We start from the raw sequence: 57,671 nt of genomic DNA, 5'->3' as shown, positions 1-57,671 counted from the left end.
GCCGCAGCGCGCGGCCGCCCACGTCGCGCAGATCGTTGGCGCGCGCGGCGAGCAGCGGGTTCGAGAGGCGCGCGAGCTCGCGGCACGACGCCATCACCGCCTCGCGCCACGCGAACGCGGCCGACTTGCCCTCCACGATGGCGACCTCGGTGCGGGTGATCATCTCCGGATCGTCGAGCATCGTGAGGTGCGCGCTGAAGATCTGGGCCTGCTCGACGCGCTTGCCCGACGCGGCGACGAGCTGCTTCAGCTCGAGCCGGGTGTGGCGCAGCGCCTTCTGCAGCCGCGCGAGCTCCGCCTCCGTGTCGCTCGCGTGCTCGTCCACGTCGGCGGCGAGCGGGTCGATCTTGCAGATCGGGCCGATGGCGAGGCCGGGCGAGGCGCTCACGCCGTGGACGTGCCGCGCGTCGTCGGCCGCGCGCGGCGTGGAAGAAGAAGCGGCGGCGCGCTCGGGCTCGGCTGGAGGCGCGGCGTTCGCCGCGGAGAGGTCCTCGCCCAGCCCGCTCCGGACGAGCTCGACCAGGCGGGCCACGGCCCGCGCCGCCTCGCTGCCGCTCCCGACGATGCGCAGCTCGGCGCCCGGGCCGGCGCCGAGGTTCATCAGCCCGACGACGCTCTTCGCGTTGGCGTTGCGGCCGGCGAGCTCGACGCTGATGTCGGCGGCGAACGACTTCGCCTCGCTGGCGAGCACCGCGGCCGGCCGCGCGTGCAGCCCGTGCGGGTTGGGCACCACGACGAGGGCCGACGTGACGCCGACCGTGGCCCGCGGCGGCGGCCTGGACGCGCCCGCCTCCCCCGCGCTCGATGCCCGCGGCGCTTCCCCGCCGGCCCGCCGCCGGGGGCTCACGGCCATGAGGCGGCTCGCGCCGGCCCTGGCCACGCCGCTCGCGCGCTCGACGATGGCGCTCGTCTCGCCGCTCAGGACGACGACCTGGGTGAGCAGGCTGGGCGCCTTGCGGAGGAGGAGATCGGCGTCGAACTCGAGGAGCGCCTGGCCCGCCGAGACCCGGTCTCCCTGGCTCACCCGCGCCGTGAAGCCCTCGCCCTTCAGGCCGACCGTGTCGATGCCGACATGGATCATGATCTCCACCCCGCCCGCGGCGCTCAGGGTGATGGCATGCCGCGCCGCGTGGAGCTGGGTCACCGTCGCGTCGCACGGGGCGAGCAATGTCTGGGAGATCGGGTCGATCGAGATGCCGTCGCCGACGATCTTGTCGGCGAAGACCGCGTCGGGGACCGACTCGATCGGCACGATGGGACCGGAGAGCGGTGCGAGCAGCGTCAGCGATTCGCCGGGGTGCATGTCGACCGCGATCCTACCCGGATGTGGCTCGACAGGTTCCTGGCCGAGGGGCTCGATGGTTCCGTCCACGGATCGAGACGAGAGCAAGCGTCGTGCCCTGCGCCTGGGCTGCCTGCTGCGGGAGGGAGGTGATCGAAAAAGGGCGCTGCGCCCGGGGATCGCCGGCGATCTCTCGGCAATCGCGGGGGCGGCGAGGGGGCGATCCGGGAGCGCTCCTGCGATCGGGGGGATCGCCCGGCGATCTCCGGGATCGCCCCCCTGCTCGCCGGGATCGCCGGGCGCGAGCGCGGCGAGTCCCCTCCTGGCGGCGCGCAAAAACGGGCCGAGGGGGCGCTGTGGTGCCGGTCGTCGAGGTCGTCGCCGCGACCGGTACGCCGATTGCTCGTTGGACCAGCAACGACCGGCAACCGGCAAACCCAAGGAGATCCGTTATGAAGCTTTATGCCCTCACGACCCTGCCGCTCTTTGCTGTGATCGCCCTGGCCGCCTGCGGCGGCATCGATGGCGACGACGCGGAGCGCTTCGGCCCCGATGGAGCAGAGCTCGAGTCGACGGAGCAAGCCGCCGTCGCCGCTGCGTGGGCGCCGTATACCGCGTATGCGGTCAACGCCGAGGTGACCTACGGCGGCGTCACGTACCGCTGCATCCAGGCGCACACCTCCCTTCCGGGCTGGGAGCCGCCGATCGTCCCGGCGCTGTGGCAGCCGGTCAGCGGCACCAGCAGCACCACCACGAGCAGCAGCACCACGAGCTCCAGCACCAGCGGCGCGGGCGGCAGCGGCGGCAGCGGCGGCTCCGGCGGCGGCGGCGGCTCCGGCGGCAGCGGCGGCTCCGGCGGCTCCGGCGGCGGCGGCGGCGGCAAGAAGGTGATTGGCTACTTCGCGGAGTGGGGCGTCTACGGCCGCAACTACCACGTCAAAAACATCGACACGAGCGGATCGGCCGAGAAGCTCACGCACATCAACTACGCCTTCGGCAACGTGGTTGGAAACCGGTGTGCGCTCGGCGACACCTATGCCGATTACGACAAGGCCTACAGCGCCGCCGACAGCGTCGACGGCGTCGCCGACACCTGGGACGCCGGCGCGCTCCGCGGCAGCTTCAACCAGCTCCGCAAGCTGAAGCGCAAGCACCCGCACCTCAAGGTGCTGATCTCGCTCGGCGGCTGGACCTGGTCCGCCGGCTTCTCCGACGCGGCGCTGCCCGCGAACCGCGCCTCGTTCGTCTCGTCGTGCGTCGATCTCTTCATCAAGGATCCCCGCTGGGCGGGCGTGTTCGACGGCATCGACATCGACTGGGAGTACCCGGCCGCCTGCGGCAGCACCTGCAACCAGCGCCCCGAGGACACGCAAAACTTCACGGCGCTGCTCGCCGAGTTCCGCAGCCAGCTCAACGCCGCGCGCCCCGGGCTGCTGCTCACGATCGCGGCGCCCGCCGGGCTCGACAAGATCGAGAAGATCCAGGTCGGCCAGATCCACCGGCACCTCGATTTCATCAACCTGATGACGTACGACATGCACGGCGCGTGGGAGCGCACGACGAACTTCCACTCTCCGCTCTACAACTCCGGCTCGAACCCCGCGAAGGCGCTGAAGTACAGCACCGACGAGGCGGTCACGGCCTGGCTGAACGGCGGGACGCCGGCGAGCAAGCTGGTCGTCGGCGTGCCCTTCTACGGCCGCGGCTGGACCGGCGTCACCAACGCGAACCAGGGGGTGTGGCAGTCGGCCGCCGGCGCCGCCCCGGGCACGTACGAGGCGGGCATCGAGGACTACAAGGTCCTGAAGGCGAAGGGGCACCCCGGCTTCACCCACCCGGACACGAAGGCGTTCTATACCTTCAACGGGACCGAGTTCTGGAGCTACGACAACCCGGCCTCGCTCGGGGTCAAGATGCGTTACATCAAGGACAAGGCGCTGGGCGGCGCGATGTTCTGGGAGCTGAGCGGCGACACCGCGAACGGCGAGCTCGTCACGGCGGTGAAGAACGGCCTGCGGTGACGGCGTGGAGGGCCGAGGGGCGAGCCCCTGCGATAGGCGTACTCATGGCTGCCGAGCGCCACGGCGCCGGCAGGCGCGCGCAGCGCTTCCGACATAGCTCCAGGACGCCGAACGGGTTGAGACCCCGAGAATATGAATCACAGAGGCACAGAGGACACAGAGAAGAGAGAGCTCAGAATCCTTTCTTCATCCCTCTGCGCCCTCTGTGACTCCGTGGTTCCAACCGCTTCATTCTCGGGCGTTTCAAGCTGAGCGGCGCTCTAGGGGGCGGGCGGCAAGTACGAGGTCACCACGACATCCGTGCGCAGCGAGGTCGAGACCGAAGGATTCTGGAGACACCCCCTATAATAGCCGTTCACGGAATCCATCCCGTTGCACATCGCATCGCAGGAGCCCACGATCACCATGGGGCCACACTGCTGAACGGTCGTTGCGCCGGTCGCCGGGTCGACGCTGAGGTGGCCGGCCGCACAGTCGCGTTGCAGCTGGCGCGCGCGCGTGACGCCTCCTGGTGAGTAGCAGGCCCTCAGATAGGGTGACGAGGAGAACAGGTTGCCCCAGAACGCCCCCTCCCTCACCGTGAAGGCCGCGCGCTCTGCCTGGTTCGCGGGCATCTCGTTGTTCCGCAGGGAGATCCTCACCGAGACACCGTACCAGTTCGCCCGCGCGGCGAGGCAGGCCGAGAGCTGGCTCTGAACGTAGGTATGGCCGGTACCGAGCGGCAGCGCCGCCCACCAGTGCGCGTAGCCGAGGTCGCCGCGGTAGACCTCCGGGTGGGCGACCCCATCGCTGTCGGTCCATGAAAACGAGAACGTTTGGTCGGCGCGCAGCGCACAGCTCACGAGGTAGCGCAGGAGCTCCCTCGCCGGGGCGCCATTCGGTCCCGGATCGGTGATGGCCGACAGCGCGTTCACAGACAGCGCGTTCACAGACAGCGCGTTCACAGACAGCGCGTTCACAGACAGCGCGTTCACAGACAGCGCGTTCACAGACAGCGCGTTGGCCACGTAGCCATTCTCCGAAATCATCTCACCTTCGGCTACCCCGACGAGCTCATCCGGCTCTTCCTCGAGCTCGGCGCCAATGCAAGCAGCGGTAGCCAGAGGCACGGCGAGAAGTGCAGTCACGCAAGGATAGCGAAGAGTCATCACTACCTCCTTTTTTTTACGTCTACGTCTCAGCGCTCGGGGCCGGACAGCAGCAAAATTCAATTATCCTTTCGAAGCGCTTCCGCATGGCACCAGTTGCCCTATCCCAGCAGGACTCGTGGACCTTGCCGTCCGGCGACAGCATGTAGTCGCGTGTGTGAGCGTCGCTGCCATCCTACCAGGGGGTCGCGGCCACGGACTGACAAAGCAGGTTCGAGCGCCTCGTGCCCTCCTGCTCATTTGAATTTCTCCTCCGCCCGATCGTCAGGCAGCGACCGACGCTGCACAACGTATGCCACTGAAGGAGCTCGGGCAGACCGTCCTCCGCGAGCTGGATGACCGACAACAGCACGATATTCGAGCAACGGGTGGCGATGACGCACGCTCATTGGGCCCGCAGTGCATGTCGAAGGGGTGCGTGGCCGGCCAACGACTGGCCGCTGGCCGGCCACCTTTTCAACGGTTCGCGTGAGGCTCCGCGACGCCCAGCGCTTCCGCAGACGGCACGCGGCCGCGTCCATGTCGCAGATCGTCTTCGCCCGCGGCGGCTTTCCGGTGCGGCTCGGACCGGAGCGGCGCCAGAGATGTTACGGATTCGGAGCACCTCGCCGCTCACGCCAGAGCCGGCACCACGCGCTCGTGGGCGCCCGCTGCACGCACCACCTCCACCGGGATCACCAGGCCGAGCGGCGCCGGCAGCGGCGCGGCGGGCGCCGTGCAGGAGGCAGCTCGATCGCCATCGTGGCTGACGACGATGTGGTTCCGGATATCACCCCCGGCCGCTCATCACAGGATCAGCTGCCGAGCCACTGCCGCGCGAGCTCGAGTGTGCGCGCGTTATCGGGCACGTCGCGCAGGAAGCGCGCACGCCAGGTCGGGTCGCTCAGCCTCTCGGCACGCGCGAGCAACGCCGCCCTGGCCGACGCGATCGCGGCGGCGGCCTCATCGTGTCTGCCATTCGCGGCGAGCGACTCGGCGAATGTCAGCCGGACGAGCGACTCGCCCTCTTCAAGGGTACCAAACGACTCCAGCATGGAGTTCGCCTCGCCCGCGGCCGAGAGCCCCTCGTCGAACCGCCCCAGCCCCAACAGCGCCCTCGCCCTCGCCGCCACCGCAGCCGCGCGCAGCGGCGGCGCGCTCTGCAGGATCTCCGCCGCCGTCCTCGCCTCCCGCTCCGCCGCCTCGAAGTCCCGCGCGAGCAGCGCGATCCGGGCGAGGTACGTCCGCGCGCTCCCTTCGGCCCGCGGATCGCCGAGCCGCTGCAGCCGCGCGATCGCCTCGCGCTCGGTGCGCTGCGCATCCTCGATCCGCCCCCGGTACCCCAGCACATGACCCAGGTTGCTGAGCGTGGCCGCCACGAGTTCATGCAGCCCCATTCGCTCGGCGCCGGCCAGGGCGCTGCGCAGGACCTCCTCCGCGCCGGCGAAATCGCCGAGCTCGGTGTGAATATAGCCCACGTTCATGCGGACCGTGCACGCGTTGCCGCGATCGCCAACCCGCTCGAGCGCTGCGAGCGCGGCCTCCAGTCCCACCAGGCAGGCGCCGGGATCGCCGTGCACGTGCGCGCGGATCGCCCGCGCCTGGTGGAGCCACGCGGCCACCTCGACCTCCCGCTCCGCGAGGTCGGTCCCGTCGCCCTCGATCGCCCCGATCAGCGCGTCCGCCAGGGCGTAACGGCCCCCGAACACGAGCAGCAGCGCGCCATTCCCGAGGCACATGTGCTTTGCGACCAACGCGCCGTCAGCCGCCTCGGCCGCCTGGGCCGCGGTCATCCAGCGCGCGACGCGATCGAAGCCGCCAAGCTTACCAGCGGCGAGCGCGACCTGCTTGATCGCCGAGAACCACGGCGCGGTGCCGGCGGGCAGCCTCTCCACCGCCTCCGTGCCGCGCTGCTCTGCGAGCGCGAGCTCCCCGCGCCAGACGTGCGCCTCCGCCTCCACGAGGCGCAGCGCGCCCAGCGCCTGCGCCGTCGGTCCGCACGCGATGCCGCGCTTGGCGCGCTCGATGGCCGCGGCGAGATCGCCGCCCCGGAGCGCCTCCTCGGCGGCGCGCCGGTACGCGTCCGCCGCCCGCTTCTCCTGGCCGCCTTGCTCGAAGTGCTCGGCCAGCGCCATCGGATCCGCGCCGCCGGCCCGGGCGAGCCAGTCACCCGCGAGGCCGTGCCCGACGCGGCGGTCGCGCTCGGTGAGCATGCCGTAGGCGGCCTCCCGCACCAGCGCGTGCCGAAACTCGTACTCCACCTCGCCCGCGATGCGGGCCTCGTGCCGCCGAAGGATGAGCTCGCGCCGCGCGAGCTCGGTGAGCCGCCGCGCCACCGGCGCGCCGCCCACGAGAGCCGAAACCCCGTTTTCCCAGAGCTGAGGAGCTTTTGTTAGACGCAGGAGAGGCGGAAATTCCGGCTGAAACCGGCGATTTGCTCAGCTTGGCCGGCCGGAGTAGGATCATCCTTTTGGACAGGTGCAACAAATGAAAGACGCAACCCCCAACACCGCGATCCGTCGGACGCTCGGCTACCCGCGCGTGTCAACGAGGGAGCAGGAAATCGCGGGCGTCTCCCTGGACGCCCAGGCCGAGAAGATCGGCAACTACTGCCGGCTCCACTCGCTGCCGGATCCGATCTTGTTTCCGGAAGCGTAGCCGCTCCGCAGAGCGCGTTCTGAAGCGTGCTTGTGGAAGGCGGCCACGTGCGTAGAGTCGCGGTGCGATGACGAAGCGACGGAGCGGGGAGGAGGGAGTCGAAGTCCCGAGCCTGACGACGGCGGTGCTGAAGCTGTCCGCGCCGCATGTCGCGTGGCAAGGCCGCGAGGACGCCCCCGCCCGCGCGAAGGGGCGCCCGCGTGGCGCGGCCGGGCAGGAGGAGCGCGCGGGATCTGCCGAGGCCACAGGCGTGCGGCGCCGCAAGAGCGCCGCCCAGCCGTCCGCGGACGAGGTGGGCGAACGGCGGCCGACCCGAGGCGCGGACAAGCAGCGCCGAAGCGAAGCGACCCGAAGGCGCCCCGCGAAGACGAGCTCGACGGTGGCGGGACGAAGCGACGACAGCACCGGCTCGACGCGCCGACGCACCTCGGCGCGGACGCGGAAAGGACGCGCGCCTGACTCGGCCGCTCCGGACGCGACGAGCGCTGTGGGCGCGACGGAAGCGGACGACGCGGCGCGATCAGCGGTCGCGGAAGGCGAGCCGCGAGCCGGTGATCCGAGCCAGGTCCAGGTACTTGAGCCGCCCCTCGGCGATGAGGCGTTGTCGCGTCGCGACCCAGTTGTTGGGACTCAGGTCGAGGATGCGACTGAGCGGATAGCTGGGAGCCACGGTCAGGATCTCCTGCAAGTACAGCTCGGGGTCGAGCCCGTGCATCTGGCAGGTCGCGATGAGCGACGTGATGGCACACGCCCGGACAGCATGCTCGTCGCTGCCGTGGAAGAGCCAGTTGCGCCGCCCCTTGACGACGCGGCGCAGAGCCCTCTCACTGGCATTGTTGTGGATGGGGATCTCCCCGTTGGAGAGGAACTCGCAGAGCGCCTCCCTCTGGTTGTGCAGGTAGACCAGCCCTTCGCGCAACGGCGAATGCTCCGGGACGACCTGCCGCTGCGCCTCGACCCAGGCGAAGAGCTTCTCAATCAGCGGTGCGGACTCGCGCTGCCGGAGCTCGAGACGCTCGTCCGGGCTGCACAGGGCGCATTCCTCCTCGACGCGGAAGAGCGCCTGGATGGCCTGGAGCGCGAACGCCGCCTCCGTGCCCGCCCCGGCCTTGAACGCCTTGAAGAAGCGCCTTCGTGCATGGCTCCAGCAGCCGGCCTCGCGCGCTTTGCCCGGCCCGAACAGCACGTTGTGGTTGGCCGAGGCATCGGCGACGAGCGTCCCCTGGTAGCCGCCGAAGAGCTTCGCGACGGTGGGGCCGTCGTACGTCGGTGTATAGCGAAACAGCACCCCATCGCCCGGCGCGACCAGGACGAAGACATGCCCATAGCGGTGCTTGTCCTTGGCCCGGATGGCGGTGCCCGTCGCATCCATGGCGAACCACGACCGCGAGAGCGCGTTGCTCCACATGGCATCGGCGATGCGCATCGCGATGCCACCGCAATCGTACTGCCAGCGTGTCATGTTGCCGCGGCCGATGCGGAAGCCGTGGCGATCCGACTCCACCTCTTGCCGGTAGTAGGGCATGTGGTAGTCGAGCTTGTGGACGAACAGGTGGGCCAAGAGGCTCGGGTCAGCAAGGCACCTGTCGATCGGGCGCTCCGGCAGCGCGGCGATCTTCACCGGTCCGCCGCTGTCCTGCGCAGCATCCGACTCGGGCGTGTAGCGTACGAGGACGCCGTCGACGAAGGGGCTTTGCTTGAAGCCCGTGTCCGCGGGGATCCCCAGGAGCTCGTGCTCTCGCACGAGCAGCGGCTCGTCCAGCTCGTGCGTGAAGGCCGGTCCACCGGCTGGCGAAGGAGCCGGCTCCTCTTCAGCTCCGCTGCTCGCCGCCGGTGCCTCCGCCTTGGCCACGTACTTGGGGCGACGCGTGACGATCTCGATGGGGCCGCCACGCCGGTAGCCGATGACCGAGCTGTCTTCGGCGCCCACACGCTCGAAGCGCTCGATGCCTTTGAGCAGCACCTCCGGCGGCAGCGACTCGATGACCACCCTCGGGATGACACCGATGCGACGGCGCCCGTGCTCGTGGCGCTTGGCTCGCTTGCCACCTCCGGGATCCGAGCCGGAGGAGGACTCTGCCGCCGCCACGCGCTCCGGCGCGCTCGCGGGGCCCGGCGGCTGGTTGCTACCGTCGCTCGGGTCCGCATCGGGCGAGGCGCAGTGCTCGGTCTGCGACGAAGCTGGAGCCGGACAGGCGCCTGGCGCGCCGGCCAGCGAAAGCCGCAGCTGGTCAGGCGAGACCTGCTCGGAGACGTGTCGCCGGAACCCGATCTCCAAGGTCCGAATCGTCTCCTGCAGCTGTTGATTGTACGCCTTGAGCGACTCGACAGTGCGAGCGAGCTCGTGGGCCTGCTGCTCCGCCGTCGAGAGCTCGGCCAGCCTCGCCTCGAGCTCCTGCACCCGCCGGAGCAGCGCGTCGACCGCCGACCCGGGGTCGGCGGGGCTCCCCTGGGCTTGTCCCCTGGCCTGGAGGTAGCCGAGCACGAGCGCCGCACCGTCAAGGCGCTCTGGCTCCGCCGACTGCGGCAGCGCGGTCTCACCGGATCGTGTCGTCGAGGTCAAGGCGCGCCATGGATGCCCCCTCCGCTTGCCCTTGACAAGTACCTTATGCAGCCGACTTGTCGCTACTTTCGATGAGAATCTCTCGCCGAAGACGGGAATGCAGGGCAGTCGTGGTGCGCCATCGGCGCCGCGCTCCCGCGAGGTCTTCGGGCGCGATGCAGCTCGCGCCCTGCTCCATCCCCGCATCCGGCTGCGCCGGCCGCCATCGGGCCGCGCTGGCGCCGGCAGCGTGGTGAACGAGCGCCGGCGCAGACGCCTCAGTGGACCAGCCGGCGGCGGCTTGCCAGCTCTTCCACGGGTAGATGTAGATGATCGTGGCAACCCGAGGGAATTCGGTGAAGTTCACCGGTGAAATCCGCACCCGATGCCGGTGAAGAGCACGCTGGATGCCGGTGAAGTTCACCGGTGAAGTCCGCGCCCGATGCCGGTGAAGTTCACCGGTGAAGAGGCCGCTCAGTGCTTCTTGCTGCGCCGCTGCTTGGTGCGGGTGGCGCTCAGCTCCTTGGCTTCCTTGAGCCGGTAGCTCTCGGCCTCGATCTCGATCACCTCGGCGCGGTGGACGAGCCGGTCGACGAGCGTGACGACGCACGCGGCGTGCGGGAAGACCTGGCCCCAGTCGGCGAATGCCTTGTTCGTGCTGAGCAGCAGCGGCTTCTGCGCGTCGTAGCGACGGGTGACGACCTCGAAGAGCAGGTCGGCGTAGCGGCTGTCGTAGGAGAGGTAGCCGACTTCGTCGATGCAGAGAAGCGCGGGGATCGTGTAGCGGCGGAGCCTTCGCGCAAGCGCGGCCGAGGACTCTTGCGCGGCGAGGTCGGAGAGCATGTCGCTCGCGGTCGAGAAGCGGACCGTGTGGCCACGGACGACGGCCTGGTGGGCGAGGTTCTTGAGGATCATGGTCTTGCCGACGCCGTTGGGACCGACGAGCACGGCGTTGTGGCCGGTGGTGAGGAAGCCGAAGCCGAAGAGGTCGTCGACGGCCTCGCGGTCGATCTTCTTGGGCCAGGACCAGTCGAAGTCGGCCATGGGCTTGAAGGCGGCGACGCGAGAGTTCTTCAGGCGGCGTTCGAGGCTGCGCTTGTGGCGCTCGCGCTCCTCGATGGCGAGCACCTCGCGAAGCCAGGGCTTGTCGGCGAGCTGCTCCCAGCAGGCGAGCAGGCCAAAGAGGCCGAGGCTCTTGAGGCGGTCTTTGGTCTCGGTGGGCGTCAGGTCGGTCATGGCGTCGGGTCCTTCTTCAGCGCGTCATAGGTGGCGAGGGAATGCGGCGTGACGACGAGGGCGGCGTGCTGGCCGCGGGTGACGGGGATCGAGACAGGGGGCGGCAGGTGGCGCTCGGAGCGGCGGCGGTCGACCACCTGGCGGACGGCGCCGATGTGGACGGTGTCGCGCTCGAGCACCTCGACCAGGGCCTCTTCGAGCTCGGCGGCGCCGACGGCATCGAGCAGTCGCAGAAGCCGGGCGATCGCGCTGCCGATGTTGTCACCGCGCTCGGCGACGATGCGGAGGAAGGCCTGGCTGCTGCGGGCCGCGCGGGCGAGACGATCGAGGCCGCGGTGCTCGCGGGCGCGGCGCTTCTCGTCGACGAGGCGTTGGAGGTGCTCGGGCTGCTCGATCTGCTGGCCGCGGTCCCACGAGCGGACGTGGGTCGCGATGATCGCATTGCCGTCGGCGATGCGCACATGGTCGAGGTCGGCGAGGACCACGAGCGTGCGGCGCGTCCGGTCGTGGGGGACCGAGTAGTCGTTGAGGTCGAAGCGCGCGTAGGGGGTCTTTCCGACCTCGACCTCGACGCGCTCGTGGGCCGGAAACGGCGTGTCGGGGTGTCGCAAGAGCACGCTGCGCTCGTCGTCGAAGGCCTGACGCACGGTGCGGGCGCGGTCCTCGACCCAGGAGCGATCGAGCGCCGCGGAGCTGGTCCACTCGGTCGCTTGTCGGTTGAGATCGTCGAGGCCGGCGTAGGTCCGGGCCTCGAAGAATGCCTCGCGGATGTAGCGGATGGCGCGCTCGACGCGGCCCTTCTCGTTGCCGCGGGCGACGGCGACGGGGCGCGGCTCGAAGCGGTAATGCGCCGACAGATCCAGCAGCGTGGGGTGGAACCGGATCGCGTCGCCGTGGCGCTCGACGACGGCGCTCTTGAGGTTGTCGTAGAGCAGCACGCGCGGGACGCCGCCGAAGTCGGCAAACGCCTCGACGTGCCCGCGCACGAAGAAGGGCATCGCCGCGCCCGGGAAGAAGCGCAGGAAGATCCTGCGCGAGTAACTGAGCACCATGACAAAGGCCCAGAGCGGGCGCTGCGCCCGGCCGACAGCCAGCTTGCCGAAGTGCGCCCAGTCGACCTGCGCTTGCTCGCCGGGCAGCGTGCGGAGCCGCTGGAACGCCTCGGCCGGCTTCTTGGGGCGGAGACGGCCGATCACCCGGCGGAGGTGATCGGGCCCCCCCGGATAGCCGCGCTCCTTGAGCATGACGAAGAGGCGACTGGAGCGCAGCGAGGGATACTTGCCGAGCTGCTCGACGATAAAGGGCACGAAGGGGTCGACCATGGACGGGCGCGGCGCGACGACCTTCGGGTCGACGCCCGCTTGCCCGAGCACGCGCTGCACGGTGGTGTGGTGCAGCCCGAGCTGGCCGGCGATGGTGCCCACGGGCCACTTCTCGCCATGGTAGAGGCGCAGGATCTCCGCCTCCTTCTCTTTGGCGATCACCACCGCCTCCTGTCAGCGCGGAGGTCCTCGCGGCACGCGGGGAGGTCCTCGCGGCACGCGGGGAGCGCGTCGGTGAAGCGCTGGCCGAGCGCGCCGCTCGCGCAGGGCCCAGGGCGGAAGCCGCGCTCCGCAGAGCGAGCAGCGGCCGACATCTCGGATTCGATCGTCGTAAGCGCTGCGCGAAGCGCCGTCGGCCCCAACCTCGGTCAGCTGGTGCAGGATGTGCGCGATGGAACCGGTCCGGTCAGCTCGTCGCGCGCTGCTCTTCCGCGGGAAGCGGAGGCGGGACGGTGATCGGCCCGAGGGGCAGCTTCATCTCTTCGGCGACGAGGCGAGCGCGGGTGCGCGCCCAGTACCGGGGGGCGAGCTCGAGGTAGCGCTCACGCGGCCAGTTGGGCATCACGCGGATGACGTCGGCGAGGTAGGCCTCGGGGTCGAGGTGGTGGAGCTTGCAGCTCGCGACGAGCGAGAAGAGGTTGGCCGCGGCGGAGGCGTGGTCGTCGCTGCCGAAGAACAGCCACGCCTTCCTCGCAACAGCGATGGATCGCAGAGCTCGCTCGCTCGCGTTGTTCTCCAGGCGCAAGCGACCGTCGTCGAGGAAGCGCCGCAGGGGCTGCTCCTGGTTGAGGGCGTAGCCGAGCGCGGTGGAGACCAGGCCGCGCTCGCGGGGACGCGCGTGCTCGGCCTTGACCCAGGCGAAGAACGCGTCGACCAGGGGGCGGACGGCCGCGTCGCGGCGCACCTTGCGCTGCGCTGGCGCGAGATCTGCCAGCGCGCGATCGGCGGCGAACAGGGCATTGATCCGGCGCAGCCCCTCGACGCCGAGCTCGTGCTTGCAGACCGCCGCCTCCCAGAAGTTGGTGCGGCAATGCGACCAGCATCCGACCTCGGTCGGCGGCGGTCCACGTCCCTCGTCGGCAGAAGCGCCCCTTGGGGGCGTGCCGCGGAAGAGGGCGTCATAGATCGCGTGGGCGTCCGCCTGGATGTATCGCGAGAAGCCGCGGAACATCTCGCAGACCGCAGCGCTGGTATGCTTGGGCTGGTACTCGAAGAAGACGTGATCCTTGTCCGCGAGGACGACGAAGAAGTGTCCTTTGCGGCACGGTCCGGGCTTCTTGTCCTTGCGCTCCTGGATGGGCCCAGGCTGGATGGAGACCCCGGTGGCGTCCGTGGAGAGGCAGAAGGCGGTCTCGAAGGCCTCTTTCCGCGCGGCCTCGACGATGGCGCCCAGGGTCGCGCCCACATCTTCGGCGTAACGGCACATCGTGCCGCGATCGAGCGACGCCCCCTGAAGCTCCAGCTGCTGCTCCAGCCGATAGAACGGGACACCGAGCAGGTACTTGCTGGTGAGTATGTGCGCGATGACCGACGGCGCGAGAAACGACCGCCGGAACAGCTCCTTCGGAAGCGGCGTCGTGATGAAGACCGTGCAGGTCTCGCCCGTCGGCTCCAGCGGCGGCGCGTCGAGAGCTGCGGACGAAGCGCTCGGCTCGCCGGCCGCGGCCGCGTCCTCCGGGCTGACGCTCACAGCGGGCGTCGGCGTCGGGACTTCTTTCGCGACGACCTGGAGCAGGGCAGCTTCCCCCTGGCCCGAGCTGTTCGCATCCGTGACGGACCTCTCGGCCTTGTACACGACGCGTGCGAGCACGATGCGGCGCATGCCTCCACGCTCGTAGCCGAGTCGCGAGGTCTCCTCGACCCCGATGCGCGTCGCCGTCGCATCGAGCTCGGGACAGGAGAGCTCGATGCGGACGACGGGGAGGTCGGACTCGGACAGGTCGCGGCGGCCCTTGCCGCCGGGCCGTCGTTTCAGTCCCTTCGGGTCGTCGTGCTGCCGCTCGTCGCCGCTCGTGCGCTCGGCGGCATCCAAGGCCTTCTCGAGGCGCTGGACCTCGAGGAACATCGAGTCGAACGCGAGCTGCTCCGCGCTCACCTCGGCGCGCTCGGCCTTCGCCACGAACAGCCGGCGCCGCAGAAGCTGCAGCTGCTCGAGCGCACGCGTGTAGGCGCGCCGGAGCTGCGCGAGCGCGTCGCGCGCTCCCATGAGCTCGCTCTTCGCCGCGGCGAGCTCCGCTTCGAGCTGCGCGATGCGCTGCTGCTCGGGCGTCCGTGTCGGCTTGTCCGCAGCGTCGTGCACGGCGCCGCTCTACGTGCGCCGATCGTACTTGTCGAGCAAATTCGTCGGAGTCAGTGAACGCGGCGCGGAGCGCGCCTTGTGGGCTTCGGCGCGGGCGCGATCTCGATGCCGTCGAGCAGCGTCTCGAGCGTCGCGTCGTCCACCTCGACGTGCGTCGCGCCCTCGGCCGGCGGGTCGGGGAGCGCGAATGTGCCGCGATCGAGGCGTTTCGAGAACAGGCAGAGTCCGCTGCCGTCGAAGAAGATGATCTTGATCGTGGTCCGCCGCTTGCCGACGAACGCGAACAGTGCCCCGCAGCGGGCCTCGTACCCCACGCGCTCACGGATGAGACCCGAAAGCCGCTCGAAGCCGTAGCGCATGTCCACCGGCTCCAGCGCGACGAACACCTGCACGCCCGCCGGAATCATCGCGCTGCACCGCCCAGGGCGCGGACCACCTCGGCCAGGAGCGTGGGGTCGAACCCCGCGACGACGCGCACCCGCGCGCCGCCGACCTCGACGACGAGCTCCGGAGCGCTCATCGCCGCTGGCGCCTTCGGCACCAGCCGCAGAAAGCGCGGGCGCTCCGCCCGTGAGAGCCGGCTCGACCAGCCGTGCAGCGTCGATGCCGCAAAGCCGCGGCTCCGCGCGAACTCCTCGGCCGACTCGCCGCTCTCGCGCCACGCCCGGACTCGATCCGCCCATTTTGCTTCTGTCGACGATGTCCTTGTCATGCGCGCCATCATGCGCTGGACCTGGCGGCTGGGGAGAGACGGCGCTTCATGCAGCGCTTACCGATCGTCATCGTCGTCCTTTCGGCCGGAGAACTTCTCCGGCGCGAGTTGGGACGTCGATGCGGCCACGGCTTGCGTCACCCCGTGATGCGTCACTTTCTGCGCGGAGAACTTGTCCCGCTGTCGGTCGCGGTAGCGGGCCTGGCGAGCGGCATGCAGGCGGCGAGCGCGAGGCCGGGTCCGGTAGGCGGCGCCGGCGCGCCGGAGCGACTCACGGCGTCGAAGCGGGCGGCAGTCGAGGCACAGGCGCTGGCCGCGATCGCAGCGACGGCAGAGGCGAAGCTGGACGCGGCAGCGGCTGCACAGGGCGAGGCGGTAGGCGGACGACGACAACGGGCTCCATGCCGCCGTTTTCTGGACCTGGAGCCCGGCTTGTGATGAAGGTGGGGGACTCCGGTAGGCGGAGCTCCAGAAGGCCCGAGGGTGGCAGCCCTCGGGCCTTCGATTTTTCGGCGGGCCTGACGTCTACGCCGCGAAGGCGAGCGCGGCCCAGATCGGCGCGGGGGCCGGCGGTGAACGGTGAACGCCGGCGATCACGGGCCGCGGTCTTCACCGATCGGACGCGGGACGCGACGCTCACCGACAGGTAGACCGGCGAGCAGCTGCGCGAAGTCCTGTGCTGACAGCTCGATACACTTGCCGTCGGCCTCGGTGAACGAGGGCAGAGCAAACGCACCCTTCGAGAGACGCTTATACAGAATCGTATATCCGTTGCGGTCCCACCAAAGTGCTTTTAGCCGGTTGCGCCTCCTGTTGAGGAACAAGAACAGCGCGCCACTGGCCGGGTCCAGGCACAGCACCTGCCGGGTGATCGCGGCGAGCCGGTCGAATGCGCCACGCAAGTCCACTGGACCGATCGCCAGATAGACGGCTATCGTCGCGGGGGTCACCGTCCCCTCCGCAGCGCTTCGATCGCATCCACGAGGTCGCGCGCGCCTATCCCACATACCTGCATCCGCGTCCCATCGGCAAATGCGACGTTGAGCCGCACAGGCGGCGCTTCTCGGCGCTCCGGGCGCACCACGACGGGGAGAAACGGAACATGCTGAGCCGCATGGGTGGCTCTTGGCAACGCACCCTCCTCTGCGCGCTCACCGCCAGCTACCCATCGGTCGACGGTCATCTTGTGGACACCGAGCTCCGTGGCGATCTCGGTCGGCGTCGCCCCCGCGAGGGAACGCTCCTTGGCGTACGCCTCGGCTCGCTCCCGCAGCTCGCTCGGGTACTTCCCACGGCTCTTCTGCTCTCGATACCTCGACATCTCTGCACGCAGCTGCACCAGCTCCCTGCTTCCTGGCATCGCTCGCTCCTCTTCGCTCGGCGAGGGCGCGGCCCTCATCAGACGTCGCGTAGCGTGCAACCGAAGCTGGCTAGGGAAAAGACGCGGTCCGCGGAGCGGCTACCCGGAAGTCGAGAGCGGCGGCGAGGAGAACGAAGCGAACAGGAAGAAGGTCGCCGCGCTCCTGGCCGACGTCCGCCGCGGCGACATGGTGATCGTGACGGACATCGACCGATTCGGCCGCGACGTGGTCTTCATCGTGAAGAACGTCCGGCAGATCATGCGCAAGGGCGCCGTGTTCGTCGCCATCGACAAGGGCTTCGATTCGCGCTCGCCGATGGCAGAGGACACGCTGGCCAATTGGGCGGTAGGCGCGGAGCAGGAACGCCGTCGGATCAAGGAGCGGACCGAAGGGGGGCGCAAGCACCTGCGCGTCCAGGGGTACTTCGTCGAGGGGCAGCCGCCGTTCGGCTACGAACGCCAGCCGAAGCCCAAAGGGACGAAGACGCCGCTGCCGCTCCGCGTGGTTCCGGAGCACGCCGCGGTGGTGCGCCGCATGTTCGCGCTCGCGCTTGAAGGCTCTAGCGTGTTCGAGATCGCGAAGCGCCTGCGCCAGGAGTTCGGCAAGGTCAAAGCGTTCGGACGCGCCTGGGTGCTCATTGCGCTGCGTAACCGGGTCTACACGGGCCGCATTGCAAAGACCGCTGTGCGGCCGAAGGCGACACGCGGCGCCGTGCAGCTTCCGGCCGAATGGGTGCCCGCGCATGAGGCGATCGTCGATGATGAGACGTTCAACAACGTCCAGCTCGCACTGAGAGATCGACGCCGGGGGAGGAAGGCACAAACCGAGTCTGCGACGGCCAACCACTTGCTGCGAGGCATCTGCCGCTGCGCGGAATGCGGCGGCAGCGTTGCTGCCATTCCGGTACCCCGCAGCAGCCGACACAAGGTAGGCTACTACGTCTGCCGCGGCCATGTGGAGCAGAAAGAGAAGGGCGTGCGGTGCAAGTCTTCCGCATGGCTCCGTCAGCCGGACGCGGACGCCGCTGCGGGAGAGCAATTCCTGGCGTTTGCTCGCTCGCTACTCACCTCGCTCACCAGGCCGCCGCGCCAGATCGAGAAGCCCGATTTCGCCGCGCAGCGGCGGGAGATCAAGATCGCGCGACAGCGCGTCGTGGAATTTGTGGCGAAGGGGCTCTTCACGGTCGAGGACGTGAAGGTAGAGCTGAATCGCCTGGATGACTCGCTTGCAGCAATCGAGGCGAAGGAAGCCGAGTTCAAAGAAACGGCGGGCAACGACACCATTGAGACTCGAAAGCACGCACATGCCTATGTCCAGCAGATAGTTGACGAGTGGAGCATCCTGCATGTGGACATCCAGCGAGCGCTGATCCGCGTGTTCACCTCGAAAGTCGAGGCGACGAAGGACAAGCAGATCAGGATCACGTGGCGCGATCCGTCGCAGATATCAGCGGCGCATGGAGCGCAAAAGTTGCCAGCGCTCCGCCCTGCGCCGGCCGTCGCTGCACTGCCCGCACCGTCGCCCGTCGCCTTGCCGTCCCCGATCGTCGCTGCGCTTCCCGCGCCGTCGATATCGGCCCGTGAATATCTCGGTACGATGGCATGTCCCCCCGCTTCGGTCGAGCGCTCGCAGAGTTGACCGCTTGAAGCTTTTAGCGCTCCCTGTATATGGATGATGGCTGGAGGCCCTCTCGTTCACGCTGGATGGGTGGCTCGCTCACGCGCTCGACGGGCATCGCCTATCCGATGAGAGTTCCCGGTTACGGCCGTGGTCGTCGGCTCCCGCCCCGCGGCCATAGCTGCCGGAGTGCTCAGACATTTTAGGGTGCGCGCGCCATGAGACGCGGCGGCCATGGCTTCCTGGACTCGCCATCCACGCTCCGACAAGCGTCGCGCGCGGGCGGTGGCTGGACGGAGCCTCCGGCGGGAGCTCCGAGCATCGATGCTCGCCAATCAGCGCGAGCAAAAAGGGCCCAGAACCATCATCTAGCCAGTCAACAACAGCCCTCGACGGCTGCGTACACCACGCTATTGATGCGACAATCCGACTCGCATCGTAATACCGGCCGACAACAGCAAACATCTCACCGAGGAGGACGGCGGTAGCTATCCAAGATGGATTCCACCACAGCAGCAAAGGACTTTGAATCTGAACAAAAGCGGCGCCCAATCTTATCTACCGCCATTGTACATACCAGCCGGTGCTCACTCGCAGCACCAACAAGCACATTGGGATCGACCAAGAAGCTGTAGCTGTTCCCGGGCTCGATCTTCCTAGATTTTCCATTCCACTCGCCAGTAACAAAGTCTCTTGCCATGACAACCTGTTGTCCGTCGTCGGTACCGATCCCAACGTTTTGCAGAAAGAAGTCCGTGGACGAGTGATTTTCGACAACGATCGAAAGCACCCAGACACTCGGAATTGAACCCACAATAGCGGCTCTGGCAGAAACTCGGATATCGGGCCCCGGGACGGATGCGGACATTTTTGCGCCCGACGTTGCGGGTGTACGGAGGGACCGCGGCTCAATCGGGCGGGTTCGGAGGAAAGCCCGCGCGAATGCCGCCGCGCTTAGGCACGCATACCTCGTCCACGCCTCGCTACGCTTGAGGCCTACGATATCGCTGATCCCCCGGATCGCGAGCATGAGGCACCTATCGCGTGTCGCGCGGTAGACGCCCGCGGCCTCCATCTCGATTGCGTGAAGGTGCCGGGCCGTTTCGACCCAGGGAAATAGCACCTTCGGATCTTTGACTAGCCGATCGCTCGACGCGATCGGCCCGGAAGCAAACGTCGGAGGCCGCGGTTTTGCACCACGACCGAAGTGTGCTTCGAGCTTCTCTCTGACCTCGTTCTGCCATCGTTGCGGGCCGTAAAGCTGTCCTTTTCGTGACCAAGACACGCTTGGACGGTCAGGAAGTTTAGAGGTCCACCGGCCGAGGTCCTTCTCGCGTCCGACGAGGTTTGCGACGCGGGCCTGAAGCTCCTTCGCAATCGGACCGCCCGAAACGTTGTACGTTGTCTGCTGGCGTGCCTTCCGGGCTTCGACCGTATAGTCGTTCACGCGCGTCGCGATGACGACGTCACCAAGCGTGATGTCGTCGGACGGAAGGCCTGCGGCAATGCCGACGACCAAGAGCATCGTCGGCTCGAGATCATCCAGCAAATCGCGCGCCGCCTCCTGCGCCTCCCCGTTGCCTTGTTCGATCTGCTTGAGGATGGCAAGCGTGTACCGCTCACCTTCGGCGGTCTTCGCACGCCGGATCGTATACTCGCGGCGTTTACCGCGATGCACGCCCGCACCTTGCGGGAACGCATCGAGCACGGCCCGAAACTCGTCGTTCCGGATCGTCAGAATCCCGATGTCGGTAACGGGCGGCGTGGCTTCAGGCATGATGGTCGAGCAAGGATTGCACCTACCCTGAACATCGGTCAAGATCCATCTGCTTCCCGTGATCTCCGTTGTGATCAAGGGTGAGCATCCGAAGGAACAGCCACCTTCCGCGGCGCATCTGCGTGCCCGCGCTGCCTTCGGTGACCGCTACGGCGGCTGAGATCACCTGCACCTCGGCTGCCCAGCCCCACGACCCCGGGGTCGTCGCCGTCCACCCGACCGAGATCGTCCACGTCGCCGGGAGGTTCTCGAGCGCGCTCTCTGCGCCACGGCCCGACCGCCTCGAACCGCCGCGGACAAGCTGCGAAGCCCGCCAACGTCGACGCTCCGGCGTGCTGCGCGCTGCCGACTCATTGCGCGGCTTCGGTCGTCCAGGCAGTGGGCTTCTCGGCTTTCGCCGCTTGTTAGCCTCGAACTCGCCGTCCAAGCGAGTTTCTGGCAGTGCCATCTTGTTAAGAAGGTAACCCCTGCAACTCCGCGTAGACATCCCACAGTGCTTCATACGGACTCGTCTCGCGAGGAAACAGACGCGGGGAATGCGGTCCGGTGTGCTCGAACAGTTCCCGAATCTCACGGCCAAAAGCACTCACAAAGAGAGCGGGATCTACATCTCCCGATCGATATTGCGCGCAGCCGTCGTTGTATGCGTTCAGCCATGTTTCAAGAGCGCGTTCATTTTCTCCTTGAAGAACCGAAACTCGATGCTGCAACTCCTTAGGGATAACAGGTTCCCCTGAAGGGCCGGTGTTACTATTGCTCAGGATAAACTCGGCAAGTGTCTTGCCGGTGCGGTTCTGGGCTTCTTCGGTAGAGCGAATTGCCGACTGAACCCCCTTGAAGTTCATCGCCCACCTGGCCGTACGCATCTCTCGCGCGATACGCGTCTCGGGCTCCTTAGGGGCAAGTCCGAAGTCCTGCGCGTCAAGACCAGGTTCACCAAGAAGCGCCGCAACCATTGCGCACGCATTCTTAGCGGCCAATTCGTGGTGGTCGTCGTTCTTGCCCTCTCCCCAGTCGCAGATCGCTTTGATGAGAATCCACTCAACCTTGCGCCGCGCGGCAGCAGCGTAGAGGCCGGCACCTTCCATTTCTCCGCCGATTGCCGCTTTATGCGTTTCAAGGAGCGAACGCTTAAAATCAGGGTTATCGACTAGCTTCTCACCAGAAAGCACCGGTCCGAGTTTGGGCTTTCTCGTCTTGCCTGATGCAGTGTCCCACGTCCAAAACAGGTTCTTGACCCGATTAAGAAGAACCTGGCCGCATTCGGGATGTGGAGCCCGCGGGATCCGCGAATTCGTGCCGACCCGCTCAAGTTCATACGGAATCACCTGGGTCGACACCAGAACATCGCCGATGACTTGCTTCTCGGAATCAGCACCGAATGCGATTCCGGGCATGATGACTGCCCTGGGGGACCATCGTGTGATCGCATCGACCACGGCAAGAATCGAACCATCTCGTCCCCCCGACCCTGCATCACAAAGGAGAAGAGCACAGACGTATCGGCCACACTTGCCCAAGAAGTACGTGCTCTCGGTCCACGGAAGTTTGACAATAGCCTCTTGGCCATTGAGTGGTGAGAAATGCGCGAGCATGCGGTCACGTTCGACGTCGACCGCTGTAACGAGCACGAAGTCCACGGATGGCAAGGGGTCCAGTTCATCGAGCAATAGTGTCTTCATGGGTAGCATGTTGCTCTATTTATAGGACACTTGCGCAAGCAACTGCGCTACAACTTGCTGGTAATTGATAGTGGCTTGCACGGAGCCCTTCTTGACAAGGGACATCGTCCCACGCCGCAATCCGAGTGCGTCGTCAAGCTCGGCAAGAATCTCCTCCCTGGTTCCGTCCGAGATCCGCGTCTGGGTGTTCTCGTAGACCCGGGAGTCAACGTCGCGAAAAATTCTCTCGAGCTCTTCGCTGAACGTCTCGATGGTGGGCTTCGACCCCTCAGACGCTGTCTTCTTTACGACCGTGGTCGTGCTGGCAGCACGAAGGCGGGCGGCGTACTCGCTTGCGACTTGCTTGTGGGTAGCCATCGGGCGGCTCCTGAACGGTAGTGCTGAACGTCCGTGACGCTACTCCATGGGGAAGCGGCCGGCAAGCCTGCGCGCTCGCACGCCCCAGCGTGCTGCAACCTGTGGGACTTACGTGCGAACGAGGGTCTCGCGGAGCTCGAGGTCGACGTCCTTCACGCGGAGCTCGGCGCATACAAGTAGGACGGAGGCCGGGGCCGCAGGGGAGGCGGCCATGAGTGGCGGGACGCCGGTGATGCCATGCAGGAGAGCGCTCACCTCGGGAGGGGTGAGCACCGCGAGGAGGCGCGGGGGGCTCTAGCCCCCGAGCGGGCGCCGCTTGCTTGAGGCGCCGCTCGCCTGGGGAGGCGTCAGGAGGGGGAGCGGCCGCGGGGTCGAGGTGGACGCCGGTGAGCTCGGGGCCGTCGATGTCCATCTGGTCGATGTCCACCCGGTCGAGGCGGAGCGCCGCTGTCGACCTGGCCGAGTTCGTGCCGCGCTGCCCGGCGAGCAGCTCGAGGCGAGCTCGGCGGCATCCCACCGCGGCGGCGTGGGGGCGGAGGTCAAGGCGCACGTCGGCGAACTCGGGGCTATGGCCCTCCACCTGATCGAGCTCGGCCATGTCGCCGCCGAGGGGGGAGCGGCACGGGCGCGCCGCGGGGAGCGCCCCTCGGCCAGGGGATCGTCTCCTCGCAGGGGGATCGTTTCCTCCTCCAGGTAGAAGCGCCCAGCTGTGGGACTCATCCGCCCGGCGGTGCCACTGACGCCCGAGGAGGAACGTTCTCGCGCGCCACCTGGGCCGCCGAGTTCGGGATCCGCTCCTCGACGTAGAAGCGCCGCGCGCGGTCGGGGCCGTCGCCGGCGAGCTCCGCGAGTCCGTGGCTTGGCGCCGCGGCCGCTGGTCGACCGCGAGCGGCCACGGGTGTCGGCGAGCTCGGGGCCGTCGGCACCCTGGCCGGGCGCGGGGCGGCCGCACGGGATAAGGGCGGCGTCGCGCGCTGGTCACTGGACGCCGGTGCTCAGCGCCCCGGAGTTCGGCGGCGGCGCTGGCGAGCTCCGCGAGCGCCGGGCTTGGCGGGCTTCGCGCCGCGGCCCCTGATCGGCTGCGGAGCGGGGCCGCTACAGCAACGGGACAAAAACCATCGCCAAGGGTCGACGTCGGAGGGGCGAGTTCGGCACGATGCCGGCGACGACGGGATCGATGGCGAGCCCGGCGCGGTCGCGCGTCCCTTCAACCCGTTTCGCTGGCGCTGGGCGGCCTGCACGCGGGGCGGTCAGCGGTACGTAAGCGACCGCGACGGCGCTCCGCCGGGGGCCTCGGCCCCGATGTCAGGGGATCACGAAAGCGCCGCAAGTGGACGCCGGACGGCAGCTCACCAAAAATAGGCGGAACGGATCGGCGGCGAACTGCCGTGAGCTTGTAGTACCCCATGAACACGCTACCTGAACCGTTCGCCTCTCGCCCGGAGCTGCTCGTTCCGGAGAACTACCCGGCCCTCGGCACGGTGTCGTCGGCATCCTTCTACAAGCTCGTCGTCGTGCCCCGCACGCCGCCACCGCCTCCCCAGTACGTCTTCGTTCCCGTCAAGAGGAGCGACGACGCCGCTTGGGTCGCTCTTTCCCAGTGGAACCTCATGTGGGAGTGGGGTACGGTGCGGCCCGAAGACTTCCACGAGCGTCTGCCCGAGCACGTGGTGAGTATCATTGACCGGCACGCCGACGCGAACTTTCGGCTCGTTCCGTTCGTGGGCGAGGAGGACCGGCTCTCGTGCTACGAGCCCCTCTATTCGCTTCTTCCGCGCGCCACCCTCGACAGGTTCGGCTTGCCGCCTCGCCGTGGAACCTGGCCCATGCTCGCGCCCGCATGGGAGCGAACCAACGTGCCGCACCGAATCGAGCGGCTGTCTCAGGCGCTGGCGTTCCACCTCTGGCCTCTGCTCTGTCCCAGGTCGTCGATGTCGGCCTTCGACAAGAACGAGCCGGTTCGTCTGCTCGCCCACTGCCTCGACTTCTGGTTGCCGTACGTCGACGTGGTTGCCCAGCGTCGGGTTCAGGCGCTTGGACGTGTGCCCTTCGAGAACGATCAACAGCGGCGCGACCAAGAAGAGCTTCAGCGTGTCGTCGAGCGGGAACTGAACGCCGATGCTCGTCGGCCTTGCTATGGCGGTCACGTTTGGCGGGGCGAAGACGATGCGCGCGACGCTGCCAAAGAGCTGATCGAAGCGGCAGATGAGCACGGGAAGCTCCGTGATTTGGTTGACGCAATCGAGTCGAACCGAGTTCAGGACGACTTCTCGCCGCGGTGGTCCCACGTGAAGGAGGACTTCGAGAGGAAGCTCTACCGAAAGCGCTCGAAGACGAAGGTCGTCTTCGTCGAGCTGGATGAGACGGTACCCGTACATGCGCCGGACGTGGAGGTCGAGGTCGAGCGCAGCCTCTTGTGGCAGCACCTCTTCACCATGCTGAACGAGCGGGAGCGCCGGGTCATCGTTTGTTTACGAAACGGCTTCACCACGGCGACGGAGATCGCCGCCGAGTTGGGCTACGCCAATCATAGCCCGGTCTCGAAAGCGCTCGCCTCGGTGCGGAAGAAGGCGCACCGGCACCTCAAGTAGTAGCGTCGTGACGACTTCTCGGCGAGTTGGGGTCGAAAGCGGATATTCAACCCGAATGATTGTGTCGCCCTACAGCCTGAGGCGGCGGACAACGTCGCCCTCAATGACCGTGGCGCGCTCGACTTAGCCCCAAAGTGCCCCGATCAGGCCGTGGCCCGTGGTTCGGGCGAGCTCACGCGTTTCGGAATACCGGTGGCAACGGGCAGATAATGACGCTTGCGCGGTCAGCTTCCTGAACATAGCGAGTAGGCCCCGCCGCCGGAGAGGGGTCGCGATAGCAACGGGACAAGAAAAACGTCACTGAGGCGATGGCCTGGGTCTGTAGGGGGCCAGCGACCGCGCCGGGCTCGCCATCGATCCCGTCGTCGTCGGCATCTCGCCGAACTCGCGCCCCTCGGCAACGCCCGAACGTCGATCATTGGCGACGGTTCTTGTCCGTTGCTAACGCTACCCCGAGCGGCCGCGCGCGTCGCGGTGAACGCCGGCGCGCTCGGCGCGGCCGTGCGGGATCGGGGGCGACGTCGGGCGCTGGTGACAGGACACCGGCGCTCAGCGCCCGCGCGGAGTGGCCGGCGTCGGTGTTTCGGGCGCGCCGCGGGGTCGCCCCCTGGGCCAGTGGGATCATCTGCCCGAGGTAGAAGCACCGCGCGAGTTCCGGGCCGTCGCCGTCCACCTGGTCGAGGTCGGCCACGTCTACGGCATCCTCCTCGAGCGCGGACTCGGCGCCGCGGCCTGGTCGAGCCGCGCAGCGGCCGCGGCGTCGAGATGGGCGCCAGGGAGGCCGCGATCGCGCTGGCGTCGTTCACGGCGCCGGAGCAGACGGCGCGGCCCGCCGGTCGGGGCGCCGCTCCACGCCTAACCGGCACCGAGATCCTCGAGCGTGAGCTTGGCACCACCATTCGTCCACCCCGGGCGAGCGCGACACCGTCGCAGAGGATCGAGGCGGACGTCGGCGAGCGTTGCGTCGTCGGCGTCGTCCATCGGGCTGAGGGCTGCGGCGTACCGGCGCCGCGACCGCACTCCTTGACGCACCTGGAGCTGCACGACGTCGCCCGTGCGCCAGCGTCGCCCGCTCCCTGAATAGGAACGGCGAGCGGGCGCGATAAGCACGTACGGAAGACGTACGCGGCGAACCTCCAACGCGACGCCGCTTCATGTGTTCGACTGGCGCGGTTCCCGGCGAGCAGCGCTGCACCGCGGACGAGCAAGCCGATCGCCCGGTCGTGGGCTTGGGACCGCGGTGGTCCCACGCTCCGCCGCCTCCCACGCGGCTCGCAGGCTGCTTGCAAGTTTTCCGCGCCCCTCCATCGGCGGTCCCATTCGCTTCAGCGCCTCCAGGCGCGCAGCCTCCAGCCTCGACCGGCGCGGCGCCGTCGCCTGGCGCTTCTCCACGAGCTCACCGAGCACCTGCGTCGCGCGCTCCCACTGCGCCGCGGCACCCGGTGCGTGCGCGATCCTGCGCACGGCGTTCCAGGGCGCCTCAAGCTGATCGCACAGGTTGCCGATCTCGGGGTGCAGCCGTGCAATCGCGCGCAGGTGGCACCGGGTCTGCTTGTTCATCTGAAAACACTCTTCGAGGACGTGGCTCGGCGCGCGGACAACTCCGCACGCAAGCTCGTACCAGCGCCGCGAGCTCATGCGTCTACAAAAGCACGGAGCCACAAACCTGCCACAGCGAAGCCTTCATTTTTCGTTCAACCTTAAAGAGCGTTAAAGCAGAGTACAAGAGTCGACAGCATGCGAGGGCGACGGCTTTACAGTGCGATGTAGCGTGCGACCAACAGGATGCCGGGTCTCACGTGACACCGTGACCTGAGGGGCATCCCCTGGAACTCGATCACGTGACCGCGGTGTGCGGGGTGACCCCGCCGGTGATCCCACGGCCCGGCCGTCGAGCGGGGCCAGCTCGCCGCCGCTGCGGCGGGCCGCGCGGGCGTCCGCCTAGCTTGCGCCGCTTGGGGTGCGCCGCGGTCTTGCCCGCCGTGCGCCGCCCTGTCGCATATGTATGCGACACGCCGGAGGTGACCGGCTCGCCGGAGCCCCTCAGCCGACCCCGCGCAGAATTACCAAATCGACCCCTTCACGCCCCCCAAAATCGGGTCCTCTGGCGCTCCCTCGAAACGGCCTAACTGCGCGTCACCAAAGCGGCTTCCCCGGCTGACCAGATCCCGGTAACTCGCGACGAGTTACCGGATCGTCAGAATTACCATTTCGGGCCTCCTCGCGGGCTCTCGTTCAGGCTCCGTCCCGAACCCGAAACACCACAGCAACGGCGGTTCGGTATGGCAGCAGCAGCTATCCTTGCGCCGCCAGCGGCTCCAGAAGGGTGGTCGTCGGGCCGCGCCGGCAGGCGACGCCACTGCACGGGCGGCATCGTGCGCAGCCCCCCGGTGTTCGGCCGTCAGCGCGCCGTGACCGCTGTCTGTCCCATAACGCGCTCCGACGAGCCGCCCGCGCGCGGAACGGTCACGCACGGCGACGGCGTCCGGTTCCAGACGCGCAGCCCGCGGACGTCGCCACACCAGCGGGCCCGCCTCGGGGGCGGTCGGCGTGCGCCGCCGTGATGCCGCTCACGCCACCCGCGCCCGCCATGGGAGCGAGACCGACCGACAGCGGTGGCCTTCACGTCAGACCGGCCAGACCCGGCGATGGCGCGCGGACGTCCAGGCATGCCTATCCAGCCGGCGCACGGCGACGCTGAACGCGGGCGGCACAGCGGGGCCCTGCGCACGTCGATCGAACACGAGACCATGGGAGCGCCGGCCGACGTCGCAGCGCCGCGACGTGGAAGACGTGAAACCAGAGGGTGACGCACGGGTCGGCGGGCTCGGTGACCGGCCGACGCCGACGGCCTCGAACCCCGGTCCGCCAGCGCCGAGTTCGACGCCTATTCTTCGCCCAGAAGCGCGCGCATCTTGTCGAGCAGATCTCGCCTGACCCGCTGCCGGTTCAGGTCGTCCTCGTAACCGGCCTCGACGGGTGACACCTTGACGACGCCTTTGATCATCATAAGAGCGTCGATCATTCGCTCCGCCTCATGGTCATCCAAGTCACGCCGGAAGTGAACAACCAGACCCTTGACGCTCATTGCAGCCGCGCTCTCCGCGTGAAGGTCTCCCCGGCTTCCCGACACCTGATGATGTCGCGTAGCGCGCCGATGGCCCTTGTGCGGCGCTTGTATATCGTGGAGAGAGGCACCCCTGCGTCTTGCGCTACCTGAGCCATCGGAACTCCGTTCAGGTCATGTGCCACGAGAACAAATCGCAGCTCCGGAACGAGCTCATTCACTGCATCGATGGTGCTGGCCCTGACGTTGTCGGACTCCATCACAGCAGCAGCATCCGGCGCCGGATCAAGCACCTCGATCAGATCGACCAGCTCCTCCCTGCGGTGCTGCGCCCGCTCGTGGTAGTGCGCGGCAACGTGTACGGTGATCGTGTTCAACCAGCGCTCCGGCCTGCCGAGCTTCGGATCGAACCTGTGCCAGCTCTCGCAGACATTGACCCAGACTTGGCCCGCGACGTCGCTACGATGGCACCGTGGAACCCCCAGCCTCTCCAACCAGCGCAGCACGGAACGAACCAACATCGGGCAAAACAAGCGCGCGTACGCCTCAGCGCGCTTGCCTTCGTTCGGACGATCCATGGCCTTACCCCCCTGGTCCTCCCCCGCTTCCGTCGACACCCCCGACGGCACCAGGAGGCAGGGATGGGACGGAGAAAGAGGAGGGCGTTCACGCCCGAGTTCAAGGCGGAGGCGGTACGGCTGGCGAAGGCGAGCGACCGGAGCATCGGCCAGGTGGCGAAGGACCTCGACCTGACCGAGACGGCGCTGCGCGACTGGATCAAGCGCGCGGACACCGACGCGGGCCACGGCCCGCCGGGGGCGCTGACGACGCCGGAGCGTGAGGAACTGCAGCGGCTGCGCCGCGACGTGAAGCGGCTGGAGATGGAGCGCGAGATCTTAAAAAAAGCGGCGGCCTTCTTCGCGAAGGAAAACGAGTGAGGTTCGAGTTCATCGACGCGGAGAAGGCGCACTACCCGGTGCTGGTACTGTGCGCGGTGCTGCTCGTCTCGCGCAGCGGCTACTACGGGTGGGCCAAGCGCTCGGAGTCCGCGCGGGCCAAGTCCGACGCTCAACTGAGCGCACAGATCAGGGCCGTGCACCACAAGAGCCGTGGCCGCTACGGCAGTCCGCGCATCCACGCGGAACTTCGTGCTCGCGGCATGCGTGTCGGCAAGAAACGGGTCGAGCGGCTGATGCGAGCTCAACGACTCGCGGCTCGGAGGAAGCGGCGCTTCCGCCGCACCACCAACTCGCGGCACAACGGCCCGATCGCCCCGAATGTGATCGAGCGGCAATTCGATGCTCGAGCGCCCAACCAGGTCTGGGTGACGGACGTGACGTACATTCCCACCGGCGAGGGCTGGCTGTACTTGGCCGTGATCCTGGACCTGTTCTCGCGCCGCGTGGTCGGCTGGGCCGCGAGCGCGTTCAACGATCGCGCCCTGGCGCTCACCGCGCTCGCGTTCGCCTTGGGAACGCGGCGGCCGGCGCCTGGGCTGGTGCACCACTCGGATCGTGGCAGCCCCTACGCCAGCGACGACTACCGGCTCGTGCTCGGGACCCACGGGCTCATCCCGAGCATGAGCCGCGCCGGCGACTGCTGGGACAACGCCGTGGCCGAGAGCTTCTTCGCGACGCTGAAGGCGGAGCTGGTCGAGCACGAGCGCTACCCGACGCGAGCGGCCGCCATCGCATCGATCGGAGACTACATCGAGAACTTCTACAACCTGAAACGACGGCACTCACGGCTCGCCTACATGAGCCCGATCGAGTTCGAATTGAAGACCTACGTGACCGCGCGCGCGGCATAGTGAGACTGTCCGCGGAACCGGGGGAGGACCACCCTTGGGCAATCCTCCCCTGCGCTGAACGCGAGGCACGGCTACGCTCACCCATGGCTCCCTACTCCCGGAAATGTCTTGTTCAGCGGAGAGCGCTCGGCCTCCTCCGAATCGGACGCGTCGGCAGGGCTCGCCCCCCCTTCGTCACGCTGTAGCGGGAAGCTCGTCAGCGTCCCCGCGCGCCGGGCGAGATCGGCCCCCATGGCGGCGCGGACAGGGAGCGGCGACCGAAGCCGCGGCAGTGGAGGCGGCGGTAGCTTCGCCCGCGGGCTCTTGGCCGCAAGCACGGGAGACGGCGCCACAGGCGGAGGAACGTCGAGCGCGCGTGGAGGTATCGTCGGCGGAGTCAGCGGCGCCGACTCCGCGCGACGCGCCGCACTCTCGCGCTTGGTGACGGGCTCGCCGACCTGGATCATCACGGTCTCCTCTGCGTCGGCTCGACGGTCGTCGTGTAGCCGCCACAGGCGCTCCCAGTACCGAGCAGGCGTGCCGGTGAAGGCCTCGAGCTGCCGGGCAAGGCCGGGGGTCATCGGGAGGTCGCTCCTCAGGAGCCGCTCCACCTCCGTCGGCTCCAACCCCGTGCTCTCGGCCAGCTTCCTCCTCCACGAAGGCATCGTCGCGCAGCACGACTCGAGGACCCTCCCTGGCGAGAGGACGGGGCGCGCGCGGACGTCTGTCAGCGCGGCGAGCACCGCATCGACGTGACAGTCCAGGAGGCGCCGGTATCGATCCCGCTCCGCCGCTGCCTGCTCCTTCGCATCGGTGAGGGCGGCCTCCTCGTCATCGTGAGTGAGCTCGCGCGCCTCGCGAAGCCCCCGCTCCCGTCCCAGCGCTTCGCGCGCGGTGACCGCGTAGCCGATCGCGACGCAGGCTATCATTGCGAGCCCGAGCGGCGAGATGAGCCACATCGCACCAAGTAGATCCTCCATCGTATTCATCGCGTTTCGTCTCCCGGACGTGATCGTTCTTGTCGGTACGCAAGGCGGATCTCCGCCTTGTGCCATCCGAAGACGTCACCAGGGTCCCCGCCTGCTAGCTGCCGAAGGACAGCCGAGGATTCAGCGAAGCTGCCGGAGGAGCGCTTCGCGCTCGGCGACCAGCCGCCCACGGGGGAACTCCCGCGCGTGGGTGTTCAGCAGCCGGAGAGCCTCGACGTTCGCCGTGGCGTTGCGGGCCTCGACGGCCCTCCGCGCCTGGGTGATCAGGCTCATCTCGCGCTCGCTGCGGGTCGGTCGAACGGCGCTCGCCGAAGACGCGGGCCGGCGCTCGGTCGTCGTCGAGGGAGCGGGCCTGCTGCTCGCCACCGCCTGCCCGTGCGCGCCCCCTTGCTCCTTCGGCGACGAGTTCTCGCGCGCGATCGGCGCGGCCGGTGGCGCCGCGGTGTGCGCGCGTTCTCCGCCGGTGGGCGCCGAGGCGCTGGGTACGCCGTCTCGCGCAGGGAACGCGGCGGCCTCTTGCGCAGCGTGCGGGGTGGCAGGGACCGCAGCCGCCCCGAGCCACGATTCCGAGTCGGGCAACGATGCCGCCGAGGAGACGAGCGCGCCCGTCAGCACGACGAGCCCGACCTGGACGAGGATCCTCAGGCCCAGACGGCGCAGCGAGGCCACCCACGACGCGCGACGGCGGAAGCCCAGTGCAAGCGGCACGCAGGCGCTGTCGTCCCATCCCTGAGCGCGCTGTCGCTCCTGCCACCGCTCCCGCTGGATCCGGAGCGCCTTGCGCGCCCGCCAGTGTCGCGTTCTCACCGTGTCCAGCGGAAGTCCCTGCTCGGCCGCGATCTCGGCGAGCGGAACCCCTTGGAGGTCATGCTTGATCAAGACATCTCGGTACTTGGGATCGAGTCGATCCAGAAGCTGCCGCGCGATCTCTTCCCGCTGCCGTCTCCGGAGCAGCTCTTCCGGCGTGGGGCACTCATCTTGGATCTCGCACCCATCGAACGATGTCAGCACCTCGCCGCGGCGGTGTGCGTCACGGACGTGGTTGCGCGCTTGGTTGATGGCGATCGTGACGTGGTACGGGCCTGGGTCTCCCCCCGGCTCGATCCGCTTGTCGGCCTGCAGGCCCCGCAGCAGCGCGTCCTGGGCGACATCCTCGACGTTTCGCGCCGGCACACCGTGGCGCCGGGCGAGGCGTCGGAAGAGCTCGAAGCCGGGGGAGACGGTCGCGGGCTTGTCCACGGTTAGCAGCACACTTGAGCCAACCCAAGTGCTTCAGAGAAAAGAACCAACGAGCGATTTTTGGTCGGCCAACGTACGCACACATACCACATTTGACCACATCTGAGCGGTCTTATCAGGACGGCCGAGCTCATTCCGTCATGCGGCCGCCAATTCTCGCACAAACGGCCGGCGTGTCGCGGCCCCCGCCGGTTGACGCCGAACAGCCGTCGGAAGTACCGTCACCGGATGCGTTTCATTGCGCATTCGCTCTCGCTTTCTCTCATGCTCGGGGTCGCAACGGGCTTTCCGACCTCGGCCAGCGCCAATGATGGCCCCTCGAAGGCGCAACAGGCTTCAGGAAGTCTCTCAGCGCCGCCGATCTCCGCCCCACAGGCGAGACCGCGCGACAGCTCATCGGTGAAAGACCATGTTCGCCGTGGTCAGAGAGCGCGCAATGCCGGGCGGTGGACGGAGGCATACGCTGCCTATAAGGCCGCTTTCGAGGCCACAGACCCGACGACCAGCACCGAGCGAGAGCGGGCGGAGATCGCCGGCGAGCTCGGCCTCTGCGAGGTCGCGTTGCACAAGTACCGCGATGCGGCCGAGCACCTTGCCAAGAGCCTCGAACAGCGCGAAGCGCTGCCAGACGCGCTCGAGCGGCGATTCGAGGCAGGCCAGCGCGAGGCAGTGAAGCGCGTCGCCACGCTCCTGCTCTCGGTCGATCCGCCCGACGCCGAGGTGCTCATCGGCGGCGAGCGCATCGGGAGGACCGCGCGGACCTACACGCTCTTCTTCGAGCCGGGCCAACACGTCATGGTGCGGGCTCACGCACCGGGCCGCACGGAGGCGTTTCAGAGTTTCCGCAGCGTGGTGGGCGCGGAGCACGAGATGACGCTGGAGCTGCTCCCCCGTGCGGTGGCGAGCAGCGCCAACGAGGCGAGCAGCGCCAAGGATACCGCGCCAGCGACGCCGCCCCCCTTGCGCACGTTGCCCGCTGCGCGCGCGCAGGCTCCCAGCCCGTGGGCCTCCTGGCCGGGGACGCTGCGCATCACGGGGATCGCCGTCACGACGGCCGGCGTGACGGTGGGCACCATCCTCATGGTCCGGGCGGGCAAGCTCGACGACGATCTGAGCGCCCGGCGAGCTCGGCTCCAAAGCGAGCCGTCATCGAGCGCGTCGATGTGCTGGCAAGCGCCTCGGGACTCGCCGTGTGGCGAGCTGGCGCGCCTGCTGGACGCGCGCAACATGCACGGCCGCGCCGGTCTGGCCACGGTGATCACCGGCGGTGTCGTCGGTGCCGTGACCGCCGCGTCGTTCTTCACGGACTTCTCCTTCCTGCGATTCACGCCGGCTCAGGATCGGGTCGATGTCTCGCCCGTGGCGAATGGGAGCGAAATCGGTGCGCGAATCGAGGGGGTATGGTGAGCACGCGGGGGGCCGAGAGTACGAGTTCGCTGGCGTGCCGAAGCGCCGTGACGTCGGTCGCCGCTCTCGCTGTCTGCGTGTGGGGAACTAGCACGCTGACAGCTTGCGCGGCGTATCCCGAGGATTGCTCGGCAAAGCTGGCGTGTGCTCCCGATCCGGAGCCTCCGCCCGACCTCTGCGCGGGAGAGCCCGGCACAGCGCCAGCGCTCGACAAGTGCGGGGTGTTCGTCAGCGAGCAGGGCGACGACAACAGCGCCGGAACGAAGCGCGCGCCGGTGAGGACGTTGCAACACGCGATCGGGCTCGCCGCGCACGGGCGAAGCCGCGGCGAGGCGCCGACACGGCGCGTGTACGCGTGCGGCGGGTTGTTCGCGGAGGCCATCTCGCTCCCCCAGGGTGTCGACCTCTGGGGCGGTCGTCTGTGTGCCGGCGGAGACTGGTCCTACGGAGGGCCGCTCGACGAGCAGCACGCGTTGACCGTCATCGCGCCGCCCGTCGGGATCCCGGTGCGGGTCCTCGGGGGGGACGATGGCCGCATCGCGAGGGACGACACGACATCGGTGATCTTCGGCGTGCGCGCCGTGGCGGCCGACGCCTCCGCGCGCGATGGCAAGTCGTCGATCGCGATGCTCCTGAGCCCTGGGGCCAGGGCGTTCGTGCGGGCGAGCGAGATCTTCGCAGGCGACGGAAAGGATGGGGAGCCTGGCGAGGACGCGCCAAGCTTCCGCGCGAGCGCCGGCGTGGTGGGGAACAACGGCGTGGATGCCTGCACCGCGGACGTGGCGCTGGGCGCCCTTCCGGTCGTGACCGTGTGCGACGACGGCATCGAGTCGACGGGTGGCCAGGGGGGCGATGGAGGCCGCGAGACGGGCGGCGACGGGACTTCAGGAATGCCGGAACCGGTCGGGACTCCGAACAATCGCGGCTTGGCTGGCGGTGGCGCGTCCAGCATGCCGTGCAAGGATGGGGAGAGGGGAGCAGACGGCGCCCCTGCGGAGCGCGCTGCCGGAGCGGTTGGCCCTGGTCGTCTGGGCCTCGACGGATGGGTCGGCGTCCGCGGGAAGGACGGGGAGAAGGGCGGCGCCGGTCAGGGCGGCGGCGGGGGCGGCGGCGGCAAGGGGCGCGACGACATGAACGCGTGTCCGGCAGGTCGACCCCAGAGCGGTGCGGCCGGCGGCTCGGGCGGTAGCGGCGGGTGCGGGGGCAAGGGGGGCAAGGGAGGCGGCTACGGCGGCGCGAGCATCGCGATCGTGGCCTTGCAAGGGAGCGACCTCACGGTCGGTGACGACAGCACGGTCCTCGGGGCCAAGGGCGGCAATGGCGGGGTCGGCGGAACGGGCCAGTGGGGAGGCTTTGGCTGGGACGGCGGCCGAGGTGGACGCGGTTCTGTGACCGACACGTCGCGAGGGTGCGACGGCGGCTCTGGCGGCCATGGCGGTCGCGGGGGCGATGCAGGCGGCGGTCTCGGTGGCCACTCACTCGGCATCGGCTCCGTGGGCGCCTCCGTGACCATCTTGCCGCGTGCGACGGTCTCGCCCGGACAACCCGGCACCGGGGGGCTCGGCGGCAATGCAACCCCGGAAAGCCACTCCGGCCAGGGGCATGACGGGACCAAGGTGTTCTGGTACCGGTTCGATGCGCCAGACCCGGAACCGCCTCAGTGAACCGCCCTGTGCCGATCGGCGCACGTCAGGAGATGCACATGAACAAGAGCACCGCAGCGACCTTGGTCCTTATGCTGTCTCCGTGGGCGATCGGCTGCGGAACTGCGCCCGGGGTGAACGACCCTGGCGTGACGCCTTGTGAAGGCACCTCGTGCGTGGGCGAGCCGCCGCCGGAGTCGGTCTGCGTCGAGCACGTCGCTGCCGATATCATCGACGACGGTTGCGGCGTGTTCGTCGCCGGAGCCTTGGGTGGGGGCGACGACGGGAACCCCGGCACGAAGGCGAAGCCGGTGTTCACCGTCGAGCGCGCCGTCGAGCTCGCGCGCGCTGGACGAGGGCGCGTGTTCATCTGCAACGACGGATTCGAGGTGACTCAGATCAGGATGCCATCCGGCGTGGATCTCCTCGGAGGCTTCGACTGCCGGCGATGGAATCGCGACCCCCGAATCCCACAGTCCTCGTTTTCTCACAAGACGGTCTTCGGCCCCATGGTGATCGTCGAGCCCGCGGGCCCCGAGGACAGGGGGGCCGCGGACGGGGTGTCGACGCTCGCCGATCTCTACGTCCGCTCGGCGGGCGAGGTCGGCGTACTCATTCAGTCCAACACGGCGGTGGAGATCCTGCGGAGCGAGATCTCCACCCGCGGAGGAAATGGAGGCAGAGCCGGTGAGCAGTGGCAGTACAGCCAACCGGACGGACCGGATGGCAATTTCGGTGGGGACGCGTGCTCGGCGACCGTCGTTGCCGGCGGGCCTGCGGCCGTGAACGAATGCGAGAGCGGGCTCACGAGCGTTGGCGGCAAGGGAGGGGATGGGCTGCCCGACAGCGCCGAGGATGGAGGCGACGGGGAGCCCGCCGACGCTTCGCCCTCGGGACGCGGTGGTACCGCAGAGCAGGACAACGCCAGTTGCTACGTCGGATCCAAGGGGGGCCCGGGGGCTCCGGGGACGCAGGGCGCGCCCGGCAAGGGTATCGGACGCCTCACCGAGACAGGATGGGAGGGCGACACGGGGGGCGTAGGGACCTGGGGCACACCGGGCCAGGGCGGCGGCGGGGGCGGCGGTCGTCGGGGCGGGCTCGCCCTGTGCGGCGTGGCCTCCAAGGGAGGCCCAGGAGGAGGCTCGGGAGGGGCCGGCGGTTGCGGAGGCCGAGGAGGCCGCGGCGGAGCGAACGGACAGCCGTCCATCGCCGTCCTCGCGCTTGGCGCCCGGGTGACCGTGCGCGACACCAAGATCACGGCGGACTTTGGCGGCAGGGGCGGCGACGGCGGGCCCCCCCAGCGCGGCGGCCGAGGCGGCCGAGGCGTACGGGGCGGAGCGCTGGGGGATGGTTTTTACTCCTGTCTCGGCGGCCGTGGAGGCGACGGTGGGCCCGGCGGCTACGGCGGCCCAGGGCGCGGCGGCGACTCGATCGGCATCGCCTACCTCGACGAGGACCAGCTCACGCTCGAGAACGTCACCATCGAGACCGGCGAGCCGGGCAAGGGCGGCACGAGTTGGAACCACGATGGCAGCACGACGGTGGGGGAGAGCGGCGAGGCCCACGAGACGCTTCGCTTTCCCGAGTAGCCGCAGCCACGTCACGTGGCGGACGGCGCGGATCTCGGCGACGGCTACGAGGAGGCTTGGGGGTCCGAGTCCACGAGCCAACTTGCCAGGAAGCCGGAGGCCCAAGCGACCATGGAGGCTGGCGGCTCGCCTTCACCATCCCACCCAGCGACCAGCGCTTCAATCTCGCGGATGGCAGCTTCGAGTTCGCGCTTGGAAGCGATGCCGCGGGGAGTCTTCGGCGGATCCATGAGCACCCGAACTTTTGCAAGCACTCGCAATACTTCCTCTTTGCGCAGGACCCCATCCGTCGTCACCACCCAGTAGGAAGAACCGCTCTGCACCTCAGGCATCAGTGCCCATGCGATTTGATAGAGCGCCGCGAGCACGGTAAGCACCGCAGTCAGCGAATCCGTAAGCTTGCTCGCTTCGATGTCTGCACAGGGCGCCGATACTTCAGACGGCGATGGCTTCACCCATGTATGCTGGTTCGAAAACAGGCAATCGTAGAGTCTTACCTCCCCGGGAAGCCGCAGGCCCGCTGTCACGTCCGGTACGAGCACGGTCCCGATCTCTGGCGGCATGCGCTCGCAACCGAAGGTCGCTTCAATGTCACGTGAGATCCACTCCGCACATGCTTGCTCGTCGGGCAGCAAATCAAAGGACACATATCTCTCCCTGACGGTAGCGAACCTGAGACTATCGTCCGGGTGCGACACGAAACCTGGATCCAACGGGCTTCGATGAACAAGGATATGCATGCCTCGAAAGTTGACGGAGAGCAAGTCCCTCGTTCGTTTGACGATCTCGATCGTGCGCGAGCTATGGACGATGTAGTAAGGAGCCAGAAAGCTTACTTGGAACCACAGGGTTCGGTCCGTAGAATCGGGCAGTTCGATCGTAAAGGAATAGCAGCCGTCCCAGCCGCCGGTGGGGAGATGTAGCGAGTGGTTCATGAGCATCCCAGGGAAGCGGTCTCCGATGCGACGCAGCATGGAGTGCCAGCGCTCGTCCTTTGATGCCTGGACCCGCGCGGCCACGAGCCGGGCGTGCTCTTCCGTCTTCTCGCAGAGCTGGGCGTCAATATCGCCATTATCGGCGACTCCAACACCACGACGATAGTATCGATAGACAATATCGAGCAGATCATCGATGCTGTGCTTCATAGAATCACTTGACCCTGGCACCAAGTTCTTCGTAATACTTCGGAAACCGTTCTCTCATGCAGCCTTTGTGTCTGTCACAGAATATACCCGGCGGGAGATCCCGACCGCCATCCTCGTATAGATAATCGGCGCACCGATTCGCGACATCGGCACTATAGATCGCTGCGGTCTCTGCTGAGATCATTCCCCAAGCCTTTGCTCGTATGGGCATCCCGACGATGACCACACACGCGGCGTCGCCTTCTAGATTGTGGCCAAAAAACAGTTTTGCGGTTGCCTCCTGCCACCCACCTGCCACGCTGGTCCCATCGTAGGCGAGGGTCGTAACAAATTTGAAGGCCCGCGGGTCAATCGGCTTAGTACCTGTGCACCCCATCTGCGGAGCGCCGCTCTGCTGGCAGGGATCTGCCGGCTTCTCTGGGCTCGGTGTCGGGCGCGCTTCTTCCTCCTCCTCTTCTTCGTCCTCCGTTTTGTTGCACTGGATCTTGCGCTCGCCGCCTTCCGGCGGCTCCGCCCCGAAGTCACCCGACGCGACGGAGGTGATGACAGGAACGGGCGGCCCGACTGGTCCACCTGCACCTTCACCCTTCACCCACTCCTCGCGGGGATAGCAGTCTCCTACCGTCCAGTTGCATGCCGCTAGGATGCAGATGGCAAGACCCGCAATCATCAGCAAAAATATTCTTGCGCTCATCTTATACTCCATCGAAGCACAGGACCAACGACGACAAGCACGGACACGTGATCTGGGAGCACAAGACTGCTCCCGCCGACCCAATCCACATTGGCGCTCACCGACACGCCGAGCGGCCCTGCAACGTACGCGTTGGTTTGCGCATGCGCGCCTACCGCCATCCCGGCGACGTGTCCACACAATGAGCTTCCGCAAGCCGGCATGAAGTAGATCGCGACGGATGGGCCAGCACTGAAATCGCCATTCTTCCAGCCATATCCGAGAGCGGCGATGGTGCTATTGTAGACACCGGTCCCACCTATCTGGATTGGAGGCACGACGTTGAGCAGATCGCGAACATTGAATAGGATGTTGCCGTTGATGCGCCACGATATTCCCGCGTGCGGGCTCACCGCCAGGTGCGTCACGGTGCCAGCCTGGATCCCCCCGAAGCTAATTCCGGCACTCAGCTCGGATGCGTCTGCCTGCGTGGGAAGGACACTGAGCAGGAGAGCGAACACTGCCGACGATGAGTTCTGCCGGTCTGTCGTCCTCATCGTCTCCCTCCCGGCCGTCCGAAATACGCGAGCAACGTGGCGACGCGGCCCATTCTTCTGATCACGGGATCGGCGTCAAACGGAATCTAGACGAGAACACTACACGGGCCAGGGCTCGTACCGTCCGGAGCGTGCGCCACCGCGCAGCGACTTGCGCGGCTGCGGCGCGTGTCGGCCTGCTGCCGCCAGCTGTCTGTCCACGCCGCCGCGAGAGCGCGCTACCGGCCACACGCCCCGGGCTGTACGATGTCGGCTGAAAGCCCGACCCAGCGCGGCGCCGCGCACGGGGAGCGGTGACGGCGCGCTGTGGCGGCCGCGCGGGGGGCGCCGCTCGCCGTCGCTCGCGCGGCCACGCCGCCCGCGAGCGCGGCGCCTGGCGGCGGCCTGCGCGATCAGCGACGACGACGCGCTAGCGCTCACGCGCTTGGAGCCGCACGTCGTCGCGCTCGCGTCCGCGCCGGCCGCGAGCACCGCACGTCGCGGCGCCATCGGCGGGCGGCCACGAGACCGGCTACGGATCGTCCGATAGGGCTCCGCTCGCCTCGCAGCCCCGACCATCCCGCGGCCCCCGCCACTCCTCGAGGGCTTCGCCGCGGTGGTGTTACGCAGGTGCGCAGGCGGCTGCGCGGTGGGAGTGTTCGCCAACCAACTGGTTGACGAACAGCGGCGGCACTGAACGGAACGCACTGCGGTGGATACTACCGGCGTCTCACAGCGTTCCGGCGACTCTCTGAATTCTCCAGCCCGAGAGAGTGAGCGCCTGCTCTTGCTCGGCGGAGACGTGGTTGTCGTGAACGGCGAAGCAGAGCAGCTCCTTGGGGCGGGTCGCCGCGACGAAGAGTCGCTTCAGATGTTCGACGAGGCGCCCCGTCCTCTTCTTCTTGATTCCCTGACGCAAGAGGAACGGCACCGCGAGTTCTACGTCGTGCTCGTGAAAGAGCGTCTCCAGAACGAGCGTCGCATCGTGGGTCTCTCCCTTGACCGCATGGATCGTTGCGACCTCGATGCTGACGGTTGCCGACCCGGCGTGGTGAACGAATACGTGGCTCCCGGTGGGGCGATTCGGCGTGATATTTGCTGTCTCCCAGTCGAGGTAACTCTTGACGTCGCCGCTTGTCTTTCCCGAGAGGAGCAGTTCGCGGATGGGCTGCACGGCCTTCTCCCACGCGTCTGCGCTGGAGGTGCAGTCGTCTCGGAGTAGCTTCGCCATCGCGCGCTTCAGAGTCTGTTCGTCGAGCATGCCTTCTCTGCACCGCTCGCTGAGAGTTCGACGGGTCACGCGGTTGCCCTCATGAAGTTCTAGAAGTCGGGCCAACGCACCGGAGACCACGCGATACGCACCGAAGAACTCTCCTTCCACCTCGACGACGCGGCGCGCTTGTCGGACAGCACGGAGCAGTGTCGTAAGCAGTGGCTGTTCGGCGGGTCGCTCCGCAAAGTCGGCCCAGTAATCAACGAGGCTCGCTGGGACGACAGCTTTCTCGGGCGGGCGCCGCCGGAAGCCGACCGCCTTGGCGACGAAGTTGTTCGGCAGGGAGCCGTCCCACTCCTTGAGGATCAAGTCGCCGAACGTCGGAAGCACACTTCCGATCGATCGGTTGTTGAAGAGGAAGATCGTGTGCGTCCGGTCCTGCCGTTTCTCGTTCCCCTGAAGCGCGAGTGGATGAACCACGGCGAGAGGGCTCACCAATGTCGCCAACTTCGGTGCGAGCCTCTGCGATCGCGGAAGTTCGATCGCCTGAGCCCACTTGAGTTCCGGCTGCTCAACGTCGGATACCGCTTCCGCAAAGATCGCCTGGTTCATGTCGCCAATCTTCGTGAACACGACGGACCGATCCTTGAATAGGTCGTAGAGCAGACGTTCCTGCTCGTTGGAGGTGTCCTGCATCTCGTCCACGAAGACCCACGGGAACCTATGTCGGAGCGCATCTCCGACAAAATGGCGCGTTTTCAAGGACGCTGCGGCGAACCCAAACATGTCGGCGTAGCGAAAGATGCCCTCGGCTGCTACTCGGTTCTTAAGGGTCCGGAGCTGGCGCGCCGTAGGGGTCGTTTGGTCCTTCGGAACACCGCCGCTAGGCGAAGCGCTCAGCGTTAGGTCGGCGCCGCGGTAGTAGAGCGAGGAGATCACTCCGAGGCCGTTGTCGTGCGGGTATCTTTTCTTCAGCCAGCCCCGCGCCGTTGGGAAGTCCTTCCAGCCCGCGTGACCGAAGAAGAGACGTTCCGCACGTTCGGCAAACGCCTGATCGTCTACGCGTGGCTCTTCGACGGGCGCCCCCGCGTGACCAACATCGCGCAGATAGGGCAACGCGAGGAAGCGATCCACGAAGCCCTGGATGGTTCCGATGAAGTGCGGGTAGCCGAGAAGCCTCGCAGCGGCTGGCTCCTTCGCGAGCCGCTGCTCAACCTCACGCCTCGCGACGTTCGTGTGCGAGAGCACGAGGACCCCCCGGTCACGCCACGGCCACTTGCGAGCGAGCAGAACAAGCTTCGCCACGAGCAGAGTCGTCTTCCCGCTGCCTGGACATGCGTGAAGATCGCTCGCCGTCGTGGCCTTCAGGAAGCGGACGTGCGGCTCTTCAAAACTGCAGTTTAGGCCCTGCTGAACGGAGTGGACATCCGCGTCATTGAACTCAATCACGACGCCGGCTCCGCGTCCTGCCTTGTCACGTAGTCGATCGCCGCGACGATGTACTTTGGAAGCAATGACCGGAACTCCGCTTCGGAGCGCGGGTCATCGGCGAGTTCCTTCGCGAGGATCTCAGCGACCTCCGCTTTTGATGCCTTGCTTTCATATAACGGCTTGTACACTGCGGCTGCGATCGCGTCGGCATCCTTCCCGTATGTTTCCTTGAGCTTCGTGTACGTCGCGGCTGCTTTCAGAGCGGCCTTCGTGCGTTCTTCTTCGGTAAGCGCACCTCCAGTGTTCTTCCGACGGTTCTTTGAGCGGATCCCGATGCAGATCGCGCGGTGGATATCGCTATCGAGGCCGTAACGCGCCAGATCATACTCCAACGTCCAGTGGTGCGACACGAACGTCTTCACGGGCCCACCATCGCCGCTCTTCAAAGCGGCTTCACGCTCAGAAGGCGTAGGCGGAGACTTGGTTTCCCTGTCCTCGTCGTCATCGTCGTTCGCCTTGACCCTAACGTACGTCGCCTGTTCGGGTACAAGGTCCAGATCGGTGACGCACGCGACGCGCACGTCGGGCCCCTCTCCAGAAGCTCGCTGGAAGATGCGCGCGTACCGGGAAAGCGCCCGGCTCCCGACGTTGACGATAGAGACTCCGTGCTTCGCGAACGGCCGGCCGATCTTCTCGGCAAGCACCGGTAGCAGGAGGTTCTCCGAGTCGCCTTCGACGATCATCACTCCACGGGCGAAGAATAGGTTCGCCTTTGTTACGTCGAGGAACCGGCGGAGGAATTCGTAGTCAGCCGCAGCCAGCTTGGTGTGTCCACGTGCAAGCGAGAAGCATCGGCGCCCCGAGACGATGATCAGTCGTTCGATGTTCACGCGCGAGGCGAAGTGGGAGCTGTGCGTGGTGAGCAGAATCTGGACGGGAGGCGGGTGCGCCTTCGCTTCTCCCGCGGGCGAGCGCGCGTCCAACTTGGGCTTCGCCGTCACGCGCTCGGAGCGGTTCTCCAAGAACTCGATGAGCCGGGCTTGGAGTTGAGGGTGGAGGTGAGCTTCGGGTTCTTCAATGAGCAACAGCGCGAGGCCGGCGTCCGCCTCGCCGCTCAGGAGCAGCAGTTCGGCGGCCATGAAAAGGACGTTGTTGAGGCCGAGACCCCGGCGGGTGCGAAGCTCTTGAGGATCGTCGGGCGCGAGCCACAGTTCGAGCTTCTCCAGGATGTGCCGCAGCTCGATATTCCGCGCGACCCCCATCGCTCCGATTAACGGCTTCGGGCCGAGGGACAGCGGCATAAGGTAATCATCGCTCAGATTCGTCGCGGTCTCCTTCACGAGACTGCTGTTCTGAACGTTGCGCTCCGCCTGCCTCATGATGCCGAGAAGGGTCTTCGGAGGATCGGGTTTGCCCGAGTCGTCCACCGCGTGATCCTTGAACTGAGGATGCGCTTCCAGAATCTGCGCGAGACGCGAACCCCGACCGCCGGATAGTTCTGCTTCGGCATCTCGAAGCGGGCGCAGATAGGTGGCCTGGAGGAACTCGCGCACCTCCCCCTCAAGAGCCGGACCGTCCTGCTTGCGCCCCGCCCGCGTCGTCACGAAGATCCGACGGGCCCGACCAGGCAGGTCACGTCGAGTTGCCTGGAGCGTGATCACGAGAGTTTCCTCCGACCCCTCAACGGTGAGAAACTCCAGAAACCGGCTTTTCTCGCCTTCGGTGAGGCCCCTAAACGTGCCGCGTACGGTGAGCAACGTCTCGCGCGTGTCACCGCGAACGTGGAAGTCGTCGTCGGTCAGCCGGAAAGAGTCCTGCGCCCGCGCCGCAAGGAGAAGCCTGACGGCATCTACGATGGACGACTTGCCGCAGTCGTTCTCTCCAACCAGGACGTTCAACCCTGCGCCGAGGTTTAGGCGGAGGTGCTCCTGACGGTTCTCTGAGCCAAATGCTCGAAAGTTCTCGATGAACAGCTCTGCGAGATACACGGCGCACCTCCTAGCGCGCGGATCATCGCCGAAGCCCCGGATGCGAACAAGACCCGCGTGAGGTCCCGCTCACCAGTCACGCGGCTGCCGGTTCGACGTGCGGCTGGCGTCCACCTGGTCGAGCCGTCGGCGGCGCCCGTGGGCGGTGAGGCGCGACCGGTGGGCGTCTAGTGGGCGCCCTTGGTTTTTGTCGGAGTGAGGGCCGTCGAGGCTTCGGGTCGGCGCCGCGAACAGCGCGGAGGGGTCGCGGCGATGTCCACCGGGGCGAGCTCCGGGCGGTCGATGTCCACCTGGCCGAGCGCGGAGGGGTCGCGGCGATGTCCACCGGGGCGAGCGCGGGGCCGTCGCCGTCACCTGGCCGGGCCACGTCGGGCGCTGTTGACTGGACACTGGTGCTCGGCGCCGCGAGCTCGGGGCCGTCGCCGTCCACCTAGTCGAGCTCGGCCACGTGGCCGGCGAGCTCCTCGAGCGCGGGCTCGGCGCCGCGGCCCGGAGCGGCCGCGGGCGCCGAGGAGGACGCCGGCGAGCTCGGGGCGGCCGCGCAGGTTGAGGGCGACGTCGGGCGCTGGTGACTGGCCGTTCATTAACCAGTTAGGTGGCGAACAGCACCCGCCCAGAAATCCGCTGCGCCTCGCACGATGGCGCTTGACTTTGGCGGCGGCACCGTGCTCCCGGCATGCGCTTCGGCCTTTACGATCGGAGCGGCGGAGAGGGGCCGTGCCGAGCTTCCGCGCGCGGCGACCTTGACGGCCGGCTAGGCGTGGAGCGGCCCCCCGGCTCGACGCCCGCGCCGCGGCGAGCGGCCGCGCCGATCGGCTCCGGCGCCCTGTGCTCGACGGCGGCCGCGCCGACTTCCTCCTTGTCGAGCTGCCGGATGGCGAACGACCACAGCCGCGAGCGCGTGCCCCAGGCATGGCCCCGTACAGCTCCCCCGGCCTCCCCGCGCTTGTCGCAGACTGCCGGGCACAGCGGGCAACCATTCGCAACCATTCAGGACTATTTCTGCGTCTCCGAATTGTTTCCCCCTTGCAGAACGTCTCGCCGAAGACGCTCGCCGCGCGAAGGACGCGGCGTTCCTCGATGTCCAGCGCCTCGAGCCGCGCCTGCACCATCGCGAGCGCCGACTCGGGGAGGCCCTCACTCCTGCCCTCAGCGACCGCGCGGATCTGCTCCTCCAGCACGAACGCGTTGCCATCGGAGCGCGCGAGAAGCGCTTCGACCTGCTCGGCGCGGACGTCGTCGCCGAGCACCTCGCGCACGAGCCGCTCGCTCGCGCGCCGGGGCAGCGGCGCGAGGCGGATCCGGAGGCCGTTGCGCTCGCTCCAGAGCGCAGGAAATAGCTCGTGGACCTCCGGGCGGGCGAGCGCCAGCACGAAGAACGGCTGGTCCCTCGCGTGCTGGAGCGCCGCGTCGACCAGGGTCACCGTGGGCAGGTCGCCCCAGTGCAGATCCTCCAGCACCAGGACCACCGGCCGTCGCTGGCACTCCGCCCGGACGAAGTCCTCGAACGCCTCGCGGAGGCGGTCGCCCATCAGCGCCGGGTTCTGTCGCGCCGCCTGGAGCTGCACATCGCCCTCGTCGGGGAACGTCGCCCCCACGAGCTCGCCGAGGAACGCTGCGACGTGCGGGCCCTTGTCCCCGAGCCCGTCGAGCTGCTCGACCCGGGCGAGCACCTTGCTCCGCTGTGCCTCCAGCGGCTCGCCGTCGAGGATGCCCATGGCGCGGCGGAGCGCGCGGGCGAGCAAGCCGAACGCGGAGCCGGCGGCGACGGGATCGGCCCTGCCGATCCAGATCTCGGCTGCGTCGCCGTCTCCCCTGAGGGCGCGGAGGAATTCCCAGGCGAGGCGCGACTTGCCCAGGCCCGGCGCGCCGACGACGACCACGACGATCGCGGTGGTCTCCTCCATGCAATGGCGCCACTCGGTCGCGAGCTGCGATAGCTCACGCTCGCGCCCCACGCAGGGCGTCGGCTTCCCGAGGAGCCTCGGGACGGTGTCCGGCTCCTCCTTTGGGCCGCGCAGCCAGCACCCGTCGGGTCCCTGAGCGGTCTCGAAGCGGCTCGCGAGCAGGCCCGCCGTCGCGTCGTCGAGCCGGATGTGCGGGCCGAGCGCTCCGGCGGGCTGCGCAAAGAGCCGCACGACACGATCGATCAGCGCGCCGACCGGCAGCCGCCCGGCGATCTCAGCGCGCCCGGTGGCGATGGCGATGGGCACGCCGCCGAGCTCCGCCCGCAGCGCGAGCGCGCAGTGGGCCGCGCGCGCGGCGAGGTCCGTCGGGGCCTCGGCGCCGGACAGCGCGATGAGCAGCCACCGCGCCTGCAGGAGCTCGAGGCGCCCGCCGTGGCGCGCCGCGAGCTCGCGCAGCGCCTCGGCTCGCGCGCCGCGGTCCGCCTCCGCGAGCGTGACGTCCGCCTCCGCGAGCGTGACGTCCGCCTCCGCGCTGCCATCGGCGGCCAGGACGACGCACATGACCCGGCGCTCCGCCGTCGTGATTCCCTCGCCAGGCGCGGGCGGCTCGGTCGTCTCGCGCCCTCCAGCCGGGACCCCTTCGGCCAGCGACGCCAGCTCCTCTGCCACCGCGGCGCCGTCGCGCGGCCGTTCCGCCGCGGGTTTGGACAGCATCCGCGCGATCAGGCGCTCGAGCGGCTCGGGGATGCCGTCGCGGAGCTCGCCGAGCCGTGGAGGATCTTCCAAGACGACCTTCATGATCAGCGAGAGCGCGCCGTCGCCGAGGAACGGCGGCCGCCCCGCGAGGCACTCGAACAGCATGCATCCGAGCGCGAACACGTCGGCGCGGGCATCCACTGCCGACTCGCCGCGCGCCTGCTCGGGGGCCATGTACCCGGGCGTGCCGAGGATGGCGCCGGGCGACGTCAGGCCCCGGGGGAGCTGGAGACCGCTCGCGATGCCGAAGTCGAGCAGCGTGGCGCGCTCGATGGCGCCGCCGACGAGCATCAGGTTGCTCGGCTTCAGATCGCGGTGAACGATGCCGAGCTGGTGGATCGCGCCGAGCGTCGTCGCCATCCGCGCCGCCAGCGCCACGGTCTCGGGGATCGAGAGCGGACCTTGAGCGAGCCTCTCCTCCAGGGTGATGCCATCGAGCCACTGCATGGCGAGGTACGGCTGCCCGGCGCCGGTCACCCCGTGCCCCACGTACTGCACGACCCCCGACAGCCGGAGCGTGACGAGCGCCTCCGCCTCGCGCGAGAGCCGGCTCAGGTCGCGCACGGTCGCGCTCTGCAGCACCTTGAGCGCGACCGCCTCTCCCGACAGGCGGTCGCGCGCACGGTAGACGTCGCCCATCCCGCCGGAGCCGGCGAGCCGTTCGATCTCAAACCGATCCTCGACGACGTCCGGAGCGCGCATCGCCGTTCCAATGTACTCTACGGATGCATCGGAGGTCTCGGGCAAGCGGGTTCGCGTGGGCCCGCAACCTCGGGGCAGAATGCGATCCGAACCACGCCGGCGCAGCCGGTCGACAGCTTGGCGCCGGCCCCGGCTCTCCACGCGCGATCACCACGATCCTCAGCCTCCGGCGAACGTCGCGGCGCCGGAGGCTGCCCCCCGGATCCGCCTATGCGCAGCCGCCTCGCCGAGGTCGTACGCCGCGTCACCGCGAAGCTGTCGCTCGCCTCCGGCCAGAAGACCAGCGCCAGCCACCCGCCGAGGGCCGGACGGCGCCATCATCGCTGCGGGCCGGCCACGCAGACTTCCCTGTGCTCCTCGCGGCGACCGGTCGGACACCGCAGTGCTGTTCGACATGATCCCTGTTCTCGCCGTCGTGTTCTCCTTCACGATGCGCGTGGCCCTCGTCGCGGGCCCTGGGAGTCAGCGCAGCGACCCAGAGATTCGACGACTGAGGCGGAGCGCTCCGCGAGCTGTTATCGTGCGCCGCATGCCGACCGCTTCTCAGATCGTCGTCACGCTGATCGGAATCCTCCACATTTACATCCTCGTCATGGAGATGTTCTTGTGGCGCTCGGAGCGAGCGTACAGAGCGTTCGGTACGACGCCCGAGGTCGCCGCGATCACCGCGCCGCTGGCGGCCAATCAGGGGCTCTACAATGGATTCCTCGCCGCGGGGCTGCTCTGGGGCGTCATCCATCCGAACAAGACCTTTGCGTGGCAGATCCAGACATTCTTCCTTCTCTGCGTGGCCGTCGCCGGCGTCTACGGCGCCGCGACGGTGAAGCGCTCCATCCTGTTCGTGCAGACCGTCCCGTCGGTCATCGGCCTCGCCCTGGTGCTGCTCGCGAATCAGGCTGGCGGTTGAAGCGAAGCGGCGCGGCCGCGCTACGCGGCCACGCAGAGGGCGCCGATCTCCTCGAACTCGCGGACCATCCGATCGAGCCTGCCCTCGTCGCCCCTGAGGCCCAGCGCCTCCGCGGCGTGGGCGAGGAGCTTCCGCTCCCGCAGCGACGCGACCTTGTCCACCGCCGCCGCGATCTCGAGCGCGCGCAGCAGCGGGGCGCGCGCGCCCTCCGGCACGCCGCGGAGGTGCTCGATCCAGGCGATGTCGTCGGCGAGCCGCTCGTTCAGGCCAACGCGCGCCGAGGCCGGCAGCTGCCGCAGCACGGCCGCGAGCAGCGCTGTCTCCTCCGGCTTGAGGCGGCCGTCGGCGGTGAAGATGAACCAGAGCCCGTCGAACAGCCGATCGAGGTGCGGGCGCAGCGCCTCGTCGCAGAGCGCCCCGTCGAGCGCACGCCGGTAACGCAGGTATCGGCGCGCGGTATCCCCGAGGCGCCGGGTGACCAGCCAGCTCGTGATCGACGACGAGGCGACCGAGAGCACGGGCACCAGGTTGCGCGCCACGCTCTCGCCGGCGAGCCGCGCCGCGAGCTGCTTGGCCACGTCCGAGCCGCGCTCGCGCGCCGAGCGCACGAGCACGCCCGCTGGATCGTCCGTGTCCTGCGGGTGCTCCGCGACGCCGAACGTGAGGGCGAGCAGCGCCCACACGTCGGCCGGCTCGTCCGGATCGAACCGGAGCCCGAAGAGATCCGCGAGCTCGCAGAGCATCTGCACGTGCAGGAGCAGCCGGAGCACCGTCTCGCCGCCGAGCGCGAGCACGGCGGCCGGGATCGCGACGAGCCCGCCGACCCCGTTCGTCTCGGCCGTGGCGGCGGCCGCGCCGGTCGAGAGCGCCCCGGTCGCGCCGCCCGCGAGCGCCGAGCGGACGCAGGCGCGCCGGATGACCGCGCGCGCGTCGGTCGGCTCGGTCACGCCGGTCGACGCCGCGATGATCTCGTGGCGAGGCCGCCGGTTGTAGCGGCGCACCGCGCGGGACAGGAGCTCCTCGAGCCATGCGTGGACCGGGCGCGCGCGCGCCCGCTCCGCTCGTCGCCTCGGTCAGCGGGAGCGCCGCGGCCCCCGACGCGTCACCAGGATGCGCAGCCTCGTCGCTCATGCCGAAGGGCGGTTCAAGATGCATTCCGCGCCCAGCGGCCGACGGGGCCGAGCTAGCTCGCAGCCCTGCCGAGACCGGCTATAGGACATCCCGCGAGCTCTCGGCGTGCCGAGATCACTCGCCGGTATCGAACTCGCACTCAGCGACCTCGGGCGCGCACGCGCCGTCCACCTCGGCGGCCGCTGCGGCGAGGCAGCCGTCGCACTCGGCGCTCCGCGCCTCGGCGTCGCCGCACGCGCCATAACAGGGGGAGCCCGCCACCGCGCCGCATTCGGCGCAGAGACACTCCATGAGCACCCCGTAGATCGCGGCCGACCACTCGCACAGCTCCGCCGGATCCGCGGCGTCGTAAGGGGGCAGCGAGCATGTCGCGCACCCGGCGCTGCCGCCGACTCCGCCCCAGCCGCCGGCCTCGCCGCCCGCGGCGCCGCCGACCTCGCCGCCCGCGGCGCCGCCGGCCTCGCTGCCGCCCGTGCTGCCGCCGGCCTCGCCTCCCGTCCCGCTGCTGCCCGCGCCGCCGCCGGCGCCGCCGCCTCCGCTCCCGCCCACCAGATGGTAGCCGTCCTCCAGCCCGGCCAGCGCGGCACACCCGCCGGCCGCCGCAGCCGCGAGCCCGATCAGCGCCATCGCCAGGGACGCGTCCGCCCGCTTCGAGCCCGCCATGGCGACGGAGCATCACCCCCTTGCGCCCCCGGCGTCAAGTGACCGTACGGCTGGTGAAGCCACCGAAGCTGGGTCAGCCGGGCTCAGGGAGCGGATGTCAAGGTCGCAAGGATGTCATCTCGCATCTCGCTCCTGACGTCGAGGAGCCCGCCGTTCGGGAAGCTCTTTCCTTCCTCCGTCAGCGCGTTGATGGCCTGGTAAAAGGGATCCGCGCTGATCGCGGGCGCCGAGTACGCGTCGAACGTCCCTGCCATGAGGTAGCGTGGAACACGGGTCTCCTGCGGCGCGTCCTCGCTCGCGAGGATCCACGCGAAGGTGCTCGCCGCGCTCATATAGGCGACGAACGCGGCGGCAGCATCGGCGCAGGCGTCCGTGCACCTCGCGCTCACGACGAAGCTGTCCGTGAAGAGCAGCGGGTGGTTGCCGTCCCCGAGGGGCGCCGAGGAGAGCTTGATCTCGGCTGGATCACCGCCAGGAGGAAGGTTCTTCAAGATGGTGTGGAGCCGCTCGGAATAACCGAAGGTCGCGTCGACCTCCCCTGCCGCGAATCGCTTCGCCGGGAGATCGACGTTCTCTTCCAGATCGTAGGTGCCGTCGAGGCATGGGTTGCTCCCCTCGCTCTCGCACGTCCTCGCGAAGATGCCGAGCGCATCGAGGGTCGCCGCGTCGTACATCGTGGTGGAGATCGCGGATGCGACCCCCTCAGGCCCGTTCGTGTCTGCCCACGCGTCCAGGTACAGCGCGGGTAGGTTCCAGCTTCCGAGCAAGTTGCCGGCCATGTCCGGCGCATCCGTCTGGAGGTCGACCAGCGCCGACGCCAGCTCGGCCGCGGTGCCAGCGCTCTCCACGGACGTGTCCCTGGAGAAGGTGAAATGGCCACAGAGCCAGTGCGGGACGCCATAGATCTCGCCGTCGTAGGTCGACGCCTCGATGCCCGCCGGGTGCCAGTCCGCGGGAGGACGCTCCTGCCAGGGACGGATCGTGCCCGTGGCCACGAGCTCGCCGAGCAGGATCATGTCCGTCTCGATGACGTCAACCGAACAATCGGCGTCCTCCCCGGCGAGGCCCGTGGCCAGCGACGCGGGATCGTAAACGTCACCCGTAAAGCAGGGCGGATTCACCACGAGATCGATCCCGGAATGCGCTTCCTCGAACTCGGCCTCGATGCGGAGCGCCATCGCCGCGAGCTGATCTCCCGCCGCGTCGGGGATATAGGGATACAGGCGAACCCGGAGCACGGTCTGCTCCCCGGCGCTGCCACCCTGGCCGCCGCTTCCGTCCTCGCCCCCGCTCCCGCCCTCGCCCCCGCTCCCACCAGCGCCAGCCGACGAGCCGTCATCCATGCCGCTCGAGCAGCCCAGCGTCGAGAGCAACGTCAGACCAACCATCCGGGCCAGGTTGCGCGCCATCGAGGTTGATAGCCCCGACGGCGACGAGTTTCCGATTCTATATTCCCTCGTTCCCATGGTGACACCTCGTCTTTCGATGCTGGCGATGACTCCCCGGAAGTTCGAGGCATGGCGCTCCGCACGCACCCTGAACAAGACAGAAAATGATGATTGCAGGGCCATGGCTCTCGCTCTTAGCGCGTAGCACGCGGTGTACCATGGCCTGATTTCGTGGAGCAAGCGCCATCCAGGGGACTGGACTATCGATCGCCCGAGGGCCGGGAGTGCTGTGTGGACATCCCTCGCTCCTTCGCCGTCGGTCTGGTTCGCCGACCTCGAACGCCTTCGGGTGTGCTGCGTGCACGAGCAGTCGCGGGTCGCACGGGCCTCATCGCGCAATGCCAAAAGAAAGACATGACAGAGCTCCTCGTGCGCCCCCCCGGCAGGCTGTGGAGTAAACGTGGCCTGTTCGATGCATGGACACGTTGTTGATACAGCGCCACTTTCCCAGGCGGGGTCGCGTGGTGCGACCAGGCGAGTCCGCGGGCCCCGCCTCAGCGCTCGTCGGCGCCGATGTCGATGCGCGCCCCGCGCGTCCGCGCTTCGCCGTCGATGTCCGACGCTCCGCCCTGCGCGCCCAGATCGACGCCGGCGTCGACGGCCGGCGAGCCGCTCGTCAGGTGGAGGTCCGACGGCGGCCCGGCCAGGAGCGGGTCGACGAACCGCGCGCGCGGGTCGGTGAAGGCGCCGGCCGAGGTCTGGCTCGCGCCGAAGAAGATGTTGTTGTCGACCCGCACGTTCTTGTTGTTGCGTCCGCTGCTCACGTAGGCGTTCTTCGCCCTTCCGTAAAGGATGTTGTTCTGGATGAGCACGCCGTCCGAGTTGTTCTGGAGGATGATCTCGCCGCCGGTGGCCTGATAAAGCGTGTTGTTGAGCACCGAGATGTTGGCCGCGCTGCCCACGCTCGTGGAGTAGCCGCCGATCATGACGTTGCCCTGGTAGCTCCGCGACACGAAGTTGTTCCGCACGGTGATGTTGCTCGTCGTCCGGCCCCGGTGCTCGCTGGCGACCTCGATCCCGATGTCGCTGTTATCGACCTTGTTCCGCTCGATCACGATGTCCCTGCCGCCGTCGACGTAGATGCCGTCGGCGGACCGCTCGCCGTCGTAGGCGGGGTTCCGGGCCGAGGTGATGTTGTAGACGACGTTGTCCACGCACACCCCGTTCCTCGCCTGGTCCGAGCCCGCGGGGCCGACGCCCTCGAAGCCGATGAAGTCGATACCGATGTTGTCGTTGTCGTGGACCTTGTTGCGCGAGACCACGAAGTTCGTGACGTTGCCGTTGAGGACCAGCGACTCGCTCGAGCCGAGCTTGCAGTCCCGGATCTCGTTGCCGTCGACGAGGATGTCCGTCATCGGCGTCGCGGACGTGCCGTAGAAGGCGATGCCGTGGGCGTCCTCGGAGCTCTCGATGTGGTGCACGACGTTGTCGCGGATCTCGAGGAAGCTCGCGCTCCCGCTCGCGCTGATGCCGATCGGCGTGTCTCCGCCCTTGAAGTTCTGCACCGTCATGCCGGCGACCCGGATGTAGCTCTTGCTGGCGATCTCGATCCCGGCGCCGCCCCTGCCCGTCCCGTCGAGGATCGCGCCTGCCTCGCCCTGCAGGGTGATGCAGCCAGCGACGGCCGTGCCGCTCCTCCCGAAGGAGACGTTCTCCCTGTAGGTGCCCGCCTTGACGAGCACGGTGTCGCCCGCCGCCGCCGCGTCGATGCCGGCCTGGATCGTCCTGTGATCGCCGCCCGAGGGAGCGACGGTGATGATCTTGCCGCTCGAGCGATCCCCGCACGGCCCGACCGCCGCGGCGAGCCCGGCCTCCAGCGCGTCTGCGCCCGAGTCCTCGGGGCCGGACGGCGCTGCGCACGCGGGAGACAGCCCGACGGCGAGCAGCAGGATGCCGGACGGAGCGAGGCGATGCGCCGCGTGCGGCGCGCGGATTCTCTTCGATCGATTCATGAGCCTATGTCCTCGAAGTGTTGCCTGTCACGTTGAAGTCGCGACCCTGGCGCAATGCGCCGGGCGCTTCGACGCGGGGACATTGCAAGCGGGCGGCCACACCGCCCGCCGCGGGAGGACGCCGAGGCGAAGGCCGCAAAGGCCCTTCGGCGCCTCGGGCCGATCACGAGATCTTGCGCAAGGATCGTACAGCTGCGCAGCGCACGGACAGCCGCCCGCCGGCGAGGCGACGGGGCGAGAAAGAATCCAGCCATGCCGAACAGGGCGCGGCCCGGGCGTTGCGGCCCGCCGGCCCCCTGAGGCCGTGTGCCCGCCCACTCGCGGCACAGCGCCGCTTCACGCAGGCGCCGCGCGCAGGCGCGAGCGGAGGGCTCGCTCGCGCAGATTTCCTCCGCTAGCATCGGCGGCGCGCTGCACGGGTAGGCGCAGGAGGTTTCCTTGATCAAGGCGACGAAGCACAAGCCTCTCGCAACGACCATCACCGGCTCTCTGCCGCGGCCGTCCTGGTATGTCTCCGGCCTCGCGGGCCGCAGGTTCTCGACGGCCATGGCCGATCTCGTGTTCCGAGAGCAGTACACCGACACGCTCGCCGTCCACATCACCGATCAGGTCAGGGCCGGCCTCGACATCCTGACCGACGGCGACGCCCGCTTCGACATGGATGTCGGGGGCCGCTCCTGGTTCAGCTATCTGGCCGAGCGCATGGAGGGCATGGCCGATCCCGGCCTCCGCCCCCAGCCCTGGACGTCGCCGAGGGAGCGGGAAGCGGGCGATATCCTCCACGAGGTGATGGAGGCCCGCCTCCCCTTCTTCGTGCGCGGCCCCGTCGGCCGGGGAGGGCTGGAGTACGCGCGCGTCTGGAAGGCGGCGCAGCGCATGACGAGCAGGCCCATGAAGCTCGGCACCTGCTGCGGCCAGCTCCTCGAGGCCGTCGTCCTCAACCAGCATTACGCGAACCGCCGCGAGCTCCTCTTCGCCATCGCCGACAGCCTCAATCAGGAGCTGCACGAGGTCGCCGACGCGGGGTGCCCCGTCGTCCAGCTCGAGGAGCCGATGCTCCATTACGTCGCCGGCCAGGACGAGGGGGCGGAGCTGACCGCGGCGCTCTACGTCGACGCCTTCAACCGCGAGGTCGCCGGGCTGCGCGACAAGACCGAGGTCTGGGTGCACACCTGCTGGGGCAACCCGGCGGCGCAGCGGGTGGAGGTCGCCACGAGCGGTTACGAGGGCGCGCTGGCGCTGCTCGACCGGCTCGACGTCGACGTCATCACGTTCGAGGCCGCGAGCGACGGCGGCGCGGCGCTCCCGGCGATCGGCAAGGCCATCGGCAAGGACAAGAAGGTCTGCATCGGCGTCGTGCACCACCGCAGCCTGGAGGTGGAGACCCCCGAGCAGGTCGCGGCGCTCATCCGCAAGGCGCTCCGGTTCATCGAGCCGGAGCGGCTGATCCTCAGCAGCGATTGCGGCTTCGGCCGACAGGGCATGAGCCGGATGCACGCGTTCCACAAGATGGTGTCGCTGGTGCGCGGCGCGAACCTCGTCCGCCGCGAGCTCGGCCTCGACCCGGCGCCGTGCCTCGCGGCGGAGCAGCGCTATTCGATGCTCGTTTAGCGCGCCGACCGCGGTCCCGGGGCGCCTCGGCCGCGGATCAGCGGGAGATAGACCTCGTCGACGATCTCGACGAGCACGCTGTCGGGCACGCTCGGGACGCCGCGGGTGATGAACTCGTTGCGCAGGAGGACGACGGCCACCGTGGCGACGCGGGGGTGCAACGCGTCGGGCGACGCCTCGCCGCGCGCGACCGCGCGGCCGAGGACGCTCAGCCACAGCGCGATGCCGCCGTCGTTCGACGCCTCCTGGAGCTGGCCCAGCAGCTCGGGCTCGCCGCCGATCCCTGCCAGCAGGCCGCGGAGCACGTCGCCGAGCGGCGACGACAAGTGCCGGTTCGCCCCCCGCAGCAGCTCGAGCGCGTCGGCGCGCAGCGACCCGGTGTCCGGCAGCTCCGCGCTGTCGGCCGCGAGCTGCCGGTACGCGGCCACGGCGAGCGCGGCCCGGCTCGGCCACCGGCGGTAGATCGCGTTCTTGTTGGTCCCCGCGCGCCTCGCGACCCCATCCATGGTCAGCCCCGGGAAGCCGACCTCGGCGAGCTCCTCGGCCGCGGCGCGCAGGATCGCCAGCTCCAGCACCGCTCCACGCCGACGTTCGGCCGCCACGCTGTCACCCGCTCTCCGGCATGTAACTCACCTTACGTTGCGCGCACGCCGGGACGACTTAAGGTACGCTCAGTACCTTAACCGGCGTGAGGGCCATCGACCATGCGAGCCTACGGCATTTGCTACGACACCGGCTTTCTCAACAAGGGCAACAGCACCCACGAGCCGTTCGATCCGGACCGCGCGCGGCGGGACATGCAGGTCATCCGCGGTGACCTGCGCTGCACCGCGGTCCGCGTCACCGGCGGCGATCTGGGCCGGCTGAAGGTCGCCGCCACCCACGCCGCCGCGGCGGGCCTGGAGACCTGGATCTGCCCGTTCACCACCGACCTGACCGGGGACGAGCTGCTCGCGTTGCTCGCCGAGTGCGCCGACCACGGCGAGCGGCTCCGCCGCGAGGGAGCCGAGGTCGTGATCGTCACCGGCTCGGAGCTCAGCCTGATGAACAAGGGCTTCGTGCCCGGCGAGACGTTCCTCGACCGGAGCAAGGTGTTCACCGGGCGGGGGCCGGAGCTCCGCGAGCTGCTCGCCGCGATCCCGGCCCGGCTGAACGAGCTCCTCGCCAGGGCCGTCGCTGTGGTCCGCGCGCGGTTCGGCGGCAAGGTCACCTACGCCTCGCTCTCGTTCGAGGGCGTCGACTGGACGCCGTTCGACATTATCAGCACCGACGCCGCCTACCGGTACGCGCAGAACGCCGACCGGTTCCCCGAGCTCATCCGCGCCTTCGTCGCCCAGGGCAAGGCGCTGGGCAAGCCGGTCGCGATCACCGAGTTCGGCTGCGCGACCTACGAGGGCGCGGCCGCCGCCGGCCCGCGCGGCAGCGACATCATCGTGTGGGACGAGGCGACCGCGACCCCGCTCGGGCTGAACGGCGAGTACGCGCGCGACGAGGCCGAGCAGGCCAATTACCTGCGCGAGGTGCTCGAGGTCCTCGACGCCGAGGGCGTCGACGCCGCGTTCGTGCACGCGTTCGCCGGATACATCCTGCCGCACGACCCGGGCGAGCCGCGCAAGGACCTCGATCTGGCCAGCACCGGCGTCGTGAAGGTGCTCAAGGACGGCACCTGGGCGCCCAAGGAGGCGTTCTCGTTGCTCGCCGGTTACTACGGCCGGCGGAGCCAGTAGTTCCACCCACCGGGAGTCCGGACAGGGATCCGGAGAGGCGGCCCGCCGCGCCCTCGGCGCCCTCAGATGAACTTCGCCGTGATGCTCCGCGCGCAGCCCTTGAGCTCGGACGGCGGCCCCGCGAACAGCACCTCGCCGCCGGCGCTGCCGCCCTCCGGGCCGAGGTCGATGATCCAGTCGGCCTGCCGGATCACGTCGAGGTGATGCTCGATCAGGACCACCGTGTTCCTGGCGTCCACCAGCCGGTCGATGATGCCCATGAGCAGCCCGATGTCGGAGAGGTGAAGCCCGGTGGTGGGCTCGTCCATCACGTAGACGCTGCCCTGCTTGTGGAGCTCGGTCGCGAGCTTCAGGCGCTGCCCCTCCCCGCCCGACATCGTGCTGAGCGGCTGGCCCAGCTTCAGGTACCCGAGCCCCACGTCGTTCATGGCCTGCACCACGGCCCTGATCTTCTTCTCGCCGAAGAACGCCAGGGCCTCCTCCACGGTCATGTCCAGCACGTCGCTGATCGTCTTGCCGCGCAGGCTGTACGCGAGCACCTCGGCCTTGAACCGCTTGCCCTCGCAGATCTCGCACGTGGAGACGATGCCCTCCATGAACGCCAGATCGGTGTAGACCACGCCCAGACCGTTGCAGTTGGGACAGCTGCCCTCCGAGTTGAAGCTGAAGAGCGAGGCGCTGACCTTGTTGGCCTTGGCGAACGCCTGCCGGATGTCGTCCATGATCCCGGTATAGGTGCACGGCGCCGAGCGGCTGTTGGCCGTCACCCGGGACTGGTCGATCACGATCGCCTCCGGGTGCTGCTCCAGGAAGACATCGTTGATCAGCGTGCTCTTGCCCGAGCCGGCGACCCCGGTCACGACCGTCAGCACGCCCGTGGGAATGCCCATCGTGACGTTCTTCAGGTTGTGCAACGTGGCGTTCTTGACGAGCATCTGCCCGGTGGGCTGCCGGACCTTCCGCTTGATCGGCAGGTGCTGCTTCAGGGACCTTCCGGTCAAGGTGTCGGCGTCCTTGAGGGCCTCGTAGCTCCCCTGGAAGACCACCTGGCCGCCGTGCACCCCCGCTCTCGGCCCCATGTCCACCACGTGATCCGCGATCGCCACCACGTCCGGATCGTGCTCGACGACGAGCACGGTATTGCCCTTGTCGCGCAGCTTCTGGAGCAGGCGGTTCAGGCGGGCGACGTCGCGCGCGTGCAGCCCCACGCTGGGCTCGTCGAGGATGTACAGCATCTCGGTCAGGCTGTTTCCGAGGTGCCGGATCATCTTCACGCGCTGCGACTCGCCGCCGGACAGGGTGGCGGTCTCCCGGCCGAGGCTCAGGTAGCCGAGGCCGATGTCCACGAGGTGCTGCAGGCGCTCGATGAGCCGCGCGGCCAGCCGCACGGCGACCGGATCGGTGAGGCCTCGCAGGAACGCGATCAGCTCCGCCGCCTCCAGCTCGGAGAGCTCGGCGATGTTCCGGCCGTGGATCCTGCAATCCAGGGCCGCCTGGTTCAGCCGCGCGCCGCGGCACGCCGGGCACGTCTGCGAGGTGGTGAACTGCTCGAAGACCGCCCGGCTGCGGTCGGA

Annotated in this window: 42 protein-coding genes and 1 pseudogene (2 of these 43 running past the window's edge); 12 read left to right on the top strand and 31 right to left on the bottom strand. The window is 68.5% G+C overall.

Annotation, left to right across the window (positions count from 1 at the left end; genetic code table 11):
* Window positions 1-1,303 carry the 5' portion of a phosphoenolpyruvate--protein phosphotransferase gene (gene ptsP / locus NQZ70_RS16790; RefSeq protein ID WP_129575109.1) on the bottom strand. It extends 1,277 nt beyond the left edge of the window, so the window shows 1,303 of its 2,580 coding nt (coding positions 1-1,303); the start codon lies at window positions 1,301-1,303; the stop codon falls past the left edge of the window.
* Window positions 1,304-1,734: 431 nt separating this feature from the next.
* On the opposite strand from ptsP, the gene NQZ70_RS16785 reads away from it, so the two are divergent.
* Window positions 1,735-3,303: a glycosyl hydrolase family 18 protein gene (locus NQZ70_RS16785; RefSeq protein ID WP_129575108.1), complete on the top strand. Its 1,569-nt coding sequence runs from the start codon at window positions 1,735-1,737 to the stop codon at window positions 3,301-3,303.
* 260 nt (window positions 3,304-3,563) lie between these two features.
* On the opposite strand, the gene NQZ70_RS16780 is transcribed toward NQZ70_RS16785, so the two are convergent.
* Entirely contained in the window at window positions 3,564-4,451 is an 888-nt protein-coding gene (locus NQZ70_RS16780) for a hypothetical protein (RefSeq protein WP_129575107.1), read from the bottom strand.
* 794 nt (window positions 4,452-5,245) lie between these two features.
* Window positions 5,246-6,805 (bottom strand): annotated as a pseudogene (locus NQZ70_RS16775) (serine/threonine-protein kinase PknK); the annotation flags it as partial.
* Between the two features lie 112 nt (window positions 6,806-6,917).
* Between NQZ70_RS16775 and NQZ70_RS16770 the strand changes: the two are divergent.
* Window positions 6,918-7,088, top strand: coding sequence for a hypothetical protein (locus tag NQZ70_RS16770; RefSeq protein ID WP_165374005.1), 171 nt, complete (start codon window positions 6,918-6,920; stop codon window positions 7,086-7,088).
* A gap of 520 nt (window positions 7,089-7,608) precedes the next feature.
* Here NQZ70_RS16770 and tnpC (NQZ70_RS16765) read toward each other — a convergent pair.
* From tnpC (NQZ70_RS16765) to tnpA, 7 genes are all read right to left on the bottom strand, one after another.
* A complete protein-coding gene (tnpC, locus tag NQZ70_RS16765) occupies window positions 7,609-9,651 on the bottom strand; it encodes an IS66 family transposase (protein ID WP_165374004.1) in 2,043 nt (680 codons plus the stop codon).
* A gap of 43 nt (window positions 9,652-9,694) precedes the next feature.
* The gene (locus NQZ70_RS16760) at window positions 9,695-10,054 is read right to left on the bottom strand and encodes a hypothetical protein (protein WP_165374003.1); all 360 of its coding nucleotides are present in this window, start codon (window positions 10,052-10,054) and stop codon (window positions 9,695-9,697) included.
* Between the two features lie 50 nt (window positions 10,055-10,104).
* The gene (locus NQZ70_RS16755) at window positions 10,105-10,866 is read right to left on the bottom strand and encodes an ATP-binding protein (protein ID WP_129575105.1); all 762 of its coding nucleotides are present in this window, start codon (window positions 10,864-10,866) and stop codon (window positions 10,105-10,107) included.
* Window positions 10,863-12,350: an IS21 family transposase gene (gene istA / locus NQZ70_RS16750; RefSeq protein WP_129575104.1), complete on the bottom strand. Its 1,488-nt coding sequence runs from the start codon at window positions 12,348-12,350 to the stop codon at window positions 10,863-10,865. The genes NQZ70_RS16755 and istA overlap by 4 nt, the downstream gene beginning before the upstream one ends.
* 244 nt (window positions 12,351-12,594) lie before the next feature.
* Entirely contained in the window at window positions 12,595-14,487 is a 1,893-nt protein-coding gene (tnpC, locus tag NQZ70_RS16745; RefSeq protein ID WP_129575103.1) for an IS66 family transposase, read from the bottom strand.
* A 50-nt stretch (window positions 14,488-14,537) separates the two neighbouring features.
* Complete coding sequence (gene tnpB, locus NQZ70_RS16740; protein ID WP_207217868.1) at window positions 14,538-14,879, bottom strand: IS66 family insertion sequence element accessory protein TnpB; 342 nt, start codon at window positions 14,877-14,879, stop codon at window positions 14,538-14,540.
* Window positions 14,880-14,890: 11 nt separating this feature from the next.
* A complete protein-coding gene (gene tnpA, locus NQZ70_RS16735) occupies window positions 14,891-15,199 on the bottom strand; it encodes an IS66 family insertion sequence element accessory protein TnpA (RefSeq protein ID WP_165374001.1) in 309 nt (102 codons plus the stop codon).
* Between the two features lie 48 nt (window positions 15,200-15,247).
* Here tnpA and NQZ70_RS16730 point away from each other — a divergent pair, with 48 nt between their 5' ends.
* Window positions 15,248-15,637, top strand: a complete 390-nt coding sequence (locus tag NQZ70_RS16730; RefSeq protein ID WP_129575101.1) for a hypothetical protein — start codon at window positions 15,248-15,250, stop codon at window positions 15,635-15,637.
* Between the two features lie 155 nt (window positions 15,638-15,792).
* On the opposite strand, the gene tnpB (NQZ70_RS16725) is transcribed toward NQZ70_RS16730, so the two are convergent.
* Both tnpB (NQZ70_RS16725) and NQZ70_RS16720 read right to left on the bottom strand, forming a co-directional pair.
* Window positions 15,793-16,149: an IS66 family insertion sequence element accessory protein TnpB gene (tnpB, locus tag NQZ70_RS16725; protein ID WP_165374000.1), complete on the bottom strand. Its 357-nt coding sequence runs from the start codon at window positions 16,147-16,149 to the stop codon at window positions 15,793-15,795.
* The gene (locus tag NQZ70_RS16720) at window positions 16,146-16,559 is read right to left on the bottom strand and encodes a helix-turn-helix domain-containing protein (RefSeq protein WP_129575099.1); all 414 of its coding nucleotides are present in this window, start codon (window positions 16,557-16,559) and stop codon (window positions 16,146-16,148) included. Before NQZ70_RS16720 ends, tnpB (NQZ70_RS16725) begins: the two co-directional genes overlap by 4 nt.
* Between NQZ70_RS16720 and NQZ70_RS16715 the strand changes: the two genes are divergently transcribed.
* Window positions 16,444-18,198: a recombinase family protein gene (locus NQZ70_RS16715; RefSeq protein WP_129575098.1), complete on the top strand. Its 1,755-nt coding sequence runs from the start codon at window positions 16,444-16,446 to the stop codon at window positions 18,196-18,198. The two genes, NQZ70_RS16720 and NQZ70_RS16715, sit on opposite strands and share 116 nt — an antisense overlap.
* Window positions 18,199-18,643: 445 nt before the next feature.
* Here NQZ70_RS16715 and NQZ70_RS16710 read toward each other — a convergent pair whose 3' ends face one another.
* The 3 genes from NQZ70_RS16710 to NQZ70_RS16700 all read right to left on the bottom strand — a co-directional run bounded on the left by NQZ70_RS16710 (window position 18,644) and on the right by NQZ70_RS16700 (window position 21,993).
* On the bottom strand, window positions 18,644-19,996 hold the full coding sequence (locus NQZ70_RS16710; RefSeq protein WP_207217867.1) for a hypothetical protein: 1,353 nt from the start codon (window positions 19,994-19,996) through the stop codon (window positions 18,644-18,646).
* A 410-nt stretch (window positions 19,997-20,406) separates the two neighbouring features.
* On the bottom strand, window positions 20,407-21,636 hold the full coding sequence (locus NQZ70_RS16705; RefSeq protein WP_165373999.1) for a hypothetical protein: 1,230 nt from the start codon (window positions 21,634-21,636) through the stop codon (window positions 20,407-20,409).
* 15 nt (window positions 21,637-21,651) lie between these two features.
* Window positions 21,652-21,993: a hypothetical protein gene (locus tag NQZ70_RS16700; RefSeq protein ID WP_129575095.1), complete on the bottom strand. Its 342-nt coding sequence runs from the start codon at window positions 21,991-21,993 to the stop codon at window positions 21,652-21,654.
* 1,406 nt (window positions 21,994-23,399) lie between these two features.
* On the opposite strand from NQZ70_RS16700, the gene NQZ70_RS16695 reads away from it, so the two are divergent.
* On the top strand, window positions 23,400-24,584 hold the full coding sequence (locus tag NQZ70_RS16695; RefSeq protein WP_129575094.1) for a sigma-70 family RNA polymerase sigma factor: 1,185 nt from the start codon (window positions 23,400-23,402) through the stop codon (window positions 24,582-24,584).
* A gap of 1,152 nt (window positions 24,585-25,736) precedes the next feature.
* Here NQZ70_RS16695 and NQZ70_RS16690 read toward each other — a convergent pair.
* The 3 genes from NQZ70_RS16690 to NQZ70_RS16680 form a co-directional block, all read right to left on the bottom strand.
* A complete protein-coding gene (locus NQZ70_RS16690) occupies window positions 25,737-26,144 on the bottom strand; it encodes a hypothetical protein (protein WP_237245367.1) in 408 nt (135 codons plus the stop codon).
* A gap of 1,327 nt (window positions 26,145-27,471) precedes the next feature.
* Entirely contained in the window at window positions 27,472-27,672 is a 201-nt protein-coding gene (locus NQZ70_RS16685) for a hypothetical protein (RefSeq protein WP_129575092.1), read from the bottom strand.
* Complete coding sequence (locus NQZ70_RS16680; RefSeq protein WP_129575091.1) at window positions 27,669-28,229, bottom strand: sigma-70 family RNA polymerase sigma factor; 561 nt, start codon at window positions 28,227-28,229, stop codon at window positions 27,669-27,671. The genes NQZ70_RS16685 and NQZ70_RS16680 overlap by 4 nt, the downstream gene beginning before the upstream one ends.
* A gap of 63 nt (window positions 28,230-28,292) precedes the next feature.
* Here NQZ70_RS16680 and NQZ70_RS16675 point away from each other — a divergent pair.
* A protein-coding gene (locus NQZ70_RS16675; RefSeq protein WP_129572590.1) for an IS3 family transposase occupies window positions 28,293-29,461 on the top strand; the annotation gives its coding sequence in 2 pieces (ribosomal slippage) (window positions 28,293-28,545 and window positions 28,545-29,461; 1,170 coding nt in all).
* Between the two features lie 77 nt (window positions 29,462-29,538).
* On the opposite strand, the gene NQZ70_RS16670 is transcribed toward NQZ70_RS16675, so the two are convergent.
* On the bottom strand, window positions 29,539-30,429 hold the full coding sequence (locus NQZ70_RS16670; RefSeq protein ID WP_237245366.1) for a hypothetical protein: 891 nt from the start codon (window positions 30,427-30,429) through the stop codon (window positions 29,539-29,541).
* Window positions 30,430-30,549: 120 nt separating this feature from the next.
* On the bottom strand, window positions 30,550-31,602 hold the full coding sequence (locus NQZ70_RS16665; RefSeq protein ID WP_324293060.1) for an RNA polymerase sigma factor: 1,053 nt from the start codon (window positions 31,600-31,602) through the stop codon (window positions 30,550-30,552).
* A gap of 294 nt (window positions 31,603-31,896) precedes the next feature.
* On the opposite strand from NQZ70_RS16665, the gene NQZ70_RS16660 reads away from it, so the two are divergent.
* The 3 genes from NQZ70_RS16660 to NQZ70_RS16650 all read left to right on the top strand — a co-directional run bounded on the left by NQZ70_RS16660 (window position 31,897) and on the right by NQZ70_RS16650 (window position 36,307).
* Window positions 31,897-33,075 (top strand): tetratricopeptide repeat protein, encoded by a 1,179-nt coding sequence (locus NQZ70_RS16660; RefSeq protein ID WP_129575089.1) that lies wholly within the window; start codon window positions 31,897-31,899, stop codon window positions 33,073-33,075.
* 221 nt (window positions 33,076-33,296) lie between these two features.
* Window positions 33,297-34,739, top strand: coding sequence for a hypothetical protein (locus tag NQZ70_RS16655; protein ID WP_237245365.1), 1,443 nt, complete (start codon window positions 33,297-33,299; stop codon window positions 34,737-34,739).
* A gap of 38 nt (window positions 34,740-34,777) precedes the next feature.
* Complete coding sequence (locus NQZ70_RS16650; RefSeq protein WP_207217866.1) at window positions 34,778-36,307, top strand: hypothetical protein; 1,530 nt, start codon at window positions 34,778-34,780, stop codon at window positions 36,305-36,307.
* Between the two features lie 44 nt (window positions 36,308-36,351).
* On the opposite strand, the gene NQZ70_RS16645 is transcribed toward NQZ70_RS16650, so the two are convergent.
* From NQZ70_RS16645 to NQZ70_RS16625, 5 genes are all read right to left on the bottom strand, one after another.
* Entirely contained in the window at window positions 36,352-37,452 is a 1,101-nt protein-coding gene (locus NQZ70_RS16645; RefSeq protein ID WP_129575086.1) for a hypothetical protein, read from the bottom strand.
* A 4-nt stretch (window positions 37,453-37,456) separates the two neighbouring features.
* Window positions 37,457-38,146: a hypothetical protein gene (locus NQZ70_RS16640; RefSeq protein ID WP_237245364.1), complete on the bottom strand. Its 690-nt coding sequence runs from the start codon at window positions 38,144-38,146 to the stop codon at window positions 37,457-37,459.
* 1,245 nt (window positions 38,147-39,391) lie between these two features.
* Window positions 39,392-41,323 carry a UvrD-helicase domain-containing protein gene (locus NQZ70_RS16635; RefSeq protein ID WP_165373998.1) on the bottom strand — a complete coding sequence of 644 codons (1,932 nt, stop codon included), beginning with the start codon at window positions 41,321-41,323 and terminating at the stop codon, window positions 39,392-39,394.
* Window positions 41,320-43,293, bottom strand: coding sequence for an ATP-dependent endonuclease (locus NQZ70_RS16630; protein ID WP_129575083.1), 1,974 nt, complete (start codon window positions 43,291-43,293; stop codon window positions 41,320-41,322). Before NQZ70_RS16630 ends, NQZ70_RS16635 begins: the two co-directional genes overlap by 4 nt.
* Window positions 43,294-43,643: 350 nt before the next feature.
* A complete protein-coding gene (locus NQZ70_RS16625; RefSeq protein ID WP_237245363.1) occupies window positions 43,644-46,658 on the bottom strand; it encodes a serine/threonine-protein kinase in 3,015 nt (1,004 codons plus the stop codon).
* Window positions 46,659-47,187: 529 nt separating this feature from the next.
* Here NQZ70_RS16625 and NQZ70_RS16620 point away from each other — a divergent pair.
* Entirely contained in the window at window positions 47,188-47,565 is a 378-nt protein-coding gene (locus tag NQZ70_RS16620) for a DUF1304 domain-containing protein (protein ID WP_129581393.1), read from the top strand.
* 20 nt (window positions 47,566-47,585) lie between these two features.
* Here the strand turns inward: NQZ70_RS16620 and NQZ70_RS16615 are convergent, their stop codons facing one another.
* The 4 genes from NQZ70_RS16615 to NQZ70_RS16600 form a co-directional block, all read right to left on the bottom strand.
* Window positions 47,586-48,566 carry a hypothetical protein gene (locus tag NQZ70_RS16615; RefSeq protein ID WP_129575082.1) on the bottom strand — a complete coding sequence of 327 codons (981 nt, stop codon included), beginning with the start codon at window positions 48,564-48,566 and terminating at the stop codon, window positions 47,586-47,588.
* A gap of 244 nt (window positions 48,567-48,810) precedes the next feature.
* A complete protein-coding gene (locus NQZ70_RS16610; protein ID WP_129575081.1) occupies window positions 48,811-49,359 on the bottom strand; it encodes a hypothetical protein in 549 nt (182 codons plus the stop codon).
* Window positions 49,360-49,442: 83 nt separating this feature from the next.
* A complete protein-coding gene (locus tag NQZ70_RS16605; RefSeq protein WP_237245361.1) occupies window positions 49,443-50,768 on the bottom strand; it encodes an extracellular solute-binding protein in 1,326 nt (441 codons plus the stop codon).
* Between the two features lie 533 nt (window positions 50,769-51,301).
* On the bottom strand, window positions 51,302-52,759 hold the full coding sequence (locus NQZ70_RS16600) for a right-handed parallel beta-helix repeat-containing protein (RefSeq protein ID WP_129575079.1): 1,458 nt from the start codon (window positions 52,757-52,759) through the stop codon (window positions 51,302-51,304).
* Window positions 52,760-53,197: 438 nt separating this feature from the next.
* Here NQZ70_RS16600 and NQZ70_RS16595 point away from each other — a divergent pair, with 438 nt between their 5' ends.
* Complete coding sequence (locus NQZ70_RS16595) at window positions 53,198-54,370, top strand: cobalamin-independent methionine synthase II family protein (protein WP_129575078.1); 1,173 nt, start codon at window positions 53,198-53,200, stop codon at window positions 54,368-54,370.
* On the opposite strand, the gene NQZ70_RS16590 is transcribed toward NQZ70_RS16595, so the two are convergent.
* Window positions 54,367-54,945, bottom strand: a complete 579-nt coding sequence (locus tag NQZ70_RS16590; protein ID WP_129581392.1) for a TetR/AcrR family transcriptional regulator — start codon at window positions 54,943-54,945, stop codon at window positions 54,367-54,369. The two genes, NQZ70_RS16595 and NQZ70_RS16590, sit on opposite strands and share 4 nt — an antisense overlap.
* 129 nt (window positions 54,946-55,074) lie before the next feature.
* Here NQZ70_RS16590 and NQZ70_RS16585 point away from each other — a divergent pair, with 129 nt between their 5' ends.
* A complete protein-coding gene (locus NQZ70_RS16585; protein WP_129575077.1) occupies window positions 55,075-56,097 on the top strand; it encodes a hypothetical protein in 1,023 nt (340 codons plus the stop codon).
* Between the two features lie 62 nt (window positions 56,098-56,159).
* Here NQZ70_RS16585 and NQZ70_RS16580 read toward each other — a convergent pair whose 3' ends face one another.
* Window positions 56,160-57,671 carry the 3' portion of an excinuclease ABC subunit UvrA gene (locus NQZ70_RS16580; protein ID WP_129575076.1) on the bottom strand. Its footprint extends 720 nt past the window's final position, so only the last 1,512 of its 2,232 coding nucleotides appear in the window; the start codon falls outside the window, past its right edge; its stop codon occupies window positions 56,160-56,162.

The sequence above is a fragment of the Sorangium sp. So ce836 genome, assembly GCF_028553905.1.
GTDB classification, from domain to species: domain Bacteria; phylum Myxococcota_A; class Polyangia; order Polyangiales; family Polyangiaceae; genus Sorangium; species Sorangium cellulosum_D.
This window is presented reverse-complemented; position numbering and strand designations above follow the sequence as displayed.

Coding starts and splice junctions, on each gene's coding strand:
- NQZ70_RS16785 (WP_129575108.1), top strand. CDS start 1,735: ATGAAGCTTTATGCCCTCACGACCCTGCCGCTCTTTGCTGTGATCGCC.
- NQZ70_RS16780 (WP_129575107.1), bottom strand. CDS start 4,451: ATGACTCTTCGCTATCCTTGCGTGACTGCACTTCTCGCCGTGCCTCTG.
- NQZ70_RS16770 (WP_165374005.1), top strand. CDS start 6,918: ATGAAAGACGCAACCCCCAACACCGCGATCCGTCGGACGCTCGGCTAC.
- NQZ70_RS16755 (WP_129575105.1), bottom strand. CDS start 10,866: ATGACCGACCTGACGCCCACCGAGACCAAAGACCGCCTCAAGAGCCTC.
- tnpA (WP_165374001.1), bottom strand. CDS start 15,199: ATGACAAGGACATCGTCGACAGAAGCAAAATGGGCGGATCGAGTCCGG.
- NQZ70_RS16730 (WP_129575101.1), top strand. CDS start 15,248: ATGCAGCGCTTACCGATCGTCATCGTCGTCCTTTCGGCCGGAGAACTT.
- NQZ70_RS16720 (WP_129575099.1), bottom strand. CDS start 16,559: ATGCCAGGAAGCAGGGAGCTGGTGCAGCTGCGTGCAGAGATGTCGAGG.
- NQZ70_RS16705 (WP_165373999.1), bottom strand. CDS start 21,636: ATGAAGACACTATTGCTCGATGAACTGGACCCCTTGCCATCCGTGGAC.
- NQZ70_RS16700 (WP_129575095.1), bottom strand. CDS start 21,993: ATGGCTACCCACAAGCAAGTCGCAAGCGAGTACGCCGCCCGCCTTCGT.
- NQZ70_RS16695 (WP_129575094.1), top strand. CDS start 23,400: ATGAACACGCTACCTGAACCGTTCGCCTCTCGCCCGGAGCTGCTCGTT.
- NQZ70_RS16690 (WP_237245367.1), bottom strand. CDS start 26,144: ATGAACAAGCAGACCCGGTGCCACCTGCGCGCGATTGCACGGCTGCAC.
- NQZ70_RS16685 (WP_129575092.1), bottom strand. CDS start 27,672: ATGAGCGTCAAGGGTCTGGTTGTTCACTTCCGGCGTGACTTGGATGAC.
- NQZ70_RS16680 (WP_129575091.1), bottom strand. CDS start 28,229: ATGGATCGTCCGAACGAAGGCAAGCGCGCTGAGGCGTACGCGCGCTTG.
- NQZ70_RS16670 (WP_237245366.1), bottom strand. CDS start 30,429: ATGAATACGATGGAGGATCTACTTGGTGCGATGTGGCTCATCTCGCCG.
- NQZ70_RS16660 (WP_129575089.1), top strand. CDS start 31,897: ATGCGTTTCATTGCGCATTCGCTCTCGCTTTCTCTCATGCTCGGGGTC.
- NQZ70_RS16650 (WP_207217866.1), top strand. CDS start 34,778: ATGAACAAGAGCACCGCAGCGACCTTGGTCCTTATGCTGTCTCCGTGG.
- NQZ70_RS16645 (WP_129575086.1), bottom strand. CDS start 37,452: ATGAAGCACAGCATCGATGATCTGCTCGATATTGTCTATCGATACTAT.
- NQZ70_RS16640 (WP_237245364.1), bottom strand. CDS start 38,146: ATGAGCGCAAGAATATTTTTGCTGATGATTGCGGGTCTTGCCATCTGC.
- NQZ70_RS16625 (WP_237245363.1), bottom strand. CDS start 46,658: ATGCGCGCTCCGGACGTCGTCGAGGATCGGTTTGAGATCGAACGGCTC.
- NQZ70_RS16620 (WP_129581393.1), top strand. CDS start 47,188: ATGCCGACCGCTTCTCAGATCGTCGTCACGCTGATCGGAATCCTCCAC.
- NQZ70_RS16610 (WP_129575081.1), bottom strand. CDS start 49,359: ATGGCGGGCTCGAAGCGGGCGGACGCGTCCCTGGCGATGGCGCTGATC.
- NQZ70_RS16605 (WP_237245361.1), bottom strand. CDS start 50,768: ATGGCGCGCAACCTGGCCCGGATGGTTGGTCTGACGTTGCTCTCGACG.
- NQZ70_RS16600 (WP_129575079.1), bottom strand. CDS start 52,759: ATGAATCGATCGAAGAGAATCCGCGCGCCGCACGCGGCGCATCGCCTC.
- NQZ70_RS16585 (WP_129575077.1), top strand. CDS start 55,075: ATGCGAGCCTACGGCATTTGCTACGACACCGGCTTTCTCAACAAGGGC.